Raw genomic sequence first — 54,904 nt, forward strand, 5'->3', positions numbered from 1 at the left:
CGATCTCGACGCCCTGCTCCGCGCCAAGCGCCGGGGTGGGCACCGCGTGAGCGTCGTCCTGCCGGCCAAGGACGAGGAGGCGTCGGTCGGGCGCCTCGTCGCCGAGCTGCGGGACCGGTGGGTGGTCCGCCTGCCGCTGGTCGACGAGCTGCTCGTGGTCGACTCCGACTCGACCGACGCGACGGCCGCCGTGGCGCGGGCGGCCGGTGCCGACGTCGTCGCGGCCTCCGACGTCCTCCCCGGTCAGGGCACGCGGCCGGGCAAGGGCGAGGCGCTGTGGAAGTCGCTGGCCGCCACCACCGGTGACCTGGTCGTGTTCCTGGACTCCGACCTCCTCGGCGACGTCGCCCACTACGTCCCCGGGCTGCTCCGGCCGCTGCTCACCGATCCGCACGTCCGCTACGTGAAGGGCTGCTACACGCGCCCCCTGGAGGTCGACGGGCACGTGCAGCCGGCCGGCGGGGGGCGGGTCACCGAGCTCACCGCGCGGCCGCTGCTCAACGCGCTGTGGCCGGAGCTCGCCGGCTTCGTGCAGCCCCTGGGCGGCGAGTACGCCGGCCGCCGCTCGGCGCTCGAGCAGGTGCCGTTCGTGTCCTCGTACGGGGTGGAGATCGGCCTGCTGATCGACCTGCTCGGGCTCGGCGGGCTGTCCTCGCTGGCCCAGGTCGACCTCGGCGTGCGCCGGCACACCTCGCAGTCGCAGGAGGCGCTCGGCGTCATGGCCGGCGAGGTCGTCTCCACCGTGCTCGCGCGGGCGGAGAGCGGCCGACCCGGGCACCAGCCACTCGCGGCGAGCGGCCTGCTCACCCAGTTCCGGCACGACGGGACCGGCTTCGTGCCGCACAGCCGCGCGGTCGCCGTCGACGAGCGGCCGCCCATGGCGACGGTCCCCGAGTACCGCTCGGAGCGGGCGGGTCTGGCCGGCTGACCCCCCGTAGCGGTGCGACCACGCGTCCGCGAGGATCAGCGCGTGCCGGTCGCTCCCCCCGCCCTGCCCGCGTGACCGCCGTCGAGGTCGTCGCCCACCGCGGCGCGACCGCCGATGCGGCGGAGCACACCCTGGCCGCCTACCGCAGCGCGGCCGCGGTGGGCGCGGACGCGGTCGAGTGCGACGTCCGGCTCACCCGCGACGGCGTGCTGGTGTGCGTGCACGACCGGCAGATCAAGCGGACGTCGAACGGCCGCGGCGTCGTCTCCGCCCTGCACCTCGCCGAGCTGGAGCAGTACCAGTTCGGCCCCCGCCGGCCGCGGGGGCGCAGCCGCTGGGCCGACGACGAGATCCTGTCGGTCACCGACGAGCCGGACGTGGAGAACGGCCTGGTCCTGACCCTGGACCGGCTGCTGGACTACATCACCGCGACGCCCGGCACCCTGCGGCTGGCGATCGAGACCAAGCACCCGACCCGGCACACCCGCAAGGTCGAGGAGGCGCTGGTCGAGAGCCTGCGCCGCTACGGCCTGCTGGGCAACGGCCGCCCGGTCGAGTGGGCGGGCAAGCCCGCCGTCCGGATGATGAGCTTCTCGCAGCTCGCCGTCCGCCGGATGGCCGAGCTGGCCCCGGCCGTGCCGACCGTGCTGCTCATCGGCAAGCGCCTGCGGCCGGTCCGCCGGGAGCTGCTCGGCGGGAGCATGACGGCGCTCGGGCCGGGGATCGCGCTGCTCCGCTCGGACCCCGACTTCGTCGCCGACGCGCACGCGGCCGGCAAGGAGGTCCACGTGTGGACGGTCAACCGCCCGCGCGACATGGACCTGATGCGGGACCTCGGCGTCGACGCGGTGATCACCGACCACCCCGACGAGATGCTGCGGCGGCTCGGCCGCCGCTCCGCCGCCTCCTAGCCGTGCCGAACCTGTCGCCGCAGGCAGCGAGGCCTTGACGTCGCACTTGCATTTTGCAAGTCTCCGCCGCATGAGCCTCTTCATCACCTGCCCGGTCGAGAGCGTCGAGCGCGCGACCGCCTTCTACAGGGCCCTCGGCTGGACGCTCAACGCCGAGATGTCCGATCACAACGTGTCGTGCTTCGCGATCGCGCCGGAGCAGTACGTCATGCTCGGCAGCCGCGAGATGTACGCGAGCGTCGGCGGCAGCGAGGACCTGGTCGGCGGACCCGGCACCCCCTCGAAGGTGACCGTCTCCTTCGACCTCGGCAGCCGGGAGGCGGTCGACGAGCTCGTCGAGCTCGCCGGCGCCGCCGGCGGGCGGATCGGCGACACCGACGACTACCCGTTCATGTACCAGCGCCAGTTCGACGACCCGGACGGCTACCACTACTCGCCGTTCTGGATGAAGCCGGACACCGATCCGACCGCGTGAGCGGGCTCGCCGCAGCCCTCGACGTCGTCGGAGCCCGGTGGGCCCTGCTCATCGTGGAGCGGCTGCTCGACGGGCCGCAACGCTACGGCGACCTGCAGCGCGACCTCGGGGTGCCGACGAACATCCTCGCGACCCGCCTACGCGAGCTGGAGGCGGCCGGGGTGCTGTCCCGCCTGCCCCTCCGGCACAACACCCGGGCCTACGCGCTGACCGATCGGGGGCTCGCCCTGCGCGACGCCATCGTCGCGCTCGGCCGCTGGGGCGGGCAGGGCGCCTAGGAGAGGTCGGTGTCGTCCAGCGCGGCGGTGAGGTCGGCCGGGGTGTCGTAGATCGCGAGGGCGCCGGCGTCGCGCAGCTCGTCGTCCCCGAACCCGCCGGAGCGGACGACGATCGCCGGCATCCCGGCGTTCTTGGCGGCCTCGACGTCGTAGACCGAGTCGCCGATGACCAGCGCGGGGGCGTCCACCGGCTCGCCCAGCTTCTTCAGCGCCACCTGCAGCAGGTCGGGGGCGGGCTTGGTCTCCTCGACGTCGTCGCTCGTCGTCCAGGCGTCGGCGACGTCCCGGACGTCGAGCAGGTCGAGCGCGCGCTCGACGTGGTGCGGCTTGCCGGAGCTGGCGAGGACGACGCGGTGGCCCCGCTCCTTCAGCGCCACCACCAGCTCGCGGGCCCCGGGGAGCAGCGCGGTCTCGCCCATCATTGGGTCGACCTCCTCCACCCAGCGCTCGCGGGCGGCGTCGCCGATGCGGTCCTCGACCTCGTCGCCGCCGATCGCCCGCACCAGCTGGTCGCCGCCCATGCCGATCAGCCGGTGGATCCGCCAGATCGGGTAGGTCTCCCCCAGCGACCGCAGCGCGCGGTACCAGGCGAGGGCGTGCTGGTAGTTGGTGTCGACCAGGGTGCCGTCGACGTCGAGGACGGCGATGCGCGCTTCACTCATGCGCCGCCCAGTGCCCAGGACCGGTGTGCTTTATCGCGATGAAGCACACAAGGCGGTCAGGACTTCGCGTGGTCGAGCAGGCCGCGGATCGTCTCGCCGGCCGCCTGGTCGCGGTAGCCCTCGTTGACCTCGTCGAGCGAGTACCGCCGGGTGATGAGCCGGTCGAGCTCCAGCCGGCCCTCCTCGTGCAGGCGCAGGAGCATCGGGATGTCCTTGAACGGGTTGCACGAGCCGAACAGCGAGCCCTGGATGCGCTGCTCGAACACGGTGGCCAGCTGGCCGCCGAGCGAGACGTTGCCGTCCTCCGGCCGGTCGGCCAGCGCCGTCAGCACGAGCGTGCCGCCCTTGCCGAGCGCCGACGCCGCACCCGCGTAGGCCTCGGCCGACATCTTCCCGACGGTGAGGATGACGACGTCGGCGCCCGTGCCGCGGGAGAGCTGCCGGGCCAGCCCGGTCGCCTCCTCCGCGGTGGCGACGGCGTGCGTGGCGCCCAGCGACTCCGCGAACTCGCGCTTCATGGCCACCGGGTCGACGCCGATGACGTGCATCGCCCCGGCGTGCACCGCGCCCTGCACCGCGTTGGCGCCCACCCCGCCGAGGCCGACGACGACCACGGTGTCGCCCGGCCGGACCCCGCCGGAGTAGACCGCCGACCCCCACCCGGTGGGCACGCTGCACGCCACCAGCGCCGCCGTGTCGAGCGGGAGCCAGGGGTCGATGCGGACGCAGGAGAACTCGCTCAGCAGCGTGTGCCGGGCGAAGGCGCCGACCATGCAGAAGCCGCCGAGGGGCTCGCCGTCCAGCCGGAAGGGGTAGGTCCCGGTCGGCAGCTCGCCCTTGGCGATCGTGGCGCCCTTGTCGCAGAGGTTCGACCGGCCCTGCGCGCAGAACCGGCAGTGCCCGCAGGCGGGCAGGAAGCTGGTGACGACGTGGTCGCCCGGCGCGACGGAGACGACACCGGGCCCCACGGCCAGGACGACGCCCGAGCCCTCGTGGCCGCCGACGATCGGGTAGCGCCCACCCGGGTTCGAGTGCCGCAGGTGCTCGTCGGAGTGGCAGAGGCCGGCGTAGGCCATCTCGACCAGCACCTCGCCCGGGCCGGGGTCGAGGACCTCCAGCTCGACGATGTCGTACTCGGTCCCGGCCTCGCGCAGCACGGCAGCTCTGGTTCGCACGCGGTCATGCTGCCTGCCTCGGTGCGGGCGGCTGCAGCGGCCCCTCGGCTCCGCGCGGGGAGCCGCCGTGCGGCACGATCGGGCGGTGCCCCCGGACGTTCCTGCGCAGCCCACCGAGACATGCCCCGGCTGCGGCGCCGTCCTCGTCCCGGTCCCGGACGGCGGTTCGCGCCACCCGGGGGCCTCGCCCTCGTGCGCCCGGCTGTTCGAGGTGACGCTGCGCGGGCTGCGCGAGGAGGCGGACGCCGCTCCGCGAGGCGGCGCGGTCGTGGCCCTGGCGGACGCGGCGTACGACGCGCAGCACCCGGTGGCCGGGGACCCCGGCCGGCTGCGGGCGGCGCTGGACCGCCTCGGCGCGCCGCCGGACCTCGACCTGAGCCGGCCGCCGCAGGTCTGGCGGACGACGATCGCCGACGTCGCGGCCGACCTCGACGTCATCGACCTGCAGGTCCTCGTCGAGTCGTGGGCGCGGGCCGTCGCCGACGACTGGGCCACCGTCACGACACACCGGGCGTGAGCCGGGTTCTTTCGCGCCGCTCATCAAATCAGATACGCAGCGTGCTTATGCTGCGACGGTGGGTGAACTCAAGGATCGTCGTGCGCAGAAGAAGGCGCAGACGCGCGAACACGTCCGCACCGTCGCGCAGCGGATGTTCGCCGAGGGCGGCTTCGACGCGGTGACCATCGCCGACGTGGCCCGCGAGGCCGACGTCGCCGTCCAGACGGTCTTCAACCACTTCGCGACCAAGGAGGAGCTGTTCTTCGCGGGGCGCCTGCCCTTCGTGGACGCGCCGGCCGAGGCCGTGCGCACCCGCGCTCCCGGCGTCTCGCCGCTGACGGCGCTGCGCCGCCACCTGGTGGAGGGCGCCGGCCACTTCGTCGCGCTGCACCTGTCCGACGAGACCGCGGCGTTCACCGCCGCGCTGGCCGCCTGCCCCGACCTCGCCGCCTACGAGCAGCGGGTGCTCTACGAGGCCGAGCTGCGGCTAGGCGCCACCCTGGCCGAGGCCTGGGCCACCGACCCCGAGCCGGGCGTGGGCACGGGACTGGCCCCCGAGATCGCCGCCCCGCTCACCGCCGCCATGTGGCTGACGGCATCTCGCGTCGTGCTGGTCGAGCAGCGGCGGCTGGCCGCCGACGGAGGCGACGCCGCCGCCGTCGCCGCGGAGGTGGAACGGCTGCTCGACCAGGTGCTCGCCACCATGCAGGCCCGCTTCGGCGCACCGCTCGACGCCGGTCGCCGCGCGGACACCGGCTGGCCGCCCGTGGAGATGCGCCGCGCCGGCTGACGCGGCCGGGTCAGACGACCGCGGGCTCCCGCGAGGCGGACACGGAGCCGGCGATCGGCACGAGGACGTCGTCGACCACGCGCTCGACGGCCTCGGGCGTCATCGCGCCGTCGCCCGCCGCGGTGTAGCGCTGCCACCAGAACGCCTGCAGCACCGAGCCCAGCAGCGCCAGCCGGCCGGGCTCGACCGGCTCGCCGCGATCGGCCGCCCGCTCCCCCAGCTCGGCGACGACGCGCTCGAGCGGGTGCACCAGCGCGTCGTCCAGCCCCTTGCGCAGCTGCTCCTCGTGGCGGGCGGCACCGACGATGCTGGCGACGGCGCGCTCCTCGCGGTCCAGCGGACGGGTCCACCGGGAGGCCAGCGCGACGAGGTCGGCGCGCAGCGAGCCGCCGTCCTCGGGGGTGTCCACCAGCCGGAAACGGCCGACCGCCGTGCACGCGAGGGCCGCCATGGTGGGCCAGCGGCGGTAGATGCCCGCCTTGCCCGCCCGGGCCCGTGCGGCGATCCGGTCGCTGTTGAGCCGGCCCCAGCCCTCCTCGGCGAGGATGTCCACCGCGACCGACAGCAGCTGCTCGGACAGCTCCGAGCTGAGCGGCCGCCCCGGCGTGCCGCTCATGACCGGATTCCGTGACCAGACGTCATACGCACCGCGACATCGTGACGTGTGGATGGACTCACCACAATGACCCTGCACCGGAACCGTTGAGTACTTTAGTACTTGAAATTTGGTGCACCGTGCGCAGACATCTGCGCAGGTCAGGGCACAAGTGTCCCAGTCAGGCGCCCGCGGCGCTCTCCACGTGCACCTTCACCGTCGCGCCGTCCTCCGACAGCCACCCCCGGCTGCGCGCGCCGGCGATCATCTGGTCCCACTGCGCCTGCCACTCCGGGCCCGTGGCCCGCGGCTGGGCGGCGGCGTGCAGGGCGGCGACGTCGAGGACGGCGGTCTCGCTGTCCTGCAGCCGGCCGAGCCCCGCCCGCTCCAGCACCTCGGCCGCCTCGTCGTCGGTCACCTGCCCCAGCGCCAGGTGCAGCCGGCCGAGGTCGTCGACGTCGACCACCCGCGCCTCGGGACGCTCGTCGGCGCCCGTCACCACCTCGACGATCACTTCGCCTCCCTGCTCATGGGGCCTTCATGACCACTATGGCCCTCAGACATGCCACGGGAAGCGGGTGAAGTCGGGGTCGCGCTTCTCGAGGAAGGCGTCGCGACCCTCCACCGCCTCCTCGGCCATGTACGCCAGCCGCGTGGTCTCGCCGGCGAACAGCTGCTGCCCGACCAGACCGTCGTCGATGAGGTTGAACGAGTACTTGAGCATCCGCTGCGCGGTCGGGCTCTTCGCCACGATCTTCTTCCCCCACTCGAGCGCGGTGGCCTCGAGCTCGGCGTGCGGGACGACGCGGTTGACCATGCCCATCCCGTGCGCGTCCTCGGCCGTGTACTCGTCGCCGAGGAAGAAGATCTCGCGGGCGAACTTCTGGCCGACCTGCCGGGCGAGGTAGGCGGAGCCGAAGCCGCCGTCGAAGCTGCCGACGTCGGCGTCGGTCTGCTTGAAGCGAGCGTGCTCGGCGCTGGCGAGGGTCAGGTCCGCGACGACGTGCAGGCTGTGCCCGCCACCGGCCGCCCACCCCGGGACGACGCAGATGACGACCTTGGGCATGAAGCGGATCAGCCGCTGCGCCTCGAGGACGTGCAGCCGCCCGCTCGAGCGCCCCTTGTCGTGCTCGTAGCCGTACTTCCCGCGCACGCGCTGGTCACCGCCCGAGCAGAAGGCCCACCCGCCGTCCTTGGGGCTGGGCCCGTTGCCGGTGAGGATCACGCAGCCGACGTCGGTCGAGAGCCGCGCGTGCTCCAGCGCCTCGATCAGCTCGTCGACCGTCTGCGGGCGGAACGCGTTGCGCACCTCGGGCCGGTCGAAGGCGATGCGGACGACGCCGGCGTCCACGGCCCGGTGGTAGGTGATGTCGGAGAAGCCGAAGCCCTCGACCGGCGCCCAGGCGGAGCTGTCGAAGATCTCGGAGACGTCGTCGCGGGCGCTCATGCGCTCGAACCTATCCGGGCGCCGGCACGCACCGCCGGGCCGTCACTTGCCGAGCAGGCCGCCGACCACGTCGGTCACCGGGTCGGTGACGCCCTCGACCACGTCGGTGACCGTCTCGCAGGGGCACTGCTTCTCCGGCGCCGGCTGCTGGGGCGCCGGCTGCTGCTGCGCGGGCGGCTGCTGGTTGCTGCCCGGCGACGTGGGCGGATTGCTCCCGCCACCGGACGGCGCCGGGTTCGTGCCGCCGCCGGCCGGCGCGGGCTGGGCTCCGGCCACCGGAGCCGACCCGCCACCGGTGCCGGTGCCCGCGCCCGTCCCGGCGGAGCTGCCGACCCCGCCGGCCGCGGCCGCGCCGCCCGTGCCGCCACCGCCCCCGACGTCGGACACGTCGGCGGCCGGGTCGACCGGCGGGAGCCCCGGCGCAGGGGACTGGGCGGACTCGGTGGCCACACCCGGGGTCGACGGACCGGGCCCGCCGCCGACGCCCGTGCCCGGGTCGCCGGTGAACACGCCCTCGGGATCGCGGGCGGTGCCGGCGCGGTCACCACCCCCGGCCAGGAACAGCGCCAGCGGAGCGGCGACGAGCAGGCCCGCGCAAGCCATGCCGAGCACCAGGATGATCCGGGCCCGGTGCTGCTGGACGGTGGAACGGAGAGCACCGAGCCCGGCGCCGCGCGATGCGGGGCCAGGGGCGCGGTGCCGGTGGACGCGGGACAGGGCCGGCTCCTTCAGGTGGTGCGGTGGTGCGGGAAGCCGTGACCGCCTACCCACGCAGAGCGACCTCATGCCCGACACGCCAGACTACCGTCGCGCGTCCTCCAGCAGCGGGCGCAGGCGGCTGAGGGAGGCCGCGAGCCCGGGGTGCAGGGCAACCTCGCCGAGCCCGGCCAGCGGCACCCAGGCCACCCCGTCGCTCTCGCCGTCGAGCCGCAGGTCCGCGGCCTCGATCCGCCGGGCGGGGCGGGCGAGCACCGTCGTGTAGGCCCAGCCGCCGTGGTCGTCGACCGACCGCGCACCGAGGACGACGTCGTCCGGGAGCAGGCCGAGCTCTTCGCGGACCTCCCGCAGGGCGCCGTCGGCGGCAGTCTCCCCGTGGTGCAGCGCGCCGCCCGGCGTCCCCCACGTCCCGCCGTGGTGCGACCAGACGGCCCGGTGCTGGAGCAGCACCTCGGGGCCGTCGGCGCCGTCGCGGTGCAGCAGCAGGCCCGCCGCCCCGGCGCGGCCCCAGTGGCGGTGGCCCTGGGCGCAGGTCGTCCAGCCGTCGGTCGAGGCGAGCACCCGCCCAGTGAACCCGGTCGGCGCAAGCCCGGAGCGCCATGGCACCCCCGCGGAAGCTCTGCCTCTGCTCGCCCTGGTAAGCAGAGGCAGAGCATGCGAACGGACATGTCCGGCTTCAGGAGGGCACGCCATGACCACCACGACGACGATGGCCGAGGTCCCCGGGCTCCTCGGCAAGGAGCTCGGCAGCAGCGACTGGTTCGAGGTCACCCAGGAGCACGTCGACCAGTTCGCCGAGGCGACCGGTGACCACCAGTGGATCCACGTCGACGTCGAGCGCGCCAAGGCCGAGAGCCCGTTCGGCGGGCCGATCGCGCACGGCTACCTGACGCTGTCGCTGCTCGCGCCGCTGTCGGCGCAGGTCCTCCTCGTCACCGACACGGTGATGGGCGTGAACTACGGGCTGAACAAGGTCCGCTTCCCGTCGCCGGTCCCGGTCGGGTCCAAGGTGCGGCTGACCGCGAGCCTGAAGAACGTCGAGGAGATCGCCGGCGGCCTGCAGCTCACGCTGGCCGCCACCATCGAGCGCGAGGGCGGCGACAAGCCGGTCTGCATCGCCGAGCCGGTCTACCGCTACTACGGCGGATGAGGCGCATCGCGGTCTTCACCGGCTCGCACGCGGGTCCGCCCTCCCACGCGGAGGCCGCCGCGGCGTTCGCCCGGCAGCTCGCCGAGGCCGGCGTCGGGCTCGTGTACGGCGGCGGCCACGTCGGGATGATGGGTGTCATCGCCGACGCCGCCCTCGCGGCCGGCGGCGAGGTCGTCGGGGTGATCCCGCAGCACCTGGTCGACGACGAGCTCGCGCACCCGGGGCTCACGCGGCTCGAGGTCGTGGAGTCGATGCACGAGCGCAAGGCGGCGATGGCCGAGCTCGCCGACGCGTTCGTCGCGCTGCCCGGTGCCGCCGGCACCCTCGAGGAGCTCTTCGAGGCCTGGACCTGGGGCATGCTCGGCCTGCACGCCAAGCCGACGGCGCTCTTCGACGTCGACGGGTTCTGGCAGCCCCTGCTCACCCAGCTGCGCCGCATGGTCGACGACGGCTACCTCGACGGCGCGCGCCTCGACGCCTTCGGCGTGGTCCGCGACGCGCAGGCCCTGCTGTCCTTCGTCGAGGGCTACGTCCACCCGCCCCGCAAGTGGACGGCGCCACCCTCCGCCTGAGCGGTGTCTGTAACTCCTCGGCAACAGGTTCGTGGTCCACTGGTCGCGTGCCGCCCCGTCAGGTCGCCGAGAGCCGTGTGGTCCACGGGCACAAGCGCGCCTTCATCCGGGCCGGCGAGGGTCCCGCGCTGCTGCTCCTGCACGGCATCGGGAACAACTGCCAGACCTGGGCGGGCGTGATCGACCGGCTCGCCGAGACGCACACCGTCATCGCGCCGGACCTGCTCGGGCACGGGAACTCAGACAAGCCGCGCGGCGACTACTCGATCGCCGCCTACGCCAACGGGATGCGCGACCTGCTGTCGGTGCTCGACATCGAGCAGGCCACCGTCGTCGGCCACTCCCTGGGCGGCGGCATCGCGCTGCAGTTCGCCTACCAGTTCCCCGAGCGCTGCCAGCGGCTCGCGCTGGTGGGCAGCGGTGGCCTGGGCCCGGAGCTCTCGGCCGGGCTGCGGGCGGCTACCCTGCCCGGCGCGGAACTGGTGATCACCGCGCTCGCCGGGGTGTCCGGGCCGCTGCGCGCCGGCCTGCAGGCCGTGGAGAAGGTGGGCCGGGTGTCCGGCTGGCGCCGGGTCGGCGACCTCGCCGAGGCGGGCGACGCCCTGCTCGCGCTCAAGGACGTCGAGGCGCGGCGGGCGTTCCTGCGCACGCTGCGCGGCGTCGTCGACGCGCGCGGCCAGGCGGTCACCGCGCTCGACCGCCTCTACCTCGCCGACTCCGTGCCGATGCTGGTCATCTGGGGCGGCCGCGACCCGATCGTCCCGGCGCAGCACGCCGAGACGGTGCGCTCGCTGGTGCCCAGCGCCCGCATCGAGGTGTTCCGGGACGCCGGCCACTGGCCGCACCTGGACGACCCCGACCGCTTCTGCGACGTGCTGCTCGACTGGATCGGCAGCACCGAGCCGGCCGCGCACGACCTGGACAGCTGGCGCCGGCTGCTGGCCCAGAACTGGGACGGCGTCGCGCGTCCCGTCCGTCCTGCCTAGCGTTCCCCTCATGCAGTCGACCGGCGCCGAGCACTGGGACGTCGTCGTCGTGGGGGGCGGGCCGGCCGGTTCCGCCTGCGCCGCGGCGGCCCGCCGGGCCGACCCGTCCGCGCGGGTCCTGGTCCTCGACCGGGCCGACTTCCCGCGCGACAAGGTCTGCGGCGACGGGATCGCCCCGGAGGCCCTCGACGTGCTGGCCGGTCTCGGCATCGACCCCGACGCGGCGACGGCGGGCTACGCCGTCGTCCCGCGCCTGCGGCTGCGCTCGCCGGGCGGCGCGGTGGTCGAGCGCACGATGCACCGGCCGGCCCGCGTCGTCCCCCGGGCCGTGCTGGACGCCCGGCTGCTCGCGGCGGCGCTGGCCACGGGCGCGGAGTTCCGGCGGCACGTCGTCCGGCGGCTCGAGGTGCGCGACGACGTCGTGGAGATCGACGGCGTGCTGACCGCCGGCGTGGTGGTCGGGGCGGACGGCGCCGAGTCCGTCGTCCGCCGGGCGCTGGGCACCGCACCCAACCGGCCGCACCACCTCGCGATCGCGATCCGCGGCTACGCGCCCGTCCCGGAGGGGCTCGAGGACGTCCAGCTCATCGCCACCACGGAGCAGCGGTGGCCGGCCTACGCGTGGTCGTTCCCCCTCGGCGACGGGCGGGCGAACGTCGGCTACGGCGAGCTGGTCTCCGGCGGCGTGAACCGCGAGGGGCTGCTCGCCGGGCTCGAGCGGCTGCTGCCCGGCGTCGGGGCGAACGAGCTCAGGGCGCACCGGCTGCCGCTGTCGACCGGTCGGCCGCGCCAGCCCGACGGGCGGGTGCTGCTGGCCGGGGACGCGGCCTCGCTGATCAACCCGCTCACGGGCGAGGGCATCTTCTACGCCGTGCTGTCCGGGTCGCTGGCCGGCGCGGCGGCCGTGCACGGCGCGGACGCCGGGGCGCGGTACCGCGGCGAGCTGCGGCGGCGCCTCGGCCGGCACCTGCTGCACTCGTCCACCGCGTCCTGGGCGAGCCGGTGGCCGTGGGTGATGGACGCCGTCTTCCGCGCCGCCGCCTCCGACCAGCGCGTGTTCGACGACGTCGTCGATCTCGGGCTCTCGGACGGCCGGCTGACCGCCCGGACCCTCGCCGCCGCCACCCGCCACCTCCGCTGACCCTCCCCCGCCGAGATCGCGGGATCTCGGCGCATCAGCGCGCCTGACGTGCCGAGATCACGGGATCTCGGCACGAGAAGCGGGTCAGCGGCCCGCGGGGAACCTCGTGAACGCGGAGGTGCGGGCGGTGCCGTCGTAGCCGCCGCGCGGGGCGCCGAGGCCGAACAGCGCGCCCACCGTGGGGGCGACGTCGACGGTGCGCGCCGGGTCGCTGCGCACGGCACCGCGGCGGACCGCGGGATGGCCACCGGCGACCAGGAACGGGATCGGCTCGGTGGCCGGGTGCCCGTGGTTGCCCGGGATCGGGTTCGACACCGGCGTGGTGTCGCTGAACCGCCAGCCCGCCCGCGTGAAGCAGACCAGGTCACCGGCCTCCGGGCCCAGGCGCAACTGGTCGGGTCGGTGCACCGCCAGCACCCCGGGGTGGGCCTGGACCAGCCGCCGGATCTCGGCCAGCCCGGCGTCTCGACGGCTGGCCCGGCCGATCCAGTAGAGGAGGTCGGCGCCCCCGTTCTGGGCGATCTCGATGCTGTCGCGCAGGTCGGGGCGGCTGCCGAGGACCTGCGCCACGGAGACGACGTTCGTGGCGATCGACCAGTCCATCGAGTGGTCGGCGAGGACGATCAGCACGCTCTTCTGCCAGCGCCCGATGGCCCGCAGGTGGTCGACGAACCGGCCGACCTGCGTGTCGCTGCTCAGCAGCGCGGCCTTGCGCGCGGCCGGGAGCACCGGCCCGAGGACGTCGCTGTGCCCCACCCGGTCGATGTCGCCGAGGTTGACGAAGACCAGGTTCGGGTCGAACCGGTCGACCAAGGCGACGGCGGCGTCCATGGTGAAGGCATCGGGTGCGTGACCGGTGATGGGCAGCACCGGCTGCGGCTCCCACCGATAGGTGGCGCGGGTGCCGAAGATGCCGAACAGGTACTCCTTCGACAGCACCGTCCCGGTGGTCGCGCCCGCCGCGTTCAGCCGCTCGATCACCGTCGGGAACCGCAGGTCCGTCGGGCGGTCGAGATCCCGGACGACGTTCTCGCGGCGGTCGAAGACGGCGTTGGCCGGGACGCCGGACCGGTCGGGCCGGACGCCGGTCATCATCATCACGTGGTTCGGGATGGTCTCCATCACCGGCAGCGAGCGCGACGCGGGGAACCACGTCCCCTCGGCTCGCAGGGCGGACAGCCGGGGCATGAGCAGGGGCTCCACCTCGCCCGGGCTGCAGCCGTCCACCACGAGCACGTACACCCGCAGGTCCGGCCTGCGCCCGGCCCGGGCCGGCTGCGCACCGAGCGCGGTCGACAGGACCACGGCCGCTCCGCCGGCGGCGCCGACCTGCAGGAAGCGCCGGCGGTCCATCACCCGGGCGCTCATGCCAGCCGCCCCGGGGCCGGCTGGACCTTCTGCGTCCCGGCGGGGACCCGGTAGGACGTCGACCAGACCGCCGCCGGGTTCGGGTCGGTGCGGTCGGCCAGCACGAACCAGTCCATCTGCGCGCCTGCCGGGGTCACCTCGAGCACGGAGAACCCGTGCGAGTCGAAGTCGAGGTACTTGACGTGCGGGTTGCTCGCCTTGAACGCCGTCTCCACCGCCAGGGACGTCGTCCGCGGCGGGGTCATGGTGATGTCGTCGAGGTTGTCGCTGGTCACCGACGTGCAGACGAGCTCGACGCCGACGCTGGTGCCGTTCACCGGGTACGTCAGCGCGTCGGCGGGCAGGTCGCAGGCCCAGCCGGAGTGGATGTCCCCGGTGAGGAAGACCGTGTCGCGGATGCCGCGGTCGCGCAGGTGGCCCAGCACCCTCGCGCGCTCGGCGGGGTAGCCGTCCCACTGGTCGACGTTGTACGGGACGCCGGACACCGGAGGTGCCGGGGCGTCGACCAGGGCGGCGATGCCCTCGGTCACCCGGCTGTCGAGGGCGGCCGGGAAGCGGACGGGCGCGATCATCACCGGGTTGCCGACCAGCTTCCACTGCACCTGCCGGTCGGCCAGCCCGTCCAGCAGGAAGCGCAGCTGCTCCGGTCCGGCGATGGTCCGGGCCGGGTCGGCCAGCGCCGGGTCGACCGGGGAGTCCACCTGCTCGTCGCGGTAGGTGCGCAGGTCGAGCATCGACAGGCTGGCGAGCCGGCCGAACCGCAGCCGCCGGAAGAGCCGGCCGCCGGCCTCGTAGCGCACCGGCATCCACTCGGCGTAGGCCTGCTGCGAGAAGCCGCGACGGCGGCGCCACTCGCCCTCGGCGCCCGGGGTGTGGTTCTCCGCGCCGCCGGCCCAGGAGTCGTTGGCCGACTCGTGGTCGTCCCACGTCACCACCCAGGGCGCGATCGCGTGCAGCGCCTGCAGGTCCGGGTCGGTCTTGTACTGCGCGTGGCGGCGCCGGTAGTCGGCCAGCGTGGTCATCTCCCGCGGCGGGTCGTGCGGGCGGACGACGATGTCACGGGCCTGGTACTCGCCCGGCGCGTACTCGTAGAGGTAGTCGCCGAGGTGCAGGACGAGGTCGAGGTCCTGCCGCCGGGCCAGGTGCCGGTAGGCGGTGAACCAGCCGGCCTGCCAGTTCGCGCAGGACACCACCGCCATCCGCAGGCGGGGAACGGCGGCGCCGGGAGCGGGCGCGGTGCGGGTCCGCCCCGCCGGCGAGACGACGCCCTGGCAGCGGAACCGGTACCAGTAGCCGGTGCCGGGGGCGAGCCCCGTCGCGTCCACCTTCACGGTGTGGTCGCGGTCCGGACCGGTCCGCACCGTTCCGCTGCGCACCACCCGCCGGAACGCCTGGTCGGTCGCCACCTCCCAGGTGACCGGGACGACGGGTCCCCTGCCGGTCCCGGGGTCGTCCCCGGGGCGCGGCGTCACCCGGGTCCACAGCACCACCGCGTCGGGCAGCGGGTCGCCCGACGCGACGCCGTGGCGGAAGGTGGGCCGGACAGGAGCGGCGGCGGCCGGGTCGGCGGTGGAGAGCGCCAGACCGGTGCCGGCGGCCACCCCGAGCTGGAGGGCCCTGCGGCGGGACAGCGAGCCGTTCGGCCTGGTCTCGGACGAGGTCACGCGCGGTCTATTGACCGAGCCGCCGGAAGGATGCGCGATCCGCCGGATGTTCACGGCCCGTTCAGTCGTGCTTTGTCGCGACAGAGCACGCCGCCCGGAGTTCCTGTGGGCGCCGCGTCGTGGTCACGCCGTCGTCATCGCGCCGCTGGACGCTTCTCGCATGACCGAGGCACCGCCCCGCCCCGTCGTCGTCCCCCTGTCCGACCGCGCCACGCCGGCCACCCAGCAGCAGCGCCGGCTGCGCTACAGCGCCACCCTCGCGCGATTGCGCGCCCGCGCCGCCGTGACGCCCGCAGGATCCCTCCCCCGCCTGCAGCTGTGCGGCGCGGCGAACCTGCTCACCGCCCTGGGCGTCCGCGTCGACGTCGTCCAGCCCCGGGTCGCGTGGCCGCGCGACCGCCGGCTCCGGCTGGAGGTCGAGAACACCGCCGGGCTGCTCGGCGACCTCGCCGTGCTGGTCGGCGTCCCGCGGACGACGGAGGGCTGGGCCGAGGTCGCCGACCGGGTGCTGCCGCTGCGGCCCTCCCGGCCGCGGACCCGCGCCGCGGGCGCCCTCACCTGCCCCGTGGCCGTCGGTTTCCGCACGGCCGACGGGCCGCTCCTGGTCACCCCCCGCACGCTGAACGACGTCGTGGCCGTCCGCGGGCTGGTGATCGAGGTCCGGCTGCACGAGGCACGGGACGAACGACGTGCGGCCTGACGCCGGGCATGTCCGGCCGGTTCCGGTTGTTGCCCTCCGTAGGGTCCGCGGCAGCTGGTCTCCGCGCTCGAGCGGACCCGCCCCGACCTCCCCTGACGTAAGGCCTGTTCCCCCCTGTGACAGTTCCCCCGCACTCCTCCGATCGACGGCGCAAGCGCAGCGCTCGTGAGCTCCAGGGCCGCGACGACGACCGCGCCGCCGCCCGCATCGAGAAGCTCGCCCAGCAGAGCTGGGTGGAGGGCGCCGAGCCCGAGCTGCCGGTGCGCACCACCCGCCCCGAGGAGGTCGTCTTCCACCTCGGGCCGACCAACTCCGGCAAGACCTACGAGTCGCTGCTCGCGCTCGAGAAGAACGGCCGGGGCGTCTACGCCGCTCCGCTGCGCCAGCTCGCCCACGAGGCGTACGCGCGGCTGTCGGCGGTGCTGCCGGCGGGGACCGTCGGCCTGAGCACCGGCGAGGAGGAGATCGACCCCGACGCGCCGATCGTCTGCTGCACCGTGGAGAAGGCGCCGATGCGCGGCGACCTGCTGGTCCTCGACGAGTCGCACTGGGTGGCCGACCCCGACCGCGGCCACCACTGGGCACGGCTGGTCCTCACCGGCGACTACCGCGAGATGCACCTGATCTCCGCCGCCGAGGCCTACCTGCTGCTCAAGCCGCTGGTCTCCGACGCGAAGCAGATCACCGTCGTCAACCACAAGCGGCTCTCGCGGCTCGACGTCCTCAAGGCCCCGGTCCGGGCCGACGGCGTCCGGCCGCAGACCCTCGTCGTCGCGTTCTCGCGCAAGGCCGTCTACGCCGTCGCCGCGGCGCTCGACCCGTACCGCCCGGGCAAGGTCGGTGTCCTCTACGGGGCGCTGCCGCCGGCCACCCGCCGCGAGGTGATCGACCGCTTCACCCGCGGCGAGACCGAGGTGCTGGTGACCACCGACGTCATCGGCCACGGCATCAACGTGCCGGCCCGCACCGTGCTCTTCGCCGAGACGACGAAGTTCGACGGCGTCGAGCGCCGCGCGCTGCGCACCTGGGAGACCGCGCAGATCGCCGGCCGCGCCGGGCGCTACGGCCTGACCGGGCACGGCACCGTCGGCGTGCTCGCCGGGGTCGCCGGCATGCGCGCCGACGCCGGGCTGCTCAAGGCCGGAGCCGAGGTGGCCCGGGGCGACGCGATGAGCGACCTGCCCAAGCGGCGGCCCCGGCTGCGTCCCGAGCTCGACGACCTCGGCGCCTTCGAGCCGGTCGACCTGCCGGAGGCGCTCACCCGCTGGACCGCCTGGGCGCGCGCCGCCACGAAGGACCAGCAGATGACCGCCGACGACGTCACCGGGCTGATCGTCCGGGTGCACGCCCTGCTGCCGCTGCTGCGCGGGCCGCTGGGCGCCGTCGGCGACCTCTGGACGGTGTGGCGGCTGATCAACCTGCCGATCGACTACAACCCGCCGCGGCGCACCCGCTGGCTGGTGCTCGCCCGGGCGGCGCTGCGCTCGGCCGCGGGCCTGCGGGTCGACCCGGAGACCGTGCTGGAGCCGGTGCCGGAGAAGGGCATGGTCGAGGACTACGAGCAGGCGGCCGCCGCCGCGCGGGACGCGCAGACCCTGCTCCGCTCCTTCCCCGGCGTCGCCGGGCTCACCGCCGAGGACGCCGCCGAGGTCGAGGAGGTCTGCGCCGACCGGATCACCGAGCTGCTGCCCGCGGCCATCGGGCTCTCCTCGTCGGGACGGTGCAGCTCCTGCGGCGCCGGCATCGCCCCCTGGTTCACCACCTGCCGCGAGTGCTCGGTGCGCTCCGCCGGCCGGGGCCCGGGCCGGGAGCGCCACGACCGCACCCGGCACCACGACGGGCACGACCGCCAGGCCCGCCCGGCGCGCTCCGGTGGCCGCGCGGGCGACACCGGCGGACGGCGCACCGGGCGCGGGAGCGCGGCGCAGGACGGCCGGGGGCGGACGCGCCGTCCCCGCTGAGGACGCGGGCGGTCAGCCGCCCAGCCGCTCGCCGTCCGCGCCGAACAGGTGCACGTGGCCCGGCCGCGGCGCCACCGTCACCACGTCGCCCTTCAGCGGCGGGCGCCGGGAGTCGACGCGCACGGTGACCGCCTGCGCGGTGCCACCGACCGTCGTCCGGCCGTAGGCGTAGGCGTCGGCGCCGAGCTCCTCCACGACGTCGACCTCGACCGGCAGGCCGTCGGCCGCGACCTCGAGGTCCTCGGGGCGGACGCCCAGCGTCACCTCCGCGGCGCCGGCCCGGTCGAGCACGTCCCGCTCGACCGGGTGCACCTCGCTGCCGAAGGCGACGCCGCCGTCGGTGACCGGCAGCCGGAAGAGGTTCATCGCGGGCGAGCCGATGAAGCCGGCGACGAAGGCGTTGCGCGGGCGGTCGTAGAGCTCCCGGGGAGTGCCGACCTGCATGAGCAGGCCGTCCTTGAGCACGGCCACCCGGTCGCCCATCGTCATCGCCTCGACCTGGTCGTGGGTGACGTAGACGGTCGTGACGCCCAGCCGCCGCTGCAGCTGCGCGATCTGACGGCGGGTCTGCACCCGGAGCTTGGCGTCGAGGTTGGACAGCGGCTCGTCCATCAGGAAGACCTGCGGCTGGCGGACGATCGCCCGGCCCATGGCCACCCGCTGCCGCTGCCCGCCCGAGAGGGCCTTGGGCTTGCGGTCGAGGTACTCCTCGAGGTCGAGCAGCGCGGCCGCCTCCCGCACCCGGTCGCGGATCTGCTGCTTGGGCACGCCGGCGATCTTCAGGGCGAAGCCCATGTTGTCGCCGACGGTCATGTGCGGGTACAGCGCGTAGTTCTGGAAGACCATCGCGATGTCCCGGTCCTTGGGCGGGAGGTCGGTGACGTCGCGGTCGCCGATGAGCACCCGGCCGTCGCGGACCTCCTCCAGCCCGGCGAGCATCCGCAGCGACGTGGACTTGCCGCAGCCCGACGGGCCGACGAGGACGAGGAACTCGCCGTCCTCGACGGTGAGCTCGAGGGCGTCGACCGCGGTGCGCTCCGCCCCGGCGTAGACGCAGGTCGCGCGGTCGTAGGTGACGGTCGCCATCGGGCCCTCCGGGCAATTCGGGGATCCGGGGAGGAAGTTCGTCCCGGGCGCTCGGAAGATACCGCTCCACGGGGCCCGCGGAAAGGGGCCGGAGCGGACCCGGTCGGCAATTCCGCCCGGTCGGTCGAATGGCACGGCGGGGCCCACCGGAAAGGGCGCGGGGAATGGCACCGCTCGTCTAGTGTCGTCGGCACATCCGGTCGCGGGAGAAGCAGAGGGACATGTCGGAACTGGACCGCCTCGTCAATGCCTGCCTGATGCCCGGATTCGCCGGACCGGCCGTTCCCGGGTGGGTCGCCGCCGCCCTCGACGACGGCCTGGCGGGCGCCTGCCTCTACGGGCAGAACCTCGTCGGCGCGGACTCCGCCCCCGACCGGGTGCGGGCCCTCTCCGACGGGATCCGGGCGGTCCGCCCCGACGCCCTGATCGGCCTCGACGAGGAGGGCGGGGACGTCACCCGGCTCGAGTACCTCGTCGGCAGCAGCTACCCGGGCAACCTCGCGCTGGGCGTGGTGGACGACGAGGCCGTCACCACCGCCGTCGCCGCCGCGATCGGGCACGACCTGCGGCGGGCCGGCGTGAACGTCGACTTCGCCCCGTCGGTCGACGTGAACAGCGACCCCCGCAACCCGGTCATCGGCGTCCGCTCGTTCGGGGCCGATCCGGCGCTGGTGGCGCGGCACGGGGCCGCGTACGTGCGCGGGCTGCGCTCGGTCGGCGTCGCCGCCACCGCCAAGCACTTCCCCGGGCACGGGGCGACCACCGTCGACTCCCACCTCGGCCTGCCGGTCATCGACGCCGACGAGGAGACATTCCGCCGCCGCGAGCTGCCGCCCTTCGCCGCCGCCGTGGCGGCGGGCGCCGACCTGGTTATGACCTCGCACGTCGTGTTCACCGCCCTCGACGACCGGCCGGCCACCCTCAGCCGGCGGCTGCTGGTCGACGTGCTGCGCGGCGAGCTCGGCTTCGAGGGCGTCGTCGTCACCGATGCGCTGGACATGGCCGGCGTCCGCGCCGCGCACGGCATCCCCGGTGCCGCCGCCCTGGCCCTGGCGGCAGGCGCGGACCTGCTGCTGCTGGGTGCAGAGGACGGCGAGGAGGACTGCGCCGCCGTCCGCCGCACCGTGGCCGAGCACGTGCGCGACGGCCGGCTGCCCGAGGCCCGGGTGCGCGAGGCAGCGGAGCGGGTGACCGCCCTGCGGGAGCGGCTCGCGCGGTCGTCCGCCGCGGAACGGTCCGCCGCCGACCGCGAGGTCGGCGCCGCCGCGGCCCGCCGCGCGACGCGAGCCCGGGAGGCCGGCCGACTGCCCGGCCCCGCGCTGGTGGTGGAGCTGCGCGGCGAGGCGAACATGGCGGTCGGGCAGGCCAAGTGGAGCCTCGCCGAGCCGCTCGCGGCGCACGGGCTGCTGGCCGGCGCCGTGGCCGTGCACGGTGGGGCGCCGTCGGTCGAGGAGGCCCTGGCGGGGGCGGACGGGCTGCCCGTGGTCGTCGCCGTGCGCGACGCCTACCGCGGCGACTGGCAGCGGGAGTGGCTGCAGCGGCTGGTCGCCCGGCGCCCGGACGCCGTCGTCGTCGCCCTCGGCATGCCCGACGACGCCGACCTCGTCCCCGGCCCCGTCGTGACGGCGCACGGAGCCGGTGCCGCGAACACCCGCGCGGTCGCCGAACTGCTCGGCGGCCGGTCGTGACGACCCTGCTCCGGGGCGCCCGCCGGGTCGACACCGACGGGGTCGTCGACGGGGGCTGGGTCCTCCTCGACGGCGCGACCGTCGCCGCGACCGGGAGCGGTGCGCCCCCACCCGCCGACGAGGTGGCGGACGGCGCCTGGCTGACCCCCGGTTTCGTCGACCTGCACGTGCACGGCGGCGGGGGCTCCTCCTTCGACGACGGCGCCGACAGCATCACCGCCGCGCTCGAGGTGCACCGCCGGCACGGCACCACCCGCAGCGTGGTCAGCCTGGTGGCCAACCCGATCGGCTCGCTCGAGGCGTCCCTCGCCGCCGTCGCCGGCCTGACCGGGCAGCGCACCGGCGTGCTCGGCTCGCACCTGGAGGGCCCGTTCCTGTCGCCGCGGCGCTGCGGGGCGCACGACCCCGCCCACCTGCGGGCACCCGGCGAGGACGACGTCCGGCGCCTGCTCGCCGCCGCGGACGGCACGCTGCGGCAGGTCACGCTCGCACCGGAGCTGCCCGGGGCGCTGGAGGCGATCGAGGTGCTGGCCGGGGCCGGCGTCACCGCCGCCGTGGGCCACACCGAGGCCGACGCGGAGCTCACCGGGCGGGCCTTCGACGCCGGGGCGCGCCTGCTCACCCACGCCTTCAACGCCATGCCCGGCATCACCGCCCGCGCGCCCGGGCCGGTGGCGGCGGCAGTGGCCGACCCGCGCGTCACGCTGGAGCTCATCCTGGACGGCCGGCACGTGGACCCCGCCGTCGCCGGCCTGCTGTTCGCGGCCGCTCCCGGCCGGGTCGCGCTGGTCACCGACGCCATGGCCGCAGCCGGGGCCCCGGACGGCCGGTACCGCCTGGGCGGGCTGGACGTCGACGTCCGCGACGGCCTCGCCGTCCTCGCCGGGACGGCGACCATCGCCGGCTCCACGCTGACCCTCGACGCCGCTGTGCGCACCGCCGTCACCACGCTCGGCCTCGACCCGGTCGCCGCCGTCAGGGCGGTCACCGCCACCCCCGCGGCGGCGCTGGGTCTCGCCGACCGCCTGGGGCGGCTGGCAAGCGGCTACGCGGCCGACGCCGTCCTCCTCGACGAGGACTGGACGGTGCGCGGGGTCTGGGCCGACGGCCGGCGGGTCCGCTAGGGCCGCTGCCACTCCGGCTTGTGCGCGTAGGTGTGGCGGTAGTAGTCGGTCAACCGGAGCGCCGAGGCCGCCGCCTCGTCGACGACGACGGCCGCCCGCCGGTGCAGCTGCAGCGCCGAGGCCGGGCACATGCTGGTCAGCGGGCCCTCGACGGCGGCCGCGACCGCCTCCGCCTTGCCCTCCCCCTGCGCCACGAGCAGCAGTGCGCGCGCCTCCAGGATCGTGCCGAGGCCCTGCGTGAGGCAGTGCGTCGGCACCTCGTCCGGCGAGGCGAAGAACCGGGCGTTGTCGGCGCGGGTGCGGGGGGCGAGCGTCTTGATCCGGGTGCGCGAGGCGAACGACGACGTCGGCTCGTTGAATCCGATGTGGCCGTTGGCGCCGATCCCGAGCAGCTGCAGGTCGATGCCCCCGGCGGCGGCGATCGCGCGGTCGTACTCCTCCGCCGCGGCCTCCAGGTCGGCCGCCCGGCCGTCGGGCACCCGCACGCGTTCCGGTGCCAGCCCGAGCGGGCCCACGACCTCGCGGGCGATCACCGCCGCGTAGCTCTCCGGGTGGTCGAGCGGGATGCCCACGTACTCGTCCAGCGCGAAGCCGCGGACGCCGGACATGTCCAGCTCACCCGAGGAGACCCGGCGCGCCAGCTCGGCGTAGATGCCGGTCGGCGAGGACCCGGTGGCCAGGCCCAGGACCGCCTCGCGGTCGCGGCGGACCACGGCGGCGATCCGGTCAGCCGCCAGCCGGGCCACCTCGTCGGCCGAGCCGAGGATCACGACCTCCACGGCGCACCCCTCACCGGGTCGGCACCGCCGGCGCCGGGGCGACCGCCTCCCGCGCGGCGAGGGCCGCGCCGATCGGAGCCACCGTCACGCCGTGCGGCACCACCTGGACCCGTTCCCCGATCCGCAGGCTGCGCAGGAACGCCGAACCGGCGCCCTGCTCGTCCAGGCGGCGGCAGACCGCCTCCAGCAGCGGCGCCCCGACCTCGGCCACCCCGCCGCCGAGCACCACGTGCTCGACGTCGGCGGTGAGCACCAGCAGCCGCACGGCGGCGGCGACGGCGTCGGCGAACGCGTCCCGCACCCGGACGGCGTCCGGGTCTCCCTTGGCCGCCGCGGCGAAGACCTCCACCGCGGCGGGCCGGCCGTCGCGGGTGGGCCAGGCCGCGTCCAGTGCCGACCCCGAGCCGTAGAGCTCGAGGCAGCCGCGCTGGCCGCAGGGGCAGACCGGGCCGGACAGGTCGTAGGGCAGGTGCCCGATCTCGCCCGCTCCGCCGCGGAAGCCCCGCCGCAGGCCGCCGTCCAGCAGGAAGCCCGCGGCCACCCCGGTGCCGAGCGCCAGGAAGGCCAGGTCACCGCGCAGCCCGAGGACGCGCGCGGCGCCCACGGCGGCCACGTTCAGGTCGTTCTCCACGGTGACCGGCACCCCGCGGAAGCGATCGGCCAGCAGCGGCGCCAGCGCGACGGCCCGGTCGTGGATGCCGAGGTTGACGGCGAACGAGACCTCCCCGGTCGCCGGGTCCACCAGCCCCGGGACGCCGGCGCCCACACCGACCAGCCGGCCGGGGGTGATCCCCGCGGCGGCGCAGAGGCGTTCGACGACCTCCGACGCGGTGCCGAGCACGCCGTCGGTGCCCTGCCGGGTCGGCACGCGCAGGGTGGCGCGCACCGCGGCCGCGTCGTCCAGCAGGACCCCGAGGACCTTCGTGCCGCCGATGTCCAGCCCGACCGACCAGGCCTCCCGGTGGTCGACGCTCACCCCTTCACCGCCCCGGACACCAGCCCGGCGGACAGCCGCTTCTGCACGAACAGGAAGAAGACGATGACCGGGACCGCGATGAGCGTGGCCCCCGCCATGACCACACCCCAGTCGGTCGCCCGGTTGGCCTCGACCAGCCCCTGCAGCCAGAGCGGCAGCGTCCGCTCCCCCGGGTCGGTCATGACCACCAGGGCGAGCGTGTACTCGTTCCACGCCTGCAGGAACCCGTAGACGCCGGACGCCACGAGGCCAGGCGCGAGCAGCGGGAAGGTGATGCGGAAGAAGGCGCCGGTCCGCGAGAGCCCGTCGACCATCGCCGCCTCCTCGAGCTCGATCGGGATGCCGCCGACGAACCCACGCAGCATCCAGATCGTGAAGGGCAGGACGGCGGCCACGTAGACGATGCTCAGACCGAGCACGGAATTGACCAGATCCCAGTCGTCGAGCATCCGGTACTGCGAGATGAACAATCCTTCCGCGGGGATCATCTGGACGACGAGAATGGTCACGACGAACGATTTCCGGCCGCGGAACCGAAAACGGCTCACGGCGAGTGCCGCGACGAATGCGAAGAGGATCGCGACGACCAATGTGAGAACGGTGACGCCGAGCGACACCTTGAACGAGGAGTAGAAGTCGGGATCGGCGAAAACCCGCCGGAAATTGGCCAGCGTCCCGTCGGTCGGGAAAAAGGTCGGCTCCGCCGTCCGCAGCCGGTTGGTGGGCAGGAACGCGCTGCTGATCATCCAGTAGATGGGGAAGACCCAGACCAGCGCGACGAGGACGGCCAGGGTGCCCAGCAGCCAGCGGACCGGCCGCCTCCCCCGCGTCGCGGTCACAGCTCCTCCTCCCTCAGCATGCGGCGGATGTAGAAGCCGGTGAGGGCGAGCGTGATGACCAGCATGATCGTGGCCATGGCGCCGGCCATCGAGAACTCCTTGGACAGCGAGTAGATGTAGGTGCCCAGCAGGTGGGTGTCGCGGGTCGGCGCCCCGCCCCGCTGCAGGACGTAGATCTGGGTGAACACCCGGAGGTCCCAGATGATCTGCAGCAGCGCGACGACGAACAGGACCGGCTTCACCAGGGGCACCGACAGGTGCCAGAACCGCTGCCACCCGCCGGCCCCGTCGAGCTGGGCGGCCTCGACGCACTCCGCGGGCACCTGGAGCAGCCCCGCGTAGACGGTGAAGACCACGAACGGGACGCTCATCCAGACGACGATCACCGTGGCCACGAAGTAGAACGACAGCGGCTCGATGATCCAGGAGTGGTAGCGCATGCCGTCCATGCCCAGCGGCTCGGCGAGCAGCCAGTTGACGACGCCGTACTGGGAGTCGAACAGCCACTGCCAGACCGTCATCGTGGCCAGCACCGGGGTGCCCCAGGCCAGGAGCATGCCGACCTGGAGGGTGATCCGGGCGGCCCGGCCGACCCTGGTCATGAGCACCGCCAGCGCGACGCCGATCACCATGGTCAGGGTGGCGTTCACCAGGCAGAAGGCGATCGACCGGCCGATGACGCCCCACACGTAGCCGTCGGACAGCAGGTCGGCGTAGTTGCGCAGCCCGACCCACTCGGCCGGCTGGCCGAACTGCTGGGCCAGCCCGTACTCCTGGAACGAGATCCAGAACTGGCGGACCAGGGGGTAGCCCAGCGCCACGCCGATCGGCACCAGCGCCGGGACCAGCAGCAGGTAGGGATTCAGCTGCGACCGCCACGACCGCCGGCGCGGGGGGTCGGCGCCCGCCGCCGGGACGGGGACGGGGACGACGGGTGAGGGAGGGGGCGCGGGAGGCGCCGCGGCGGGCGGGGAGAAGTGGGGAGCGGGCACGACGGGCTCCGGGGTGCGAGGGCGACCGGGGCGGGGGGGCGGAGGGACCGCGCCCCCGGCCGGTCGGTCAGTTGAGCGTGTCGGTGATCAGCTGGTCGGCCTTCTCCGCCGCGGAGGCGAGGTCGGCACCACCGGCGATCTCCTGGAAGAAGTCCTCCAGGATGCGGGCACCCTCGACGTCGGCCCACTTCTCCGCGGCCGGCGTCAGCTTGGCGTCGACGGCGGCGGCGAGGGCCGCCTGGGCGTACACGTCGTCACCGAGGGAGTCGGCGTAGTCGGTGTTGCCAGGGATGAGGCCGTTCTCGGCCAGCATCGTCTGGTACTCCTCGCTGAAGATGATCTCCAGCAGGTTGCGGGCCAGCTCCTGGTTGCCCGACTTCGCCGGGATGGCGATGTTCGAGCCGCCGGCGAACACCGGTGCGGCGCTGCCCTCCTCCAGGCCGGGGAGCGCGAAGACGCCGGTCTTCTCCTCGTTGCACGCCTGCTGCTCGGCCAGCAGAGCCGCGGCCTCGTCGGACTCGTCGTCCGGGTCGACGCCCTTGTTGCACTCGGGCAGGTCGATGCTCCAGCGGGCCCAGGTCGGCGCGGAGAACATGGCCGACTCGCCGTTGTTGAACGGCACCCACGGCTCGTTCGAGTCGGCGTCGCGCGGGGCGCTGGTCGCGGAGGCGAACAGCTCCTGGACCTTGGCCAGGCCCTCCTGCGACTCGGGGCTCGACAGCGCGCCCACCCACTGGTCGCCGTCCTGGACGGCGAGCTCGCCGCCGTAGGCGTTCAGCCAGGCGATGCCGTTGTACCAGTCCTGCCCGGGGAACCAGACCCCGGAGAAGTTCGGCGTCCCGGCAGGGTTGGCCGACTGCAGGGTGCGGGCCGCCTCGGCGAACTGGTCGAGGGTGGTCGGCACCTGGACGCCGGCTGCCTCGAAGAGGTCCTTGCGGTAGAAGACCGCGCGGGCACCGGAGTAGTAGGGCAGCGCGTAGACGGTGTCGTCGACAGATCCGGCGTCGACGAAGGCCGGCAGGAGCTTGTCGCCGCCGAGCTCCTCGTAGAGGTCGGAGATGTCGCTGAAGGCGCCGGCGTAGGTGAACGTCGGGCTCTGGGTGTTGCCGATCTCGACCAGGTCGGGGGTCTGGTCGTCCGAGGTCAGGGCGGTCTGCAGCCGCGGCACCAGGCCGTTCCAGTCCTGCTCCTCGATGACGAGGGTCGCGCCCTCGTTCTGCTCCTCGAAGGTCTCCACGAGGTAGTCGCGGAGCTCCTGCGGGGTGTCGGTGCCGTTGAGCCACAGGCGGAGCTCGGCGCCCTCGCTCCCGCCCGAACCACCGTCGTCGCCGCCGCACGCGGCGACGGCGAGCATCGTGGCGACGAGGACGGCCGCGCCGCCCGTACGTACCATCTTCATGTCGGTCTTCCTTCTCTGGCGCGGACGGTGCCGGACAGCGCCGCCGTGGGGGGTCTTCCGACCTGCAACTGGTCGGCTCGGGGTGGTCACGTCACCCCGAGCTGACCGGAGAGCACGAGCACGGCGGCCCCGGACAGGGCTCCGTCCTCGCCGAGCGAGGTCATCCGCAGGTCGAGATCGCTGCTGATGACCGGCATGGTGCGCTCGCGGATCGCGGCCAGGGCCGCCTCCCGCAGAGGGCCGTCGAGGAGCTCCGGCGGGCCGCTGACCACGACCTCGGAGAGGTTGAGCGCGCTGACCACCGGCGCGAGCACGATGCCCAGCCGTCGGCCGACCGCGGCCAGGGCTGCAGCCGCCGCGTCGGGGGCCAGCCCCTCGACGCGGCGGCGCATCGCCGGCACCGACAGCACCGTCTCGAGGCAGCCCGAGCGCCCGCAGGCGCACGGCTGCGGGCGGCCGAGGGGGGCGCCGTCGATGTCGTCGCGCTCGTCGACCGCGGTCACGTGCCCCAGCTCGCCGGCCGCGTGCTCGTGGCCCTGGACGAGGGCGCCGTCGAGCACGATGCCCGAACCGACGCCCTCCCCCACCGTGAGCACGAGCAGCCCGCCGCCGGAGGCGCCCCCGTAGGTGAACTCGCCCAGCGCGGCGGTGTTCGCGTCGTTGGCCACGTGCACCGGCAGGCCGAGGGCCGCCCCGAGCTCCGCGGCCAGCGGCACGCCGTACCAGTCGCGGTTGGGCGCCTGGACGACGGTGCCCTCGGGGTCGATGACGCCCGGGGAGCCGACGCCCACGCCCAGCACCGGGCAGGTGGCGGCGGCGACCAGGTCCTGGCAGAGGGCGAGCAGGGCGTCGACGGCCTCCTGGCCGCGCCGTCCCCGGACCGCCTCCGACCGGCGCACGCGCACCTCGCCGTCCACGTCGAGGACGGCGCCGTGCATCCGCTCGTCGTCGGCGAGGTCGACGGCGACGATCTGGAACGCGTCGGTGCGCAGGCCCACGGGGGTGCCGGGCTTGCCCGGCTTCCCCTCGGCGCGCAGGCCCAGCTCGGTGACCAGGCCCTCCGCCAGCAGCGCGCCGACGAGGTCGGAGACGGTGACCCGGGTGAGCCCGGTGGCCCGGGCGAGCTCGGCGCGGGAGTGCGGGCCGAAGTGGAACAGGTGCTGCAGGACCATCGACCGGTTGTGCGCGCGGGCGTGCTCGGGCAGGACCTTGCTGGTCGGGCGCAGGAGCCGACGCTGCTGCTGGCTCTCGCGCACCACGGTCATGTTTGTTAGGACACCGTCCTTACATTCACCTGTCAAGGCTTCTTGTGCCTGTGATCACATCGTGATCACCAGCCCCGACCGCCGAGATCTGCACACTCGTGCCCATCAGGGGCCTGATGGCGGCGAGTGTGCAGATCTCGGCGCGATCGGGAGGGCCCCGTATCCGGGCCGCCGCTGGCATCCTCCTGCCGGCACACGACCACGGAGGAGACAGCGATGGCGGACGCGAACTGGCTGCCCGACCCCACCGGGATGCACGAGCTCCGGTACTGGAACGGCAGCGCCTGGACCGAGCACGTCTCGGACCAGGGCTCGACGGGGCAGGACCCGCTCACGACCGAGCTCCCGCCGCCGGCCGCCGCCTTCCCCCCTCCGCCCGGTCCCCCGCCCGCCGCGGCCGCGCCGGCCGGCGGCAAGGTCAGCTGGAAGGACCGCCTCAAGCAGGTCGCCGACCAGGGCAAGGCGATCGCCGACCAGGGCAAGCAGAAGCTCGCCGAGCAGAACGCGAAGCGCACCGAGCAGTGGGCCAACGACCCGAGCACGCTCTGGTTCGGCGAGAGCAAGAACGCCGCCACCAGCGCGGCCGGCGTCTCCAAGGCCCGCTACCGGATCACGAAGGACCGCGTCTGGATCGAGAGCGGCCTGCTCGGCACCCGCACCGAGAGCGTGCCGCTCTGGGCGGTCAAGGACATGGACGTGCGCCAGGCCGTCTGGCAGCGCGGCAACGACGTCGGCGACGTCGTCCTCGTGCTGGAGGACCCGTCCTACGGGGCCCAGGCCGACATGTTCAACCTCAGCGGCAACGTCGAGGGGACGACGACCGGCCAGGTCGTGCTCGACAACGTCGAGGGGCCCTACGCGGTCATGGACCTGCTGGCGCCGCTGATCAGCGAGGCGCGGCAGAAGAAGACGATCGAGCGGCAGTCGCAGTACCTGCACGTCAACCCGGGCATGGCCGGTGCCGCGTTCGGCGCCCCGGCGCCGGCCGCTCCCCCGCCGGCAGCCCCGCCGCAGACCGACATGGTGGAGCAGCTGCGCAAGCTCGGCGAGCTCCGCGACGCCGGGATCCTCACGGAGGAGGAGTTCGCCGCGCAGAAGGCCAGGATCCTCGCCGGCTGAGCGTCAGGACGGCGGCGCCGGGACCGCGGACGGCGGCTCCGGGGCGGTCAGGAACACGGCGTAGTCCGCGGCGGTCAGCGGCGTCGAGGTGAGCTCCCCCGTGGGCAGCGGCGCCTCGACCGGGTCGCCGCCGATCGTGAGCCGGACGGCGTCGACGCCCTGCAGGCTGGTCGCGGTGAGGACGAGCTGCGCGACCGCCCGGCGGCTCGCCCCGCCCGAGGGCACGCCGTCGGGGAGGGCGAGGTCGATCGTGGCCGTGCCCTGCTCCAGCCCGGTCACCGAGAGCCGGGCCTCCGGGGTGAGCAGGGTGGACAGCTGCTCGTCGCGCTCGGCGGCGCTGGGCGCCTGCTCGAGTTCGGTCAGCAGGGCGGCCAGCCGGTCGCGGACCGTCGGGCCGGCGACCTCCCGCGGGCGGCCGACGAGCACCTCGTCGGCGCCGACGAGGAAGACCTGCGACGGTGCCTCCGCCGGGACGACGGCACTGGGCGAGGGCGGCGGCGCGGTCCGCTCGGCCAGCCCGTAGGGCACCTCGGACGACGGGATGGCCTGCGGTCCGTCGCTCACCGGGACGCCGCACCCGCCCACCGCCAGGACCAGGCCGACAAGGGCGAGCCGCCACCGCCGGCTCATCGCGGTGCCACCGGCACGGACAGGGTGAAGCGGGCGCCGCCACCCGGCGCCTCGGAGCACCAGGCGGCGCCGCCGTGCCGCGCGGCGGTCTCCGCCACGATCGCCAGGCCCAGGCCCGCGCCGGGCAGGGACTTCCGGGCGGCGCGCGGACCGCGGGCGAACCGCTCGAAGACCCGCTCGCGGTCCTCGGGGGCGACGCCGGGGCCGTCGTCCTCGACGGTCACCAGGACGGCGTCGCCGCGCCGCTGCACCCGGACGGCGGACGGCCCGCCCGCGTGCCGGTCCGCGTTGTCGAGCACGTTGCGCACCGCCCGCTCGAGGCTCGTCTTGTCGCCGCGCACCGTCGTCCCGGCCCCCTCGGCGACGTCCAGCAGCCCGGCCGGCCGGCCGCTGTCGGACAGCACCTGGCGCACGAGGTCCGCGACGCAGACCGGCTGCCCCGCGGCGGCGACATCCGCGCCGTCGAGGCGGGCCAGCTGCAGCAGGTCGTCGAGGGTCCGGCGGAACCGGGTCAGCTCGCCCTCCACGAGCGCGAGCGCCTCGCGGCCCCGCGGGGAGAGCTCCTCGCGGCGGCTCCCGAGCACCTCGACGCTGGTGACCAGCGTGGTGAGCGGGCTGCGCAGCTCGTGGCTCACGTCGCCGACGAAGCGGGCGTCCCGCTGGATCCGCGTTGCCAGCGCGTCGACCATGCTGTTGAAGCTGGCGACGATGCCCACCAGGTCGGGGTCGTCGGTCGCGGGCAACCGGGTGCCCAGCTCGCCGCCGGCGATGCGGGTCGCCGCCCCCGCCACCTGCTCCAGCGGTTGCACCGCGCGCCGGCCGGCCCAGACGCCGAAGGCCGTGCCGGCCGCCGTCGCGGCCAGCGCGCCGGCCCCGAGAACCGCGGCCAGGGTGCTCAGCACCTGGCGCAGCTCGTCGAGCGGGGCCAGCTCGTAGAACTCCACCTCCGTGTCGTGCAGGCGCAGACCGACGACCAGGCGCGGCCCGTCCGCCGTCTCGACCACCTGGCTGGCCGCCGCCTCCGTGCTCACCAGCTCGCGGAGCGGTGCCGGGACGTCCCGCGCGCCGACGTCGAGGCCGGAGGAGTACCAGGAGTCGCCGTCGTGGACGACGACGTCGGCACCGCCGGAGGGCACGAGGTCGCCCAGCACGTCGCCGACCGCCGTGCCCGCCGTGGACAGCCGGCTGTCCAGGGCGTTGGCGTCGGCGAAGGCCTGCCGGGTCAGGGACGCCTCGCGCTGGTCGAGCAGGTAGCTGCGGGCCAGCAGGAAGGTGGTGGTCACCAGCACGACGGACACGAGCAGGGTTCCGGCCGCGTAGCCGAGCACGACCCGTGCGCGCAGCCCCTTCCGCAGGGCCGGCCTCACGGGAGGTCCAGCCGGTACCCCAGGCCGCGGACGGTCACCACCACGCGCGGCGCGCTCGGGTCCCGCTCGACCTTCGTGCGCAGCCGGCGCACGTGCACGTCGACCAGCCGCTCGTCGCCGAAGAAGCCGTGCTGCCACACCCGCTCGAGCAGCGCCTGCCGGCTGAGCACCCGCCCCGGCGACGCGGCGAGCTCGCACAGCAGCCGGAACTCGGTGAGGGTCAGCGGCAGCTGCTCCTCACCGCGGTGCACGGTCCCCCGCGCCTCGCGCAGCACCAGCGGCGCGACCGGGTCGCGGTCCAGGAGGACCTCCTCCGGGTGGTCCTCGACCGGTGCGGGAGCCACCCGCCGCCGCAGGGCGCGCAGCCGCGCGGTGATCTCCTTGACCGCGAACGGTTTCGTCACGTAGTCGTCGGCACCGGCGTCCAGGGCCGTCTCGATGTCGCTGGTGTCGGCGCGGGCGCTGACGACGATGATCGGCAGGTCGAGGCCGTGGCGGACGTGCCGGATCACGTCGACGCCGTCCATCGAGCCCAGCATGAGGTCGACGATCATCAGGTCGGGCGGACTCACCGCGACCGCCTGGAGCGCTTCCTCGCCCGACCCCGCCTCGGCGACGTCGTAGCCCTCGTCCTCCAGCGCCCAGCGCAGCGCGGTGCGGATGTGGTCGTCGTCCTCCACCACCAGCAGTCGCAGCGCCATCGCCGTCCATGCTGCCATCGCCCGTCGCGGGTCCCGCGGCTGCGCCGGAGCCTTCATGCAATCGCAAACCGCTCCCCAGGGGATCGCAATGTCCGGCGGCCAGGCTGGGCCGCACCGCCCCGACGCAGCGAGGAGATGCCGATGACAGCCACCGCCGTCCGCGCCGCCGCGCACACCCGGCTCGACACCGAGCGCGACCAGGTGACCGTGCGGCTCACCGACGACCTGCTGACCGAGGGGCTGGCCGACGTCCGCTGGCTGCTGCACGACGCGCTGCTGGCCGGCGCCCGCGAGCTCGTCGTGGACCTGAGCGGGGTGCAGCACCTGGCCAGCCCCGCCGTCGCCAGCTTCCTGTCGGCCCACCGCACCTGCCGGGCCCGGGGAGGCAGCGTCGTCCTGCGCGGCGCCAACCGCCGGACCCTCGACCTGCTGCACCGCACGGGGCTCTGGCGGGTGCTCGAGCTCGAGCCGGCCGGCGAGCGGCGGGCGGCGTGATGCTGTCCGAGTCGGTCGACAGCCGCACCGGGCTCATCCGGGCCAGCGGCCACCTCACCTCCCTGGGCGCGGACCTGCTCCGGGGCACCGCCGAGTCGCTGCGCGGCAGCGGCCACGTCCGGGTCGTCCTCGACCTGCAGGACGTCCGGGACGCCGACGACGAGGGCCTGGCCCTGCTGCGGGACCTGGGCGACGAGCTCGCGGCACGGGGCGCGGAACTCGTCGTCCGCCACTCGCCCGGGACCGTCTAGCCCCGGACGGCACGGAGGCCCGGCTCCCCGAGGGGAACCGGGCCTCCGGCCTGGCGGTGCGGGTGGTCAGCCCACGTGCACCGTGGTGATGTTGTTCCGGGTGTTCTGGATCAGCACGGTGATCCGCGTCCCGGTCTTCGGCACGTCGACGCCGGTCCAGCCGTTGGCGTCGGGCTGCTCGCCCGGCGCCACGTACCAGTCCTTGCGGTCGTCGAACGACGGCACGGCCGGCAGCCCGCCGTAGGACTGGGCCTTGCCCGTGTCCGGGTCGTGCAGCGTGATCCGGTCGGTCCGCTGCAGCCCGAACGTCGAGTCGTAGGACTGGATGCGCGGCCGCCAGCTCTCGCCGTCCGTGCGGTTGGTCCCCTCGTCGTCCGTGGGCTCGTAGAGCAGGCCCGCGTGCCCGTCGACCGGCAGGATCAGCCCCGCGCCCGGGTGGGCGCCGACGTTGTTGTCGGTGTACTGGCTGTTCCAGTAGCTGATCAGCAGGCCGTCCTGGTACGGCAGCCGCTCCGCCCAGTCGGGACGGGTGGGGTCACCGAAGTTGTACGGCCCGGTCTTCAGCCCCGTGTCGTAGCCGGTGTAGGCCCGATTCTCGGCGATGTAGGCGTTGAAGTGGCTCTCCACCGTCGTGCCGGTGGTCTCGGTGAAGCCGTCCAGCGTCCACTCCGTCACCGGGGTGCCGTCGAGGGCGGTCCCGTCGACCAGCAGGCCGTTCTCCGCGGCCGCGCCGTCGGTCCAGTAGCGGAAGCCGAGCGGTGCGCCGTCCGGGACGGTGCTGACGTCGACGGTGAGGTCCACCCACCTGCCGCCGGTCGAGCCGGTGATGCCGTACCCGGCGTTCTGGCCGTTCGGGTCGTCGTCGGTCGGGATGTTCGTCGGCAGCGGGACGAACCTCCCGCCGTCGACGTACCCGGCGTAGGCGTAGTCCCAGCCCTCCTCGATCTGGTAGCTCACCTTCGCGGTGAGCGTGGAGGCGCCGGCCGGCTTGGCCAGGAGCATCGTGTTGTCGAGGTCGTCGCCCGAGCCGGAGTACCAGAAGTCGTCGCCCTCGAACGGGGTGCCGACCGTCGTCGTCACCTCGCGGTCGGGCAGCAGCGTGATCAGCGCCTGCTCCTGGCGGGTGTTGTAGGCCGCCGGGCCGAGCTGGACGGTCCGCTTCTTGCCGTACTCGACCGTCTCGTAGTTCAGCCAGCCGAGCTGCAGCTTCTCCCAGGCGCCCATCGGGATGGGCTTGGTGCCGATGCCGTCCTCGGGGCGACCGCTGTTGCCGTACGAGCCGGAGCTCATCAGGGTCCAGAACGCGGTGCTGTTCTCCGCGCCACCGCTGTTGCCGGACGTGTCGTAGAGGTCGGGCAGGCCTAGGTCGTGGCCGAACTCGTGGGCGAAGACGCCGACGCCGCCGTTCTCCGGCTCGACGGTGTAGTCGCCGATCCAGTAGCGCGACTGCCCGACCTGGGTGCCGCCGAACGCGACCTGCGTGCCGTCGGCGAGCTCCGGGCCCTCGCTGCCCTGGCCGGCGGAGTTCACGTACCACCGGTGCGACCAGATGGCGTCCGCGCCGAGCTCGCCGCCGCCGACCTCCTCGCCCATGCCGGAGTGCACGGCCTGGAAGTGGTCGATGTAGCCGTCGGCCTCGTCGAAGTTGCTGTCACCGTCGAAGTCGTAGCGGTCCCACACGTCGTACTGGGACAGGTACTCGTCGATCTGCGCCGCCGTCTTCCCGGCGTCGAGCTGCTCCTGGTACCAGGCGTCGAGGGTCGCCTCGAGGAACTCCCAGGTGCGCCGGTCGTCGTCGCCCTCGCCGTAGTAGGCGGCGGGCTCGCCGCCGAGGGTCACCCAGTCCTCCACCTCGCCGGTCACGCTGTACCGGCCGGAGGACTGCTCCTCGTAGAAGTTGGCCACGGAGTTCACGCCGTCGGCCGAGGAGTAGAGCATCCGGTCGAAGTAGTCCCGGGAGAAGTCCTCGGTCCAGATGGTGGTGTTGTCGACCCTGCGGTCGGGCTCCGGGATGGAGTTGTGCGGCAGGTCGCGGAACTCGCCCAGCACGGTCCAGATGGCGTCCTCGTCCTCGCGGGCGAGCTCGACGTACTTGCCGCGCCCGAGCTGGACGACCTGGTTGGCCCCGCGGGCGACGGCCTCGCCGCTGAGGACCTTCTCCAGACCGGCGGCCCGCTCCTCGCGCTGCTGGTCGGCGAGCGGGTTGGGCAGGTCGTGCGCCCGCTGGGGAGCGGGGTCCGCGGTGTTCTCCGGGGGTGCGGCGGTTGCGGTGGCCGGGACGGCCGCGAGCAGCGCGGCTCCCATGACGACGGCCAGTGTTCTCTTCAAGAACGGCTCTCCTGGGGTCGGGAAGAAGGGCCACCCGGCCCCCCGGCGGGATCACCGGTGCGCACTCTCTCGGGTGGCCCGGCCGTCACGTTAGGTGCGCTCACAAACTGTGTCCAGAGCGTGATTGCGGCTTCACGGCGCGTCGCGCTCGGCGAGTCGCGTCCGATTCGGAACGCCGCCGGGCCCTCTCGTGGGGTGCCCTCCCCGACCGGGTCGGACCAGCATGCCGCGCGGGTCCGGTCGGCGCCTCCCGAGGCTCAGCCCAGAGCGGTGACCAGCGAGCTCCCGGACGCGTCGAACGGCTCCACGACGAAGCCGAGGTTGGCCAGGACGTCGGCGATCGTGGCGTTCATCGACTGCCGCACCGTCGCCGCGGCGGCGCCGCCCCGGGCGTGGTGCACGCTCATCCGCTCGTGCGCCCGCCAGCTCACGACGATCCCCTGCGCCGCGAGCTCGGGCATCAGGCACACACCGCCGGCCGCCGAGCCCTCCGGGTCGTGCAGCGACAGGCCCGCCTCCACGAGGGCGGCCGCGACCTCGACCACCAGGGTCGTGAGCGGGTCGGTGTCGGTCAGCAGCTCGTCCCACTCGACCGGCAGCCGGTCGAGCTGGTTGCCGAGGTCCACGAGCCACGCCCGCTCCTCGGGGGAGGGACGCACGGCCACGGTGCCGTCGGCCCGCCGGGCGCCGAAGACCGAGACGGCCGGCAGGTCACCGGCCAGGGCCGCCCAGTCGGCGTCGATCCGGTCGCCGAACGGACCGGCCAGGACCACGGCCTCGTCGTCGACCAGCCACCAGGCGGGCCCGGTCGACGGAGCCGGGGCGGGCCGGACGGCGACGGCCTGGGGCTGCCCCTGGGCGTCGGCCGCGGCGGACGGCCGGCTCTCGGCCCTGCTGCCGGCCGGATGGCTGCCGATGCGGTGCGCGCCCGGGCTCTGCCGCTCGCGGGCGCCGTTGCGCTCGAACTCGTACCGGGCGGTCGAGCTGGTCCCCAGGGCGACCACCAGTCCGGTGAGCAGCACGAAACCCAGCACCGCCACCGCCGGCCACCCCATCGTCGCGCCCATGGTCACGCGGCAACTCCCTCAGCACCCCTGGCCGCGGCGGGGAAGTGCCGCGGACAGGTGCAATGGTCACGTGCGGGCCCGGGGCTGCCGATGACTTCCGACAGGCCGCGAAATGCCCGTCACCTGATCGTTGCGATGGGCTGTCCGGTGGGGCGGTGACTTGCTGCCCGGTGCACCGCTTTGTCGACATGCGGCGCGTCCACCTGCGGAAACACGGTCACCGACCGGTCGGTCATCCCGGGACGCGGGCGCGACACGGCGTGTCGGCGGACGCGGAGGGCGTGGGATTCGAACCCACGAGGAGCTGTGAACTCCTAGCGGTTTTCAAGACCGCCGCCATCGGCCACTAGGCGAGCCCTCCTGGCGCCGTCGAGGCTAGTGCCCGGTGCCCGGCGCGCGCCCACCCCCCGCGCGGGCGGGCGACAGCTGCGGCGGAGGATGTCCGTCGTGCGCGCCGCGGAGACCACCACGGGGCGCCTCCGGTGGACCGTGGTCGCCCCGGCCGCGGCCGTCGTCGTCACCGCGCTCTGCCTACGGGGACCGTTCGCCGCCGTGGGCCCCGTGCTGGACGACGTGGCGGACGAGCTGTCGGTCTCGACCGGCGCGCTGGCCGTCGTCACCTCGCTGCCGCTGATCTGCTTCGGCCTGCTCTCGCCGCTCGCCCCTGTGCTGGCGGCGCGCATCGGCCTGCACCGGGCCGTCCTGGCCGGCATCGCGACCGTCGGCGTCGGCATCGCGCTGCGGTCGCTCGGCACCGTCGGCCTCTTCCTCGGCACCGTCGTCCTGAGCGCCGGGATCGCGGCGGCGAACGTCCTCCTGCCCGCGGTCGCCCGGGCCGACTTCGGCAGCCGCAGCGCCGTCGTCGTGGGGGCGGTGACCGGCTCGATGGCGCTCTCCGCCAGCCTCGGCGCCGGGCTCGCCCAGCCGCTCGCGGACCTGACAGGCAGCGCGCTCGGCGGGCTGGCGCTGTGGTCGCTCCCCGTCGTCCTCGCCCTGGCCGGCTTCGCGCTCGCGGCCCGCGGCCGCCCCGAGACGCCGACGCCGGCGCCGGCGTCGGGACGGCGGACCGCCATCCTGCGCGATCGCGTGGCCCTGGCGGTGATGGTCTTCTTCGGCCTCCAGTCGCTGTCCTTCTACGCGCTGCTCACCTGGCTGGCGCAGATCCTCGAGGACGACGCGGGTGTCACCCCCGTGAACGCGGGCGCGCTGGTCGCGGTGGCTGCACTGGTCGGCGCGCCGCTCTCGCTGGTCGTGCCCCCGCTCGCCGCGCGCCGGCCGGGGCAGGGTGCCTGGGTGGTCGTGGCGTCGGGAGCCATCGCCCTCGGTCTCCTCGGGCTGCTGCTGGCGCCGGACGCCGCACCCGCCCTGTGGTCGGTGCTGTACGGGCTCGGCACCGGCGCGTCCTTCCCGCTGGCCATGACGCTGGTCCTCGTCCGCAGCCGCGACGTCGCGCAGACCGGCCGGCTCTCGGCGGCGTCCCAGAGCCTCGGCTACCTGCTCGCGGCCACCGGCCCGCTCGTGGTCGGCCTCCTGCACGAGCTGACCGACGACTGGACCCCCGGCCTGGTCGTGCTGCTGGTCCTCGTGGTCGTCCAGCTGATGGTGGGGCTGGTCGCAGCCCGCCCTCGCCTGGTCCGCGCCGACGCCTGACCGTCAGGAGCCCGGCTGAGCCGTGACGCCCTCCGGGGTGTCGGTCACCGGGGTGCCGACGACGCCGTGCAGGTGGCAGGCGGCCAGCTGACCGGGCGCCCCGGCCGGCTGCAGCGCGGGGTCGACGGTCGGGCACGGCTCGAAGGCGTACGGGCAGCGCGTCCGGAACCGGCAGCCGCTGGGGACGGCGGCCGGCGAGGGCACGTCCCCGCGCAGCACGACCCGGCGCCGCTCGCGCTCGAGGGCCGGGTGCGGCACCGGGACGGCCGACAGCAGCGCCTGCGTGTACGGCATCTGCGGATCCGCGCCGACCGCCGCGGCCGGACCGATCTCCACGATCCGCCCCAGGTACATGACGGCGATCCGGTCGGACAGGTGGCGGACGGCGGACAGGTCGTGGGAGATGAACAGCAGCGTGAGCCCGAGCTGCTTCTGCAGCCGCCGCAGCAGGTTGAGCACCTGCGCCTGCACGCTGACGTCCAGGGAGGCGATCGCCTCGTCGCAGACCAGGAAGTCCGGCTCGCCGGCGAGCGCCCGCGCGATGCCCACCCGCTGCCGCTGACCGCCGGAGAACTCGTGCGGGTAGCGGCCGGCCACGGACGGGTCGAGCCCCACCAGCTCCAGCAGCTCCCCCACCCTCGCCGCCCGTTCCTGGCGGCCGCCGTGCAGGCCGTGCACCTCCAGCGGCTCGGCCACCGTCTGGGCGACCGTGCGCCGGGGGTCGAGGGAGGCGAACGGGTCCTGGAAGACCATCCCAGCGCGGCGCCGCATCGTCTTCAGCCCGCGCCGGTCCAGCGCGGTGACGTCGGTGCCGTCGAAGGTGATCGTCCCGCCGGTGGGCGGCACCAGGCGCAGGAGCGCGTTGCCGAGCGTCGACTTCCCGCAGCCGGACTCCCCCACCAGGCCGAGCGTCTCGCCGCGGTGGATGTCGAGGTCCACGCCGTCGACCGCCCGCAGCACCCCCTTCGGCGAGCGGACGGGGAAGTGCACCTCGAGCCCCCGCGCGGACACCAGCACGTCACTCACGACGTCCCTCCCAGGGACTTTCTGTACCGGAAGTCCCGGGACTTTCTGTACCGGAAGTCCCCGGTTCGGAGCACCAGGTCGCAGCCCGGTGCGGCAGTGCGGGGCCAATGTGGCCACTTCGGCCCCCGATCTGGACGAGGGGTGGCTGCTCGGTCTCGCACCGGGCGTCGCCGCGGACCGGGCAGCGCGGCCAGAACACGCAGCCGGGCGGCAGGTCCGTCGGCGGCGGGGGCAGGCCGGGCACGGTGGTGAGGTCGGGCAGCTCGCCGTCCGGGCCGGCCGGCGCCGCCAGGTCGGGCAGGGAGCCGAGCAGGCCCCGCGTGTACGGGTGCGCCGGGTGCTCGAGGACGTCGTCCACCGTGCCGTCCTCCACGCAGCGGCCGCCGTACATGACCAGCACCCGGTCGGCGATGCCGGCGACGACGCCGAGGTCGTGGGTGATCCAGATGACGCCGGTACCGCGGTCGGCCTGCAGCTTCTCGACCAGGTCGATGATCTGCGCCTGCACGGTGACGTCGAGCGCCGTCGTCGCCTCGTCGGCGATCAGCAGCGCCGGCGAGTTCGACAGCGCGATCGCGATGACCACCCGCTGGCGCATGCCGCCCGAGAGCTCGTGCGGATAACGGTCCAGCGCCCGCTCAGGGTCGGGCAGGCCCACCTCGCCGAGCAGCTCGGCGGCGCGGCGGCGGGCGGCCTGCTTGCCCATGTCCTCGTGGGCCAGCAGCCCCTCGACGATCTGCTTGCCCACCGTCAGCACCGGGTTGAGCGAGGTCATCGGGTCCTGGAACACCATGCCGGCACCCGGGCCCCGCACCTGGCGCAGCCGCTCCGGGCCCATGGCCAGCAGGTCCTCGCCCTGCAGCAGCGCCCGCCCGCTGACGGTCGCGACCCGCGGCGGCAGCAGGCCGAGCAGGGCCAGCACCGAGACGCTCTTCCCGCTGCCGGACTCCCCGACGACGGCGACCGTCTCGCCCGGACCGACGGTGTAGGAGAGCCCGTTGACCACGTGCGCCGTCCCCCGCGGGGTGCGCAGCTGCACCCGCAGGTCCTCGACCTCCAGGACGTTCACCGCCCACCTCCGGCCATGAGCGTCCGCTGGCGCGGGTCGAGGACGTCGCGCAGCCCGTCGCCGAGCAGGTTGAAGCAGAGCACCGTGATCACGATGGCCATGCCGGGGAAGAAGGCCAGCCACCACGCGAGGTCGATGTAGCCGCGCCCCTCGGCCAGCATCAGCCCCCACGACGGGTTGGGCGGCTGGGTGCCCAGGCCCAGGAACGACAGGGCCGCCTCGGCGAGGACGGCGAACGCGAGGCTGATCGACGTCTGCACGATGATCGGCGGCGCGGCGTTGGGCAGCACGTGCCGGGTGAGCAGCCGGAAGTCGGAGGCGCCCACCGACCGCGAGGCACGGACGTAGACCTCCTCCCGGACGCCCAGCACGCTGGCGCGGGTCACCCGGGCGAAGATCGGCACGTAGACGACGGCGATCGCGATGATCGTGTTCGACGTCCCCGGCCCGCGGATGGCGAGGATCGCGATGGCCAGCAGGACCGCAGGGAAGGCGAAGAGCATGTCCATCAGCCGCATCAGCGAGTCGTCGATCCACCTGCCGTAGAAGCCGGCGACCAGGCCGATGAGGGTGCCGACGACCAGCGCCAGGCCGACGGAGAGGAACCCCACCTTCAGCGAGACCGACGCCCCGAGGATGACGCGGCTGAGGATGTCCCGGCCGAGGTCGTCGGTGCCGAAGGGGTGGCTCCAGCTCGGCGGCTCGAGCCGGTTGGCGATGTCCTGCTCGTTGGCGCCCTGCGGCGCGAGGGTCTCGTCGAAGACGGCGACCAGGATGATCGCGAGGAGCACCAGCGAGGCGATCAGCGCCGTCCGGTTGCCGGCGAGCAGCCCCAGCGTCTCCCGCCAGCGCGGCCGCGCGGGCTTCATCGGTACCGCGGTCATCTGCGGATCCTCGGGTCGATCCGGGTGTACAGCAGGTCCACGACCAGGTTGATCACGAGGAAGGTCAGGGCGAAGAGCAGGACGGCGCCCTGCAGCACCGGGTAGTCGCGGGCCTGCACCGCCTGCAGCGCGAGCTGGCCCAGCCCCGGCCAGGAGAAGACGATCTCGACCACGACGACGCCGGACAGCAGGTAGGCCAGCTGCACACCCGTGACCGTCACCAGCGGGAGCAGGGCGTTGCGCAGCACGTGCCAGCCGAACACCTGGCGGCCGGGGAGCCCTTTCGCCTGCGCCGTCCGGACGTGGTCGGACTCCAGCGCCTCCAGCACGCTCGACCGGACGAAGCGGGTGATGACCGAGCCGGAGACCACACCCACGGCGATCGTGGGCAGGACCAGCCGCTGGAGCCAGCCGAGCGGGTCCTCGGTCAGCGGCACGTACCCGCCCGACGGCAGCCAGCCCAGCGTCCCGGCGAACACGAGGATGAGCACGATCGCCAGCCAGAAGTCCGGCACCGAGATACCGATCTGGCTGACGACGGTGGCGGCCCGGTCGGTGAGCGACCGCGGCCGCAGCGCCGACAGGGTGCCCAGCGGGAGGGCGATCGCCAGCGCGACCAGGATGGCGGCGAACGCCAGGGTCAGCGTCGCGGGCAGCCGCTCGGCGATCAGCAGGGTCACCGGCTCGCCGCTGCGGAAGCTCACGCCGAGGTCCCCGGTCAGCGCGTGCCCGACCCACCGGAAGTACTGCTCGACCAGCGGCAGGTCCAGCCCGTTGCGCGCCCGCAGCGCGTCGTAGGACTCCTGCGAGTAGCGCGTGCCGAGGGCCAGCCGCACCGGGTCGCCGTCGACCAGGTGGATCAGCGAGAAGACCAGGACGCTGACACCCGCCAGCACCACCAGCGACTGGCCTGCCCGCCGGAGCAGGTAGCCGGTCAGGGCAGCTCCACTTCCTCGAAGTTGATCGCCCGGTCGGCCCGGATCTGGTAGCCGGACAGGCCCGGAGCCCAGGCCTGCACGACGTCGGGGTTGTAGAGGTACAGGTAGCTGACGTCGTCCACGATGATCGTCGCGGCCTGGTCGTAGAGGTCCTTGCGGGCGTCCTCGTCGACCTCGGTCGCGGCCTGGGTCAGCAGCTGGTCGACCTGCGGGTTGCTGTAGCCCTGGTAGTTGCTCGACCCGTCGGTGATGTGCTGCTGCTCGTAGAAGTCGGCCGGGTCGATGTTGCCCAGCCAGCTGAGCATGAAGGCGTCGAAGTCGCCCTGGTCCTGCCGGTCGAGCCAGGTGGCGAAGTCGAGCACCTCGACCTCGACGGTGATGCCGATCGGCTCGAGCTGGCTGGCGATGACCTGGGCGGCGGTGACCGACTCGGGGAACTCGTCGGTGACCATCAGGCCCATGGTGATCGGCGTGGTGACCCCCGCCTCGGTCAGCAGCTGCCGGGCGGCGTCCTCGTCGGGCTCGAACGGCGCGTAGTCGTAGTAGAAGAACGAGTCCTCGGGGATCGCCGTCTGGTTCGGCTGGGCGGCCTCGAAGCGGGCGGCCTCGGTGACCTCCGCCCGGTCGACGGCGGTGGCGATCGCCCGGCGGACGGCCGGGTTGTCGAACGGCGGCCGCGCGTAGTTCATGGACATGTACCAGTAGTCGACGCTCGAGGTGGTCGCGAGCTCGACGTCGTCGCTGCCGCTCAGCGACTCGACCTGCTGCGGCGGCACGTTGTCGGTCCACTGGACCTCGCCGTTCTCCAGCGCGGTGAGCGCGGCGGCCGGCTCGGTGATGTAGCGGAACTCGACGCCGTCGATGCCCGGCGCCCCGCCCCAGTAGTCCTCGTAGGCGGTCAGCACGGTGCTGCTCGCGTCCGAGCTCTCCAGCCGGAAGGGCCCGGTGCCGTTGGCCTCGGTGGTGAGGTCGAGGTCCTCGGCCGCGTTCTCAGGCAGGATCGACATGCCCTTGAAGGCGCCGATGAGCGCCAGCAGGTTCGGCGTCGGCTGGGTCAGGGTGAGGACGACGGTCTGCGGGTCCGGCCCCTCGACCGACGCCACGTTGGCGAACCGGTAGGAGTTGGCCAGCTCCTCGTCGATGATCCGGTTGTAGGAGTAGACGACGTCGGCGGAGTCGAACTCGCTGCCGTCGTGGAAGGTGACGCCCTCGCGCAGGGTGAACGTCCAGGTCAGCCCGTCCTCGCTGGTCTCCCAGGACTCGGCCAGGCTCGGCTCCATCGTCAGGTCCTCGGCGTTGGGGACGACGAGCGTGTCGTAGACGTTCTCCAGCACCTGGAAGCTCGGGTAGGCGCTGGTCACGTGCGGGTCGAACTGGTCGGGCTGCGCGCTGACGGCGGCGACCAGGACGTTGTCCCCGCCCCCGCCGTCCCCACCACCGGTGTCGACGCTCTCCCCTCCGCTGCAGGCGGAGAGGGCGAGGGCGGCCGCCGCGGCCAGGGCGAGTGGTCGGATGGCGCGCACGGTGACCTCCGGGGGCTCGGGAGCGGGGCGTCGTCCTCCGACCTTGGACCGGTTCCCGCAGGTTGGCGACCCGAGGACGGCGGTCTGCCGGATCGTCACCGCATCGCAACGTCGGCGTGACTGCGCGGGGACGAGTGACCCGGATCACACTGGAGGCGCGACCGCACCGCCGTCCGGGAAGAGGTCCCCATGACCGACGTCCAGTCCCCGCACCGCACCCGCATCCCCCGCGACCGGGAGCACGACTACACCGACGAGATGGCGCACAAGCGGCAGTCGTTCGTCGCCGAGCGGACCGGCGCCGACCTCGAGCACGTGCGCAGCTACTCCTTCGACCCCGCCGTCCTGCCGGGCAACGTGGAGAACTTCACCGGCGTCGCCCAGGTGCCGATCGGCCTCGCCGGGCCGCTGACCGTGCGCGGCGAGCACGCGCAGGGCGACTTCTTCGTGCCGCTGGCCACCACCGAGGGCACGCTCGTGGCGAGCTACAACCGCGGCATGCGCCTGATCAGCGAGTGCGGCGGGGTGAAGACCACCGTCGTCGACGACCACATGCAGCGGGCCCCCGCGTTCATGTTCGACGACGCCCTGCAGGCGCGGGAGTTCGGGCGCTGGGTGGACGAGCACCTCGACGGCATCCGCGAGGCGGCCGAGTCGACCACCCGCTCGGGGAAGCTCACCTACATCGGCCAGCACCAGATCGGGCCGCTGCGGTACCTGCGGGTCAACTACACGACCGGCGACGCGGCCGGCCAGAACATGACCGGCAAGGCGACGCTCGCCGCCTGCGAGTGGATCAAGGCCAACCACCCCGACCACCCGCGGTACGTGCTCTCCGGCGCCATCGACACCGACAAGAAGCACTCGCAGATCAACATGCTCATGACCCGGGGCAAGCGCGTCGTCGCCGAGGTCGTCGTCAAGAAGGAGGTGCTCAAGCAGCTGACCGGCGTGGACACCCGCCAGCTGTTCGAGTACCGGCAGATCGGCATGGCCGGGGCCTTCATGTCCGGCGCCGCGTACAACGGCGCGCACGCGGCCAACGGGCTGACCGCCATGTTCATCGCCACGGGGCAGGACGTCGCCAACGTCGCCGAGTCGCACTCCGGCGTCACCTACGCCCAGCTGCTGCCGAACGACGACTACTACTGGTCGACGACGCTGACCTCGCTGATCGTCGCGACCTACGGCGGCGGCACGGGGCTGCCGACCCAGCGCGAGTGCCTGGAGATCCTCGGCTGCTACGGCAAGGGGAAGGTGAACAAGTTCGCCGAGATCTGCGCCGGCGTGGTGCTGGCCGGCGACATCTCGCTGACCTCGGCGATCCTGGCCGGCGACTGGGTCACCAGCCACGACGCCCTCGGCCGCAACCGCTAGGGGACTTTCGGTACAGAAAGTCCTGGAGGGTGGCTACTGGTCGACGGTCACGTCGTTGAAGGGCAGGTGCGGCTCCACCCACGGGAAGACGACGAACAGCAGCAGCGCCACGACGGCGAGCACGAGGACGAGCGCGGTCACGGCCTTGGCCGCCGTCGGCCCGGGGAGGTGCCGCCAGATCCAGCCGTACATCGAGGTCCGCTCCTTCAGCGCTCGTTCAGGGCGGCCGGGCCGTTGGGCAGCTCGGCCTTGCTGATCGCGTCGTCCAGTCGAGCATGGATGATCATCCGCTCGCGCGCGGAGTACCTGGGGTGGCAGGTCGTCAGCGTCAGGTAGGCGCCGGTCGGTGCCGCGCCCTCGGCGCCGCCCGGGGTGGGCGAGATGACCTCGACGTCCTCCGGCGAGACGATCTGCCGCCCCGGGATGCCACTCGGGTCGGCGGCGACGTCGCCGGTCGCGACGTCCCCCAGCACGCGGTAGACGAACCAGTCGTCGGCCGTCTCGACGACGATCGGATCCCCGGGCACGAGCAGGTCCAGCTCGAGGAACGGGGACCCCTTGCCGACCCGGTGGCCGGCGAACGCGACGTTGCCCTGCTCACCCGGCATCGCCGTCCCGGTGTAGTGGCCCGGCCCCTGCGCGAGCTGCTCCTCCTCGGTGCCCTCGAGGACGACGCGCTCGTAGTCCAGGCCCAGGCGCGGGATGTGCAGGACGCCGAACGCGTCGCCGACCTTGCTCTCGTGGACGGGCACGACCGTCGGCGACCGGTCCCAGTCCTCGTGCAGCTGCTGCGCGAGCTCCTCCTGCCGTCGGTCGGTGATCACGTCGGTCACGACCAGTTCGTAGACGACGAACAGGAGGACGACGAGCCCCGCGGTCACCAGGACCTCACCGACGAGCTGCGTGACCGTGCGCCAGCGCTCGCGTCCTGCCGTGGTGTCCTCGGTGCGCACCGATCTCCTCGTCGTCGTGCCCCCGGCGGCGGGGCTGCCTCCTTTCCTCTCGGCAGTCGGGCCGGCGGACCGGCCCGACTGCCGGAGGGTCAGGCGCTGCGCCGGCGCCGGGCCAGGGCGATCAGCCCGCCACCGAGGGCGAGGGCGGCCACGCCCGCGACGGCGGGGACGACGACGTCGGCGCCGGTCGCGGCCAGGCGCTTGCCGAGGGTGACGTCCATGCGCAGGAAGCGCGGCGCCCCGTTCGCGTCGAGCCCGGTCGCCACCAGGGAGTGCTTGCCGGCCACCAGCCCGGTCGGGAGGGTCACCACGACCGAGAAGCGGCCCGAGGCGTCGGCGGTCACGGACCCGATCCGCTGCGGCGTCGAGTACACGTACAGCTCGACGGCGGAGTTCGGCGCGTAGCCCGAACCGGTCAGGGTGAGCTTCTGCCCCGGCGCGACGGAGGTGACGGCGCCCTGCGGGGTGCCGAGCGGACCGTTCCCCGCGGGCACGGTGGCCGGCGCCGGCACGGGGGTGGACGAGGCCGGTGCCGGCGTCGTGGGGGCAGGGGTGCTGCCGCAGGCGATGAACGTGCCGCGCGCGAAGCCCACCCAGTTGTCAGCCGGGTCCATGTTCCGGTCGATCCAGTTGCCGGCGCTCTCGACCACCGCCGTGCTGAACGACGAGCCGGCGCCGCCGCCGCTGCCCCTGGTGCCGTCGGACCCGCCCGAGCCGCCGCCGAGGACGCCGCCACCGCCCCCGCCGGCACCCGCGGGCCCGTCGCCGCCGAGCAGCGCCGTCCCGGCCTCGCCGGTGGTACCGGTGGCCCCGTTCACCGGGGCACCGCCGGAGCCGGGGGTGCCGGGGAACACGCGCTCGCGCTCGCCGTCGCCGGGTCCGCCACCGCTGATGGCCGGCCCCGTCTGGCCGGTGTACGGCGGGATGAAGTAGGCCGTGCCCTCCGGCCAGTCGAAGGCGTCACCGCCGTTGCCGTTGGTCCCCGCGCCGCCGCCGCCGGCCGCGACGAGGAGGAACGGCGAGTCGACGGTCGCGCCGTTGCGCACGATGGTGGCCCCCCCGCCGCCCGCCGCACCGGCACCACCGGAGCCGCCGGACGGCCGGGTGCCGCTGGTACCGCCGGCACCGGCGTCGGTGGTCCCTCCGGTGACGCTGCCGCCCTTCTGGCCCGGCTGGATCATCAGCGTGCCGCCCGGGGTGACGGTGGTGGTCACGTGCATCGCCATGCCGTACAGGCCGTAGGTCGGGGCCTGCCCCGTCCCCGCCGTGATGTTGCCGCCGATGGCGCCGCCGATCTCCCACTCGACGGCGCACACCGTCGACGGGATCGTCACCGTCCGGTCGACGGCACCGGTGACGTCGATGTCGTAGGTCGCCGCCCCGGCCGTGCCGGGCGCGAGCAGGGTGGACAGCCCGACCGTTCCGGCGGCCACGAGGCCGGCGGCACGACGGGGGAAGGACGCGGCAGGCACGCCGGGCTCCCGTTCTCTGGGTACCCGGGACGCCGGGCGCGCGGCCCGGCATCCGGACCTACGCGGACTTGATCACGAAGCAGTCGCCATTACGGACGGAACGGAGCCGTTGATCCGCGCAACGTGATCGAACAGTTACGGAACGCGCTGGTCGTCAGCGGATCTGCACGCCGGAGATGGTCCGCGCGATGACCAGCCGCTGGATCTCCGACGTGCCTTCGAAGATCGTGTAGATCTTCGCGTCGCGGGCCATCCGCTCGACCGGGTACTCCCGCGTGTAGCCGTTGCCACCCAGGATCTGGATCGCCCGCTCGGTCACCCGCACCGCGGTCTCGCCGGCGACGAGCTTGCTCATCGAGCCCTCGGCGGAGGTGAACTGCTGCCCGGTCCGCGCCATCCACGCCGCGCGCCAGACCAGCAGCCGGGCGGCGTCGATGGAGGTCTTCATGTCGGCGAGCATGAAGGCGATCGCCTGGTTCTCGATGATCGGCCGGCCGAACTGCACCCGCTGCTTGGCGTACTCCAGCGCGTACTCGTAGGCCGCCCGGGCCACGCCGACCGCCTGCGCGCCGACGCCCGGGCGGGTGCGCTCGAACGTGGCCATCGACGGCTGCGTGCGCCCGCTCTTCACGCCCTCGCGGGCGCGGGCGAGCCGCTCCTCGAGCTTCTCCCGCCCGCCGAGCAGGCAGTCGCCGGGGATCCGGCAGTCCTCGAGCACGACCTCGGCGGTGTGCGAGGCGCGGATGCCGTGCTTGAGGAACTTCTGCCCCTGGGAGATGCCCTTCGTGCCCGGCGGGACGACGAAGCTCGCGTGCCCCCGCGCCTTGAGCTCGGGGTCGACGACGGCGGTGACGACGTGGATGTCGGCGATGCCGCCGTTCGTCGCCCAGGTCTTCGTGCCGTTCAGCACCCACTCGTCGGTCGCCTCGTCGTAGACCGCCCGCGTGCGCATCGCGCCCACGTCGGAGCCGGCGTCGGGCTCCGACGAGCAGAAGGCCGCGACCTTGGGCTCGTCGACGGTGCCGAACATCGCCGGGATCCACTGGCCGACCTGCTCGTCGGTGCCGTTCGCGCGGACCGACGCCGCGGCCAGCGTGGTGCCCACGATCGCCAGGCCGATCCCGGCGTCACCCCAGAAGAGCTCCTCCATGGTGATCGGGATGCCGAGGCCGGACTCGTCGAACCACTGGGTGGCGAAGAAGTCGAGCGAGTACAGCCCGATCTTGGCCGCCTCCTGGAGGACGTCCCACGGGAAGTCCTCGCGCTCGTCGTACTCGGCCGCCGCCGGGCGCACCACGTCCGCCGCGAACTGGTGCAGCCACTTCTGCAGCTCGACCTGGTCCTCGGTGAGGTCGAAGGACACGGGCATCGGGCGACTCCTCGTTGTCAGAGCGGACGGATGGTGCCCATGACGTGCTCGGTCCCCGCCTTGGCGTTCCGGACGGCGAAGTCCCAGCCGCCGTCCTCCTGCGCCGTCGACAGGGTGACCGTCGAGGGCAGGAACAGCGGCTTGCGGAAGCTGACGTCGATGCTCAGCGCGTCGGGGAGCCGGCCGGCCAGCGCCCCGAGCACGCGGGCCTTGACCCACATGCCGTGCGCGATGGCCCGCTTGAAGCCGAACGCCTTGGCCGTCAGCCCCGACAGGTGGATCGGGTTCACGTCGCCCGAGACCTTGGCGTACCGGCGGCCGTCGCCGTCCGGGATCCGCCACGTGGCCGCGACCCGCTCCAGGTCACCCACGGTCACCTCGATGTCGGCCTCCGGCGCGCCCTCGGGCGCCCTGGCACCGCGGGACAGGTACGTCGACGTCGACCGCCACACCTGCTCGCCGCCGGCCGAGGCCGTGGCGCACAGGTCGACCGCGGCCCCGCTGCGGTGCTGCGCGAAGTTCTCCGCCCACACCTCGAGGTCCAGCGGCTCGTCGGACCGGATTGCGCGGAGGACGTCGATCCGGTTCCGCACGTGCACCAGCCCCGGCAGCGCGAGCGGGAACGAGCGGTCGCTCATCAGCGCCATCTGCAGCGGGAACGTGAGCATGTGCGGGTAGGTGGCCGGCAGGACGTCGTCCAGCGGCAGCCGGCAGACCCGGGTGTAGGCCGCGTGGTGGGCCGGGTCCACCTCGACGCCGTGGCGGGCGAGGTGCGTGTCCGGCAGACCCCCGCCCCGCCCGAAGGCGGTTACGGCGGCCTTGGCGTACAGCGCGCCCAGGTTCGGGGCCGAGTCCAGGACCGTGGTGGCCATCAGGCGCCCAGCAGCGACTGGCCGCAGACCCGCACGGTCTGCCCGTTCACCCCGGCGCTGCCGGGCTGGGAGAGCCAGGCGATCGTCTCGGCGACGTCGACCGGCAGCCCGCCCTGCTGCAGCGAGTTGATGCGGGAGCCGATCTCGCGCGTGCCGAAGGGCATCTTCGCCGTCATCTCAGTGACGATGAAGCCCGGCGCGACCGCGTTGATCGTGGCCCCGCGCTCGGCGAACCGCGGCGCCCACGCCCGCACCATGCCGATGACGCCGGCCTTGGACGCCGCGTAGTTGGTCTGCCCGCGGTTGCCGGCGATGCCCGACTGCGAGCTCACGCAGACCACGCGGGCGTCGGCGTTGAGGACGTCGCTGTCGAGCAGCGCCTGCGTGATGTCGAGCTGGGCCTGGAGGTTCACCGCCATCACCGAGTTCCAGCGGGCGGCGTCCATGTTCACCAGCAGCTTGTCGCGGGTGATGCCGGCGTTGTGGACGACGACGTCGACCCCGCCGTGCCGCTCCCGCAGGTGCTCGACGAGCCGCTGCGGCGCGTCCTCGGCGGTGATGTCGAGCTGGAGCGCCGTCCCGCCGATCTCGTTGGCGACGGCGGCCAGCGAGTCACCGGCGGCGGGGATGTCGACGGCGACGACGTGCGCGCCGTCCCGGGCCATCACCTTGGCGATGGCGGCGCCGATGCCCCGGGCGGCACCGGTGACCACGGCGACCTTGCCGGTCAGCGGCTTCTCGTCGTCCGCGGGGGCGGGGACGTCGGCCGCGGAGACGCTCAGGACCTGGCCGTCGACGTACGCCGAGCGGCCGGAGAGGAAGAAGCGGACCGGCGACGCGATGACGCCCTCCGCGCCCTCCGGCACGTAGACCAGGTTGGCGGTCGACCCGTTGAGCAGCTCCTTGCCGATGGAGCGGACCAGTCCGTCCAGCGCCTGCCGCGCCGCTGCCTGGGCCGGCGAGTCGGCGTCCGACGGCGGGTCGGCCAGGATCAGTACCCGGCCGGTGGCCGCGAGCCGCTTCACCGCGGGCGCGAGGAAGTCGTGCGCGCTGGCCAGGTCGGCCGGGGTGCGCAGGCCGGTCGCGTCGAGGATCACCGCGGCCGGCTTGGGGCCGTCCGTGGCGCCGTCGGCGGTGACCGGGGACTGCACGTGGACGCCCTCGGCCTGCAGGAGCTGGGTCAGCGCGTCGCGCAGCCGGCCCTCCCCCGCCGAGCCGATGACCGCCGGCCCGGGCAGCAGCGGCTGCCCCGGCTCGTAGCGGCGCAGGACGGCCGGGCGGGGCAGCCCGAGCTGCTTGGTGATGGTGGTGCCGAAGCCGGAGTTCGCGAAGTCGCGGTACCAGTCACTCACGTGTGCGGTTCCTTCCAGGAGGGACTTTCTGTACAGAAAGTCCCTGTAGGGGTCAGGACTCGAGGATGGCGACGACGCCCTGGCCGCCAGCGGCGCAGATGGAGATCAGGCCGCGCTTGCCGGGGCCGGCCTCGTGCAGCTGCTTGGCCAGCTGGGCCACGATCCGGCCGCCGGTCGCGGCGAACGGGTGGCCGGCCGCCAGCGAGGAGCCGTTGACGTTGAGCTTCGACCGGTCGATCGAGCCCAGCGGCTTGTCCAGGCCGAGCTTGGTCTTGCAGAAGTCGGCGTCCTCCCAGGCCTTCATCGTCGAGAGCACGGTGGACGCGAACGCCTCGTGGATCTCGTAGAAGTCGAAGTCCTGCAGCGACAGGCCGTTGCGGGCCAGCATCACCGGCATCGCGTAGACCGGCGCCATCAGCAGGCCCTCGCCGCCGTGCACGTAGTCGACCGCGGCGGTCTGCGCGTCGACCAGGTGGGCGAGCACCGGCAGGCCGTTCTCGGCGGCCCACTCGTCGGAGGCCAGCAGCACGGTCGAGGCGCCGTCGGTCAGCGGCGTCGAGTTGGCGGCCGTCATCGTGGCGCCCTCGCCCTTGCCGAAGACCGGCTTGAGCTTCGACAGCTTCTCCAGCGACGAGTCCGGGCGCAGGTTGTTGTCGCGCGACAGGCCGAGGAACGGGGTCACCAGGTCGTCGAAGAAGCCGCGGTCGTAGGCGGCGGCCATGTTCTTGTGCGAGCGGACGGCGAGCTCGTCCTGCTCCTCGCGTCCGATCTCCCACTCCTCGGCCGTGATGGCGGCGTGGTCGCCCATCGCCAGGCCGGTGCGCGGCTCGGCGTTGCGCGGGATCTCCGGCACCAGCTGACCGGGACGGATCTTGGCGATCGCCTTGAGCCGGTCCTGCAGCGTCTTGGCGTTGTTGAGCGAGATGAGCACGCGGCGCAGGTCGTCGCCGACGGCGAGCGGGGCGTCGGAGGTGGTGTCCACACCGCCGGCGATGCCGGACTCGATCTGGCCGAGGGCGATCTTGTTGGCGACCAGGATCGCGGCCTCGAGCCCGGTGCCGCAGGCCTGCTGGACGTCGTAGGCCGGGGTCGTGGCCGACAGCTTCGACCCGAGCACGGACTCGCGGGTCAGGTTGAAGTCGCGCGCGTGCTTGAGGACGGCGCCGGCGACGACCTCGCCCAGCTGCTTGCCCTGCAGACCGAAGCGGGCGACCAGCCCGTCGATGGTCGCGGTGAGCATGTCCTGGTTGGACGCCTGCGCGTAGGCGCTGTTGGACCGCGCGAACGGGATCCGGTTACCGCCGACGATCGCGGCCTTGCGAGTCTTCGGGGTTGCCATCGGAACCTCCTGTGTGATGAACGACCGGTTGGCCGGTACTCAGAGTACGCGGTACTGTCTGTCACATGAAAGCCGAGACGATGAGACGCTCGTCGCAGGCCGATGCTCTGCCCGACAAGATCGCCCAGACCCGTGACCGGCGCGACTCGAGATGGGACGAGCACCGGCGCGTGCGCAGGGAACAACTCGTCCAGGCGACCCTGGACGCCGTCGCCAAGCACGGCGCGGGCGTCGGCATGGACGAGATCGCGGCGGAGGCGGGCACCAGCAAGACCGTCGTCTACCGGCACTTCACCGACCGCACGGAGCTCTACGTGGCGGTCTGCACGCGGGTCGCCTCGCAGCTGCTGCCCAAGCTGCGCGACGCCATCGAGAGCAGCGACAAGCCGCGGGAGATGGTCGCCGCGGCGATCGACACGTACCTGGGCTTCCTCGAGGCCGACCCCGAGCTCTACCGCTTCGTCGTCCACCAGCAGACCCTCGACCGGCCGGCCGACCGCGACCCGATCAGCAGCCTGTCCGACCTCGTCGGCGAGCAGGCGGCGGCGATCGTGGGCCTGGCCCTCGGCCGATCCGGCCACGACGACCGCGCCGCGGCGCCGTGGGGCCACGGCGTCGTCGGGATGGTCCGTTCCGCCGCCGACTGGTGGCTGCGCGCCGGGCGGCCCATGCTCCGCTCCGAACTCACCGCTCACCTGACCGATCTCGCGTGGGCCGGCCTGTCCGGCGTCGTGACCCCTGCACCGACCAGCAAGGAGGAGAAGTGACCAGCACCGTTCCCACGTCGGTCGACCCGGGGAAGATCCGCGAGGTCCTCGACGGCCGATGGGCGCACGTCCGCCGCGACGCCCGCGAGAACCTCGACGACCCCGACTTCCTGCCGGTCTACGGCGAGACCATGCAGGAGGCCCGCGAGCGGGTGACCCGCGCGGCCAAGAAGCTGGCCGACTCCGGCCGGGTCGGGCTGGGCTTCCCGAAGGAGTTCGGCGGTGAGGCCGACTCCGGCGCGTCCGTGACCTCGATCGAGATGCTGGCGTTCGGCGACCTCTCCCTCATGGTCAAGGCCGGCGTCCAGTGGGGTCTGTTCGGCGGGGCGCTGGAGCTGCTGGGCACCCGCCGGCACCACGAGAAGTACCTGCGCGACGTCATGAGCTTCGACCTGCCCGGCTGCTTCGCCATGACCGAGACCGGCCACGGCTCCGACGTCCAGCAGCTGCGGACGACGTGCACGTACGACCCGGAGACGCAGACGTTCGACCTGCACACCCCGCACCAGGCCGCGCGCAAGGACTACATCGGCAACGCGGCCAAGGACGGCCGCATGGCCGTCGTGTTCGCCCAGCTCGTCACCCAGGGGAAGAACCACGGGGTGCACGCCTGGCTGGTGCCGATCCGCAACGCCGACGGCACGCCCTGCCCCGGCGTCACGATCGGGGACGACGGCCCCAAGGCAGGTCTGCCCGGCGTCGACAACGGCCGGCTGAGCTTCGACCACGTGAAGGTCCCGCGGGAGATGCTGCTGGACCGCTACGGCCAGGTCGCCGAGGACGGCACGTACACCAGCTCGATCGAGAACGAGACCCGCCGCTTCTTCACGATGCTGGGCACGCTCGTCCGCGGGCGGGTCAGCGTCGGCGGCTCCGCGTCCTCGGCCACCAAGCTCGCCCTCGACATCGCCGTCCGCTACGGCAACGTGCGCCGGCAGTTCGCCGCCCCCGGCGACGACCGCGAGATCGTCATCAACGACTACCTCGTGCACCAGCGCAAGCTGCTCCCGGCCCTGGCCAAGACCTACGGCCTGCACTTCGCCCAGAGCACGCTGGTCGAGACCATGCACGACGTCCAGACCGCCGTGCACGTGCACGGCCAGGAGGTGGACGAGGCCGCCCAGCGCGAGCTCGAGTCCCGTGCCGCGGGCCTGAAGGCGGCCCAGACGGCGCACGCGACGGCCACCATCCAGATGTGCCGCGAGGCCTGCGGTGGCGCCGGCTACCTGCAGGAGAACCGGCTGCCGCACCTCAAGGCCGACACCGACGTCTTCACGACGTTCGAGGGCGACAACACCGTCCTGCTGCAGCTGGTCGCCAAGGGCCTGCTCACCGGCTACCGCGACACGTTCGGCTCCCTGGACGGCTGGGGCCGGGTCGGCTTCGTCGCCGACATGGTCCGGGAGACGGTCCTGGAGCGGACGGCGGCGCGCGCCCTGATCGCCCGCCTGGTCGACGCCCTGCCCGGCCGGGACGACGAGGACATCCCGATGCTCGAGCGCGGGTGGCAGCTGAAGATGTTCGAGTTCCGCGAGAAGCACAGCCTCGAGGGCGCCATCCGGCGGCTGCGGAAGAACTCGACCACCGAGGGCATGGCCCCGTTCGACATGTTCAACGACGTCCAGGACCACGTCCTGAAGACGGCGCAGACGCACATCGACCGGATCGTGCTCGAGTCGTTCGTCGCCGGCGTCGACCGGACCGAGGACCCGGCCGCCAAGGCACTCCTGGACAAGGTCTGCGACCTGTACGCGCTGTCGACGATCGAGGCGGACAAGGCCTGGTTCCTCGAGCACGGCCAGCTGACGGCGGCCCGCGCCAAGCTGCTCACCAGCACCGTCAACCAGCTGCTCAAGGAGCTGCGCCCGCACGTGACGACCCTGGTCGACGCGTTCGCCATCCCGGCGGAGTGGAAGGCCGCGAAGATCCTCGAGGAGGAGGACGACCGGCAGGAGGCCATGGCCGCGCGCGACGCCGAGCTCCGGGCGCAGAACGCCGAGGAGACGCCGGACGGGACCGCGACCGCCGTGGAGGTCCCGCCCGGCCAGTGAGCCGTTCCGCGCGCAGTGGGGGGGGGGGGGGGGGGGGGGGGGGGGGGGGGGGGGGGGGGGGGGGGGGGGGGGGGGGGGGGGGGGGGGGCCCGGGCGCGGCCGGGCGGCGTGGGGGGGGGGGGGGGGGGGGGGGGGGG

54 protein-coding genes and 1 tRNA gene (1 of these 55 only partly in view) are annotated in these 54,904 nt (G+C 73.9%); 21 read left to right on the top strand and 34 right to left on the bottom strand.

Features of this window, described 5'->3' with window-relative positions; genetic code table 11:
• From ACI78T_RS06885 to ACI78T_RS06900, 4 genes are all read left to right on the top strand, one after another.
• Positions 1-928, top strand: the 3' portion of a protein-coding gene (locus ACI78T_RS06885) for a glucosyl-3-phosphoglycerate synthase (protein ID WP_456557337.1). 65 nt of this gene lie to the left of the window's left edge; the window shows 928 of its 993 coding nt (coding positions 66-993); the start codon falls outside the window, past its left edge; the stop codon is at positions 926-928.
• A gap of 71 nt (positions 929-999) precedes the next feature.
• Entirely contained in the window at positions 1,000-1,839 is an 840-nt protein-coding gene (locus tag ACI78T_RS06890; RefSeq protein WP_456557338.1) for a glycerophosphodiester phosphodiesterase, read from the top strand.
• 70 nt (positions 1,840-1,909) lie between these two features.
• On the top strand, positions 1,910-2,314 hold the full coding sequence (locus tag ACI78T_RS06895; RefSeq protein ID WP_456557339.1) for a VOC family protein: 405 nt from the start codon (positions 1,910-1,912) through the stop codon (positions 2,312-2,314).
• Positions 2,311-2,592, top strand: a complete 282-nt coding sequence (locus ACI78T_RS06900) for a winged helix-turn-helix transcriptional regulator (protein WP_456557340.1) — start codon at positions 2,311-2,313, stop codon at positions 2,590-2,592. The genes ACI78T_RS06895 and ACI78T_RS06900 overlap by 4 nt, the downstream gene beginning before the upstream one ends.
• Here the strand turns inward: ACI78T_RS06900 and ACI78T_RS06905 are convergent.
• Complete coding sequence (locus ACI78T_RS06905) at positions 2,589-3,254, bottom strand: HAD family hydrolase (protein WP_456557341.1); 666 nt, start codon at positions 3,252-3,254, stop codon at positions 2,589-2,591. The genes ACI78T_RS06900 and ACI78T_RS06905 overlap by 4 nt on opposite strands.
• A 56-nt stretch (positions 3,255-3,310) precedes the next feature.
• A complete protein-coding gene (locus tag ACI78T_RS06910) occupies positions 3,311-4,429 on the bottom strand; it encodes an NDMA-dependent alcohol dehydrogenase (RefSeq protein WP_456557342.1) in 1,119 nt (372 codons plus the stop codon).
• Positions 4,430-4,514: 85 nt separating this feature from the next.
• On the opposite strand from ACI78T_RS06910, the gene ACI78T_RS06915 reads away from it, so the two are divergent.
• On the top strand, positions 4,515-4,946 hold the full coding sequence (locus tag ACI78T_RS06915) for a DUF5946 family protein (protein ID WP_456557343.1): 432 nt from the start codon (positions 4,515-4,517) through the stop codon (positions 4,944-4,946).
• Between the two features lie 58 nt (positions 4,947-5,004).
• The gene (locus ACI78T_RS06920) at positions 5,005-5,718 is read left to right on the top strand and encodes a TetR/AcrR family transcriptional regulator (protein ID WP_456557344.1); all 714 of its coding nucleotides are present in this window, start codon (positions 5,005-5,007) and stop codon (positions 5,716-5,718) included.
• A gap of 10 nt (positions 5,719-5,728) precedes the next feature.
• Here the strand turns inward: ACI78T_RS06920 and ACI78T_RS06925 are convergent, their stop codons facing one another.
• From ACI78T_RS06925 to ACI78T_RS06945, 5 genes are all read right to left on the bottom strand, one after another.
• Positions 5,729-6,334, bottom strand: coding sequence for a TetR-like C-terminal domain-containing protein (locus tag ACI78T_RS06925; RefSeq protein WP_456557345.1), 606 nt, complete (start codon positions 6,332-6,334; stop codon positions 5,729-5,731).
• A gap of 160 nt (positions 6,335-6,494) precedes the next feature.
• Positions 6,495-6,827: a hypothetical protein gene (locus tag ACI78T_RS06930; RefSeq protein ID WP_456557346.1), complete on the bottom strand. Its 333-nt coding sequence runs from the start codon at positions 6,825-6,827 to the stop codon at positions 6,495-6,497.
• 42 nt (positions 6,828-6,869) lie between these two features.
• On the bottom strand, positions 6,870-7,760 hold the full coding sequence (locus tag ACI78T_RS06935; protein WP_456557347.1) for a 1,4-dihydroxy-2-naphthoyl-CoA synthase: 891 nt from the start codon (positions 7,758-7,760) through the stop codon (positions 6,870-6,872).
• Positions 7,761-7,802: 42 nt separating this feature from the next.
• Positions 7,803-8,363, bottom strand: coding sequence for a hypothetical protein (locus ACI78T_RS06940; protein WP_456557348.1), 561 nt, complete (start codon positions 8,361-8,363; stop codon positions 7,803-7,805).
• Positions 8,364-8,561: 198 nt separating this feature from the next.
• Positions 8,562-9,038 carry an NUDIX domain-containing protein gene (locus ACI78T_RS06945; protein ID WP_456557349.1) on the bottom strand — a complete coding sequence of 159 codons (477 nt, stop codon included), beginning with the start codon at positions 9,036-9,038 and terminating at the stop codon, positions 8,562-8,564.
• Between the two features lie 130 nt (positions 9,039-9,168).
• Here ACI78T_RS06945 and ACI78T_RS06950 point away from each other — a divergent pair, with 130 nt between their 5' ends.
• From ACI78T_RS06950 to ACI78T_RS06965, 4 genes are read left to right on the top strand one after another with little or no spacing between them, the layout of a single operon-like run.
• Entirely contained in the window at positions 9,169-9,627 is a 459-nt protein-coding gene (locus ACI78T_RS06950; protein ID WP_456557350.1) for a MaoC family dehydratase, read from the top strand.
• On the top strand, positions 9,624-10,199 hold the full coding sequence (locus tag ACI78T_RS06955; protein ID WP_456557351.1) for an LOG family protein: 576 nt from the start codon (positions 9,624-9,626) through the stop codon (positions 10,197-10,199). Before ACI78T_RS06950 ends, ACI78T_RS06955 begins: the two co-directional genes overlap by 4 nt.
• A gap of 47 nt (positions 10,200-10,246) precedes the next feature.
• Positions 10,247-11,185, top strand: coding sequence for an alpha/beta fold hydrolase (locus ACI78T_RS06960; protein WP_456557352.1), 939 nt, complete (start codon positions 10,247-10,249; stop codon positions 11,183-11,185).
• A 10-nt stretch (positions 11,186-11,195) separates the two neighbouring features.
• Positions 11,196-12,326 (top strand): NAD(P)/FAD-dependent oxidoreductase, encoded by a 1,131-nt coding sequence (locus ACI78T_RS06965; protein ID WP_456557353.1) that lies wholly within the window; start codon positions 11,196-11,198, stop codon positions 12,324-12,326.
• Between the two features lie 84 nt (positions 12,327-12,410).
• Here the strand turns inward: ACI78T_RS06965 and ACI78T_RS06970 are convergent, their stop codons facing one another.
• The gene (locus ACI78T_RS06970) at positions 12,411-13,694 is read right to left on the bottom strand and encodes an alkaline phosphatase family protein (RefSeq protein WP_456557354.1); all 1,284 of its coding nucleotides are present in this window, start codon (positions 13,692-13,694) and stop codon (positions 12,411-12,413) included.
• Positions 13,691-15,358 (bottom strand): alkaline phosphatase D family protein, encoded by a 1,668-nt coding sequence (locus ACI78T_RS06975; RefSeq protein ID WP_456557355.1) that lies wholly within the window; start codon positions 15,356-15,358, stop codon positions 13,691-13,693. The genes ACI78T_RS06970 and ACI78T_RS06975 overlap by 4 nt, the downstream gene beginning before the upstream one ends.
• A 160-nt stretch (positions 15,359-15,518) precedes the next feature.
• On the opposite strand from ACI78T_RS06975, the gene ACI78T_RS06980 reads away from it, so the two are divergent.
• Both ACI78T_RS06980 and ACI78T_RS06985 read left to right on the top strand, forming a co-directional pair.
• On the top strand, positions 15,519-16,058 hold the full coding sequence (locus tag ACI78T_RS06980) for a hypothetical protein (RefSeq protein ID WP_456557356.1): 540 nt from the start codon (positions 15,519-15,521) through the stop codon (positions 16,056-16,058).
• A gap of 116 nt (positions 16,059-16,174) precedes the next feature.
• Positions 16,175-18,019 carry a helicase-related protein gene (locus tag ACI78T_RS06985; RefSeq protein ID WP_456557357.1) on the top strand — a complete coding sequence of 615 codons (1,845 nt, stop codon included), beginning with the start codon at positions 16,175-16,177 and terminating at the stop codon, positions 18,017-18,019.
• A gap of 12 nt (positions 18,020-18,031) precedes the next feature.
• Here the strand turns inward: ACI78T_RS06985 and ACI78T_RS06990 are convergent, their stop codons facing one another.
• Positions 18,032-19,105 (bottom strand): ABC transporter ATP-binding protein, encoded by a 1,074-nt coding sequence (locus tag ACI78T_RS06990; RefSeq protein WP_456557358.1) that lies wholly within the window; start codon positions 19,103-19,105, stop codon positions 18,032-18,034.
• Positions 19,106-19,326: 221 nt separating this feature from the next.
• Between ACI78T_RS06990 and ACI78T_RS06995 the strand changes: the two genes are divergently transcribed.
• A complete protein-coding gene (locus ACI78T_RS06995) occupies positions 19,327-20,793 on the top strand; it encodes a glycoside hydrolase family 3 N-terminal domain-containing protein (protein WP_456557359.1) in 1,467 nt (488 codons plus the stop codon).
• Positions 20,790-21,917, top strand: coding sequence for an N-acetylglucosamine-6-phosphate deacetylase (gene nagA, locus ACI78T_RS07000; RefSeq protein WP_456557360.1), 1,128 nt, complete (start codon positions 20,790-20,792; stop codon positions 21,915-21,917). The genes ACI78T_RS06995 and nagA overlap by 4 nt, the downstream gene beginning before the upstream one ends.
• Here the strand turns inward: nagA and nagB are convergent.
• The 6 genes from nagB to ACI78T_RS07030 form a co-directional block, all read right to left on the bottom strand.
• Positions 21,914-22,696, bottom strand: a complete 783-nt coding sequence (gene nagB / locus ACI78T_RS07005) for a glucosamine-6-phosphate deaminase (protein WP_456557361.1) — start codon at positions 22,694-22,696, stop codon at positions 21,914-21,916. The genes nagA and nagB overlap by 4 nt on opposite strands.
• 10 nt (positions 22,697-22,706) lie before the next feature.
• On the bottom strand, positions 22,707-23,672 hold the full coding sequence (locus tag ACI78T_RS07010) for an ROK family protein (RefSeq protein ID WP_456557362.1): 966 nt from the start codon (positions 23,670-23,672) through the stop codon (positions 22,707-22,709).
• Complete coding sequence (locus ACI78T_RS07015; RefSeq protein ID WP_456557363.1) at positions 23,669-24,511, bottom strand: carbohydrate ABC transporter permease; 843 nt, start codon at positions 24,509-24,511, stop codon at positions 23,669-23,671. The genes ACI78T_RS07010 and ACI78T_RS07015 overlap by 4 nt, the downstream gene beginning before the upstream one ends.
• On the bottom strand, positions 24,508-25,503 hold the full coding sequence (locus ACI78T_RS07020) for a carbohydrate ABC transporter permease (protein ID WP_456557364.1): 996 nt from the start codon (positions 25,501-25,503) through the stop codon (positions 24,508-24,510). The genes ACI78T_RS07015 and ACI78T_RS07020 overlap by 4 nt, the downstream gene beginning before the upstream one ends.
• A gap of 67 nt (positions 25,504-25,570) precedes the next feature.
• The gene (locus tag ACI78T_RS07025; RefSeq protein ID WP_456557365.1) at positions 25,571-26,902 is read right to left on the bottom strand and encodes an extracellular solute-binding protein; all 1,332 of its coding nucleotides are present in this window, start codon (positions 26,900-26,902) and stop codon (positions 25,571-25,573) included.
• An 86-nt stretch (positions 26,903-26,988) separates the two neighbouring features.
• A complete protein-coding gene (locus tag ACI78T_RS07030; RefSeq protein WP_456557366.1) occupies positions 26,989-28,167 on the bottom strand; it encodes an ROK family protein in 1,179 nt (392 codons plus the stop codon).
• A gap of 216 nt (positions 28,168-28,383) precedes the next feature.
• Here ACI78T_RS07030 and ACI78T_RS07035 point away from each other — a divergent pair, with 216 nt between their 5' ends.
• Positions 28,384-29,286 (top strand): PH domain-containing protein, encoded by a 903-nt coding sequence (locus ACI78T_RS07035; protein WP_456557367.1) that lies wholly within the window; start codon positions 28,384-28,386, stop codon positions 29,284-29,286.
• Between the two features lie 3 nt (positions 29,287-29,289).
• Here ACI78T_RS07035 and ACI78T_RS07040 read toward each other — a convergent pair whose 3' ends face one another.
• The 3 genes from ACI78T_RS07040 to ACI78T_RS07050 are packed head-to-tail and all read right to left on the bottom strand — an operon-like array spanning position 29,290 to position 31,984.
• On the bottom strand, positions 29,290-29,916 hold the full coding sequence (locus tag ACI78T_RS07040) for a GerMN domain-containing protein (RefSeq protein WP_456557368.1): 627 nt from the start codon (positions 29,914-29,916) through the stop codon (positions 29,290-29,292).
• Positions 29,913-31,283 (bottom strand): sensor histidine kinase, encoded by a 1,371-nt coding sequence (locus tag ACI78T_RS07045; protein WP_456557369.1) that lies wholly within the window; start codon positions 31,281-31,283, stop codon positions 29,913-29,915. Before ACI78T_RS07045 ends, ACI78T_RS07040 begins: the two co-directional genes overlap by 4 nt.
• A complete protein-coding gene (locus ACI78T_RS07050) occupies positions 31,280-31,984 on the bottom strand; it encodes a response regulator (protein WP_456557370.1) in 705 nt (234 codons plus the stop codon). The genes ACI78T_RS07045 and ACI78T_RS07050 overlap by 4 nt, the downstream gene beginning before the upstream one ends.
• 141 nt (positions 31,985-32,125) lie before the next feature.
• Here ACI78T_RS07050 and ACI78T_RS07055 point away from each other — a divergent pair, with 141 nt between their 5' ends.
• Together ACI78T_RS07055 and ACI78T_RS07060 are read left to right on the top strand one after the other, a co-directional pair.
• Positions 32,126-32,479, top strand: a complete 354-nt coding sequence (locus ACI78T_RS07055) for an STAS domain-containing protein (protein ID WP_456557371.1) — start codon at positions 32,126-32,128, stop codon at positions 32,477-32,479.
• A complete protein-coding gene (locus ACI78T_RS07060; RefSeq protein ID WP_456557372.1) occupies positions 32,476-32,730 on the top strand; it encodes a hypothetical protein in 255 nt (84 codons plus the stop codon). The genes ACI78T_RS07055 and ACI78T_RS07060 overlap by 4 nt, the downstream gene beginning before the upstream one ends.
• A 66-nt stretch (positions 32,731-32,796) precedes the next feature.
• On the opposite strand, the gene ACI78T_RS07065 is transcribed toward ACI78T_RS07060, so the two are convergent.
• The 3 genes from ACI78T_RS07065 to ACI78T_RS07075 all read right to left on the bottom strand — a co-directional run bounded on the left by ACI78T_RS07065 (position 32,797) and on the right by ACI78T_RS07075 (position 36,486).
• Positions 32,797-35,058, bottom strand: coding sequence for an immune inhibitor A domain-containing protein (locus ACI78T_RS07065; protein ID WP_456557373.1), 2,262 nt, complete (start codon positions 35,056-35,058; stop codon positions 32,797-32,799).
• A 257-nt stretch (positions 35,059-35,315) separates the two neighbouring features.
• A complete protein-coding gene (locus ACI78T_RS07070; RefSeq protein ID WP_456557394.1) occupies positions 35,316-36,125 on the bottom strand; it encodes a hypothetical protein in 810 nt (269 codons plus the stop codon).
• 273 nt (positions 36,126-36,398) lie between these two features.
• Positions 36,399-36,486, bottom strand: a tRNA-Ser gene (locus ACI78T_RS07075).
• A gap of 86 nt (positions 36,487-36,572) precedes the next feature.
• Here ACI78T_RS07075 and ACI78T_RS07080 point away from each other — a divergent pair.
• Complete coding sequence (locus ACI78T_RS07080; RefSeq protein WP_456557374.1) at positions 36,573-37,775, top strand: MFS transporter; 1,203 nt, start codon at positions 36,573-36,575, stop codon at positions 37,773-37,775.
• A gap of 3 nt (positions 37,776-37,778) precedes the next feature.
• Here ACI78T_RS07080 and ACI78T_RS07085 read toward each other — a convergent pair whose 3' ends face one another.
• From ACI78T_RS07085 to ACI78T_RS07105, 5 genes are read right to left on the bottom strand one after another with little or no spacing between them, the layout of a single operon-like run.
• A complete protein-coding gene (locus tag ACI78T_RS07085) occupies positions 37,779-38,801 on the bottom strand; it encodes an ABC transporter ATP-binding protein (protein WP_456557375.1) in 1,023 nt (340 codons plus the stop codon).
• Positions 38,794-39,870 carry an ABC transporter ATP-binding protein gene (locus tag ACI78T_RS07090; protein WP_456557376.1) on the bottom strand — a complete coding sequence of 359 codons (1,077 nt, stop codon included), beginning with the start codon at positions 39,868-39,870 and terminating at the stop codon, positions 38,794-38,796. The genes ACI78T_RS07085 and ACI78T_RS07090 overlap by 8 nt, the downstream gene beginning before the upstream one ends.
• Positions 39,867-40,754: an ABC transporter permease gene (locus ACI78T_RS07095; RefSeq protein ID WP_456557377.1), complete on the bottom strand. Its 888-nt coding sequence runs from the start codon at positions 40,752-40,754 to the stop codon at positions 39,867-39,869. Before ACI78T_RS07095 ends, ACI78T_RS07090 begins: the two co-directional genes overlap by 4 nt.
• A complete protein-coding gene (locus ACI78T_RS07100; RefSeq protein ID WP_456557395.1) occupies positions 40,751-41,692 on the bottom strand; it encodes an ABC transporter permease in 942 nt (313 codons plus the stop codon). The genes ACI78T_RS07095 and ACI78T_RS07100 overlap by 4 nt, the downstream gene beginning before the upstream one ends.
• A complete protein-coding gene (locus ACI78T_RS07105; RefSeq protein WP_456557378.1) occupies positions 41,689-43,215 on the bottom strand; it encodes an ABC transporter substrate-binding protein in 1,527 nt (508 codons plus the stop codon). Before ACI78T_RS07105 ends, ACI78T_RS07100 begins: the two co-directional genes overlap by 4 nt.
• A gap of 189 nt (positions 43,216-43,404) precedes the next feature.
• Here ACI78T_RS07105 and ACI78T_RS07110 point away from each other — a divergent pair, with 189 nt between their 5' ends.
• Entirely contained in the window at positions 43,405-44,592 is a 1,188-nt protein-coding gene (locus ACI78T_RS07110; protein ID WP_456557379.1) for a hydroxymethylglutaryl-CoA reductase, read from the top strand.
• A gap of 33 nt (positions 44,593-44,625) precedes the next feature.
• Here the strand turns inward: ACI78T_RS07110 and ACI78T_RS07115 are convergent, their stop codons facing one another.
• The 7 genes from ACI78T_RS07115 to ACI78T_RS07145 form a co-directional block, all read right to left on the bottom strand.
• Complete coding sequence (locus ACI78T_RS07115; RefSeq protein WP_456557380.1) at positions 44,626-44,784, bottom strand: hypothetical protein; 159 nt, start codon at positions 44,782-44,784, stop codon at positions 44,626-44,628.
• A gap of 14 nt (positions 44,785-44,798) precedes the next feature.
• Complete coding sequence (locus tag ACI78T_RS07120) at positions 44,799-45,545, bottom strand: class E sortase (protein ID WP_456557381.1); 747 nt, start codon at positions 45,543-45,545, stop codon at positions 44,799-44,801.
• Between the two features lie 89 nt (positions 45,546-45,634).
• Positions 45,635-47,017, bottom strand: coding sequence for an LPXTG cell wall anchor domain-containing protein (locus ACI78T_RS07125; RefSeq protein ID WP_456557382.1), 1,383 nt, complete (start codon positions 47,015-47,017; stop codon positions 45,635-45,637).
• Between the two features lie 154 nt (positions 47,018-47,171).
• Positions 47,172-48,386 carry an acyl-CoA dehydrogenase family protein gene (locus ACI78T_RS07130; RefSeq protein ID WP_456557383.1) on the bottom strand — a complete coding sequence of 405 codons (1,215 nt, stop codon included), beginning with the start codon at positions 48,384-48,386 and terminating at the stop codon, positions 47,172-47,174.
• A gap of 17 nt (positions 48,387-48,403) precedes the next feature.
• Complete coding sequence (locus ACI78T_RS07135; RefSeq protein ID WP_456557384.1) at positions 48,404-49,258, bottom strand: MaoC family dehydratase; 855 nt, start codon at positions 49,256-49,258, stop codon at positions 48,404-48,406.
• Positions 49,258-50,610: a 3-oxoacyl-ACP reductase gene (locus ACI78T_RS07140; RefSeq protein ID WP_456557385.1), complete on the bottom strand. Its 1,353-nt coding sequence runs from the start codon at positions 50,608-50,610 to the stop codon at positions 49,258-49,260. Before ACI78T_RS07140 ends, ACI78T_RS07135 begins: the two co-directional genes overlap by 1 nt.
• 52 nt (positions 50,611-50,662) lie before the next feature.
• Positions 50,663-51,949 (bottom strand): acetyl-CoA C-acetyltransferase, encoded by a 1,287-nt coding sequence (locus tag ACI78T_RS07145; RefSeq protein WP_456557386.1) that lies wholly within the window; start codon positions 51,947-51,949, stop codon positions 50,663-50,665.
• 65 nt (positions 51,950-52,014) lie between these two features.
• On the opposite strand from ACI78T_RS07145, the gene ACI78T_RS07150 reads away from it, so the two are divergent.
• Together ACI78T_RS07150 and ACI78T_RS07155 are read left to right on the top strand one after the other, a co-directional pair.
• The gene (locus ACI78T_RS07150) at positions 52,015-52,716 is read left to right on the top strand and encodes a TetR family transcriptional regulator (protein ID WP_456557387.1); all 702 of its coding nucleotides are present in this window, start codon (positions 52,015-52,017) and stop codon (positions 52,714-52,716) included.
• Entirely contained in the window at positions 52,713-54,767 is a 2,055-nt protein-coding gene (locus ACI78T_RS07155) for an acyl-CoA dehydrogenase family protein (RefSeq protein ID WP_456557388.1), read from the top strand. Before ACI78T_RS07150 ends, ACI78T_RS07155 begins: the two co-directional genes overlap by 4 nt.
• Positions 54,768-54,904: the final 137 nt, after the last annotated feature.

It is taken from the genome of Blastococcus sp. SYSU D00922, assembly GCF_054050495.1.

Coding starts and splice junctions, on each gene's coding strand:
- ACI78T_RS06895 (WP_456557339.1), top strand. CDS start 1,910: ATGAGCCTCTTCATCACCTGCCCGGTCGAGAGCGTCGAGCGCGCGACC.
- ACI78T_RS06905 (WP_456557341.1), bottom strand. CDS start 3,254: ATGAGTGAAGCGCGCATCGCCGTCCTCGACGTCGACGGCACCCTGGTC.
- ACI78T_RS06925 (WP_456557345.1), bottom strand. CDS start 6,334: ATGAGCGGCACGCCGGGGCGGCCGCTCAGCTCGGAGCTGTCCGAGCAG.
- ACI78T_RS06935 (WP_456557347.1), bottom strand. CDS start 7,760: ATGAGCGCCCGCGACGACGTCTCCGAGATCTTCGACAGCTCCGCCTGG.
- ACI78T_RS06940 (WP_456557348.1), bottom strand. CDS start 8,363: ATGGCTTGCGCGGGCCTGCTCGTCGCCGCTCCGCTGGCGCTGTTCCTG.
- ACI78T_RS06950 (WP_456557350.1), top strand. CDS start 9,169: ATGACCACCACGACGACGATGGCCGAGGTCCCCGGGCTCCTCGGCAAG.
- ACI78T_RS06955 (WP_456557351.1), top strand. CDS start 9,624: ATGAGGCGCATCGCGGTCTTCACCGGCTCGCACGCGGGTCCGCCCTCC.
- ACI78T_RS06965 (WP_456557353.1), top strand. CDS start 11,196: ATGCAGTCGACCGGCGCCGAGCACTGGGACGTCGTCGTCGTGGGGGGC.
- ACI78T_RS06970 (WP_456557354.1), bottom strand. CDS start 13,694: ATGAGCGCCCGGGTGATGGACCGCCGGCGCTTCCTGCAGGTCGGCGCC.
- ACI78T_RS06980 (WP_456557356.1), top strand. CDS start 15,519: ATGACCGAGGCACCGCCCCGCCCCGTCGTCGTCCCCCTGTCCGACCGC.
- ACI78T_RS06990 (WP_456557358.1), bottom strand. CDS start 19,105: ATGGCGACCGTCACCTACGACCGCGCGACCTGCGTCTACGCCGGGGCG.
- ACI78T_RS06995 (WP_456557359.1), top strand. CDS start 19,327: ATGTCGGAACTGGACCGCCTCGTCAATGCCTGCCTGATGCCCGGATTC.
- ACI78T_RS07025 (WP_456557365.1), bottom strand. CDS start 26,902: ATGAAGATGGTACGTACGGGCGGCGCGGCCGTCCTCGTCGCCACGATG.
- ACI78T_RS07030 (WP_456557366.1), bottom strand. CDS start 28,167: ATGACCGTGGTGCGCGAGAGCCAGCAGCAGCGTCGGCTCCTGCGCCCG.
- ACI78T_RS07035 (WP_456557367.1), top strand. CDS start 28,384: ATGGCGGACGCGAACTGGCTGCCCGACCCCACCGGGATGCACGAGCTC.
- ACI78T_RS07040 (WP_456557368.1), bottom strand. CDS start 29,916: ATGAGCCGGCGGTGGCGGCTCGCCCTTGTCGGCCTGGTCCTGGCGGTG.
- ACI78T_RS07050 (WP_456557370.1), bottom strand. CDS start 31,984: ATGGCGCTGCGACTGCTGGTGGTGGAGGACGACGACCACATCCGCACC.
- ACI78T_RS07055 (WP_456557371.1), top strand. CDS start 32,126: ATGACAGCCACCGCCGTCCGCGCCGCCGCGCACACCCGGCTCGACACC.
- ACI78T_RS07070 (WP_456557394.1), bottom strand. CDS start 36,125: ATGGGCGCGACGATGGGGTGGCCGGCGGTGGCGGTGCTGGGTTTCGTG.
- ACI78T_RS07095 (WP_456557377.1), bottom strand. CDS start 40,754: ATGACCGCGGTACCGATGAAGCCCGCGCGGCCGCGCTGGCGGGAGACG.
- ACI78T_RS07110 (WP_456557379.1), top strand. CDS start 43,405: ATGACCGACGTCCAGTCCCCGCACCGCACCCGCATCCCCCGCGACCGG.
- ACI78T_RS07115 (WP_456557380.1), bottom strand. CDS start 44,784: ATGTACGGCTGGATCTGGCGGCACCTCCCCGGGCCGACGGCGGCCAAG.
- ACI78T_RS07130 (WP_456557383.1), bottom strand. CDS start 48,386: ATGCCCGTGTCCTTCGACCTCACCGAGGACCAGGTCGAGCTGCAGAAG.
- ACI78T_RS07135 (WP_456557384.1), bottom strand. CDS start 49,258: ATGGCCACCACGGTCCTGGACTCGGCCCCGAACCTGGGCGCGCTGTAC.
- ACI78T_RS07145 (WP_456557386.1), bottom strand. CDS start 51,949: ATGGCAACCCCGAAGACTCGCAAGGCCGCGATCGTCGGCGGTAACCGG.
- ACI78T_RS07150 (WP_456557387.1), top strand. CDS start 52,015: ATGAAAGCCGAGACGATGAGACGCTCGTCGCAGGCCGATGCTCTGCCC.